This is a genomic window from Marinobacter alkaliphilus, from assembly GCF_055394375.1.
The window spans coordinates 115,343-173,013 of sequence record NZ_AP043751.1; the positions used below are offsets into that span (position 1 = coordinate 115,343).

The 57,671-nt window shown below is 57.5% G+C and carries 45 protein-coding genes and 1 riboswitch (2 of these 46 running past the window's edge); of the genes, 12 read left to right on the forward strand and 33 right to left on the reverse strand.

Annotation, left to right across the window (positions count from 1 at the left end):
- The 7 genes from thiL to glyA form a co-directional block, all read right to left on the reverse strand.
- On the reverse strand, nucleotides 1-436 hold the start of the coding sequence (gene thiL, locus ACZ5Q2_RS00560; protein ID WP_058091281.1) for a thiamine-phosphate kinase. It extends 515 nt beyond the left edge of the window; the window shows 436 of its 951 coding nt (coding positions 1-436); its start codon is at nucleotides 434-436; the stop codon falls past the left edge of the window.
- A 3-nt stretch (nucleotides 437-439) separates the two neighbouring features.
- A complete protein-coding gene (gene nusB, locus ACZ5Q2_RS00565) occupies nucleotides 440-916 on the reverse strand; it encodes a transcription antitermination factor NusB (protein ID WP_058091280.1) in 477 nt (158 codons plus the stop codon).
- Nucleotides 916-1,392, reverse strand: coding sequence for a 6,7-dimethyl-8-ribityllumazine synthase (ribH, locus tag ACZ5Q2_RS00570; RefSeq protein WP_058091279.1), 477 nt, complete (start codon nucleotides 1,390-1,392; stop codon nucleotides 916-918). Before ribH ends, nusB begins: the two co-directional genes overlap by 1 nt.
- A 48-nt stretch (nucleotides 1,393-1,440) precedes the next feature.
- Entirely contained in the window at nucleotides 1,441-2,556 is a 1,116-nt protein-coding gene (gene ribBA, locus ACZ5Q2_RS00575; RefSeq protein WP_058091278.1) for a bifunctional 3,4-dihydroxy-2-butanone-4-phosphate synthase/GTP cyclohydrolase II, read from the reverse strand.
- Nucleotides 2,557-2,618: 62 nt separating this feature from the next.
- Nucleotides 2,619-3,734: a bifunctional diaminohydroxyphosphoribosylaminopyrimidine deaminase/5-amino-6-(5-phosphoribosylamino)uracil reductase RibD gene (gene ribD / locus ACZ5Q2_RS00580; protein ID WP_058091277.1), complete on the reverse strand. Its 1,116-nt coding sequence runs from the start codon at nucleotides 3,732-3,734 to the stop codon at nucleotides 2,619-2,621.
- Entirely contained in the window at nucleotides 3,731-4,249 is a 519-nt protein-coding gene (gene nrdR, locus ACZ5Q2_RS00585; protein ID WP_058091276.1) for a transcriptional regulator NrdR, read from the reverse strand. Before nrdR ends, ribD begins: the two co-directional genes overlap by 4 nt.
- A gap of 75 nt (nucleotides 4,250-4,324) precedes the next feature.
- Nucleotides 4,325-5,578 carry a serine hydroxymethyltransferase gene (glyA, locus tag ACZ5Q2_RS00590; protein WP_432210539.1) on the reverse strand — a complete coding sequence of 418 codons (1,254 nt, stop codon included), beginning with the start codon at nucleotides 5,576-5,578 and terminating at the stop codon, nucleotides 4,325-4,327.
- 396 nt (nucleotides 5,579-5,974) lie between these two features.
- Between glyA and ettA the strand changes: the two genes are divergently transcribed.
- On the forward strand, nucleotides 5,975-7,636 hold the full coding sequence (ettA, locus tag ACZ5Q2_RS00595) for an energy-dependent translational throttle protein EttA (RefSeq protein WP_061332377.1): 1,662 nt from the start codon (nucleotides 5,975-5,977) through the stop codon (nucleotides 7,634-7,636).
- Complete coding sequence (gene radA, locus ACZ5Q2_RS00600; protein ID WP_061332378.1) at nucleotides 7,636-9,012, forward strand: DNA repair protein RadA; 1,377 nt, start codon at nucleotides 7,636-7,638, stop codon at nucleotides 9,010-9,012. The genes ettA and radA overlap by 1 nt, the downstream gene beginning before the upstream one ends.
- Nucleotides 9,013-9,209: 197 nt before the next feature.
- Here radA and ACZ5Q2_RS00605 read toward each other — a convergent pair whose 3' ends face one another.
- The 8 genes from ACZ5Q2_RS00605 to pilQ all read right to left on the reverse strand — a co-directional run bounded on the left by ACZ5Q2_RS00605 (nucleotide 9,210) and on the right by pilQ (nucleotide 22,552).
- Nucleotides 9,210-9,578, reverse strand: coding sequence for a PilZ domain-containing protein (locus tag ACZ5Q2_RS00605; RefSeq protein WP_058091272.1), 369 nt, complete (start codon nucleotides 9,576-9,578; stop codon nucleotides 9,210-9,212).
- A 286-nt stretch (nucleotides 9,579-9,864) separates the two neighbouring features.
- Complete coding sequence (hemE, locus tag ACZ5Q2_RS00610) at nucleotides 9,865-10,929, reverse strand: uroporphyrinogen decarboxylase (RefSeq protein ID WP_061332379.1); 1,065 nt, start codon at nucleotides 10,927-10,929, stop codon at nucleotides 9,865-9,867.
- Between the two features lie 125 nt (nucleotides 10,930-11,054).
- Entirely contained in the window at nucleotides 11,055-12,473 is a 1,419-nt protein-coding gene (locus tag ACZ5Q2_RS00615) for an FAD-dependent oxidoreductase (RefSeq protein WP_058091270.1), read from the reverse strand.
- Between the two features lie 78 nt (nucleotides 12,474-12,551).
- A complete protein-coding gene (gene gltB / locus ACZ5Q2_RS00620; protein WP_058091269.1) occupies nucleotides 12,552-17,000 on the reverse strand; it encodes a glutamate synthase large subunit in 4,449 nt (1,482 codons plus the stop codon).
- A gap of 177 nt (nucleotides 17,001-17,177) precedes the next feature.
- Entirely contained in the window at nucleotides 17,178-18,683 is a 1,506-nt protein-coding gene (locus ACZ5Q2_RS00625) for an AAA family ATPase (protein ID WP_432210538.1), read from the reverse strand.
- A gap of 43 nt (nucleotides 18,684-18,726) precedes the next feature.
- Nucleotides 18,727-19,815, reverse strand: a complete 1,089-nt coding sequence (aroB, locus tag ACZ5Q2_RS00630) for a 3-dehydroquinate synthase (protein ID WP_058090088.1) — start codon at nucleotides 19,813-19,815, stop codon at nucleotides 18,727-18,729.
- The gene (aroK, locus tag ACZ5Q2_RS00635; RefSeq protein ID WP_058090087.1) at nucleotides 19,790-20,374 is read right to left on the reverse strand and encodes a shikimate kinase AroK; all 585 of its coding nucleotides are present in this window, start codon (nucleotides 20,372-20,374) and stop codon (nucleotides 19,790-19,792) included. Before aroK ends, aroB begins: the two co-directional genes overlap by 26 nt.
- Before the next feature lie 123 nt (nucleotides 20,375-20,497).
- Nucleotides 20,498-22,552: a type IV pilus secretin PilQ gene (pilQ, locus tag ACZ5Q2_RS00640; protein WP_227510178.1), complete on the reverse strand. Its 2,055-nt coding sequence runs from the start codon at nucleotides 22,550-22,552 to the stop codon at nucleotides 20,498-20,500.
- A gap of 73 nt (nucleotides 22,553-22,625) precedes the next feature.
- Here pilQ and ACZ5Q2_RS00645 point away from each other — a divergent pair, with 73 nt between their 5' ends.
- Entirely contained in the window at nucleotides 22,626-23,951 is a 1,326-nt protein-coding gene (locus ACZ5Q2_RS00645; RefSeq protein WP_230716015.1) for an IS1182 family transposase, read from the forward strand.
- Between the two features lie 259 nt (nucleotides 23,952-24,210).
- Here the strand turns inward: ACZ5Q2_RS00645 and ACZ5Q2_RS00650 are convergent, their stop codons facing one another.
- Genes ACZ5Q2_RS00650 through ACZ5Q2_RS00665 form a run of 4 tightly spaced genes read right to left on the reverse strand, consistent with a single transcriptional unit; the run spans nucleotide 24,211 to nucleotide 26,994 of the window.
- Nucleotides 24,211-24,753, reverse strand: coding sequence for a pilus assembly protein PilP (locus tag ACZ5Q2_RS00650; RefSeq protein WP_061332384.1), 543 nt, complete (start codon nucleotides 24,751-24,753; stop codon nucleotides 24,211-24,213).
- Between the two features lie 2 nt (nucleotides 24,754-24,755).
- Nucleotides 24,756-25,367 carry a type IV pilus inner membrane component PilO gene (locus ACZ5Q2_RS00655; RefSeq protein WP_061332385.1) on the reverse strand — a complete coding sequence of 204 codons (612 nt, stop codon included), beginning with the start codon at nucleotides 25,365-25,367 and terminating at the stop codon, nucleotides 24,756-24,758.
- The gene (locus ACZ5Q2_RS00660; protein ID WP_061332386.1) at nucleotides 25,367-25,930 is read right to left on the reverse strand and encodes a PilN domain-containing protein; all 564 of its coding nucleotides are present in this window, start codon (nucleotides 25,928-25,930) and stop codon (nucleotides 25,367-25,369) included. The genes ACZ5Q2_RS00655 and ACZ5Q2_RS00660 overlap by 1 nt, the downstream gene beginning before the upstream one ends.
- Nucleotides 25,930-26,994, reverse strand: coding sequence for a pilus assembly protein PilM (locus tag ACZ5Q2_RS00665; protein WP_061332387.1), 1,065 nt, complete (start codon nucleotides 26,992-26,994; stop codon nucleotides 25,930-25,932). Before ACZ5Q2_RS00665 ends, ACZ5Q2_RS00660 begins: the two co-directional genes overlap by 1 nt.
- Nucleotides 26,995-27,232: 238 nt before the next feature.
- Between ACZ5Q2_RS00665 and ACZ5Q2_RS00670 the strand changes: the two genes are divergently transcribed.
- Nucleotides 27,233-29,761, forward strand: coding sequence for a penicillin-binding protein 1A (locus ACZ5Q2_RS00670; protein WP_061332388.1), 2,529 nt, complete (start codon nucleotides 27,233-27,235; stop codon nucleotides 29,759-29,761).
- A gap of 91 nt (nucleotides 29,762-29,852) precedes the next feature.
- Here the strand turns inward: ACZ5Q2_RS00670 and ACZ5Q2_RS00675 are convergent, their stop codons facing one another.
- Nucleotides 29,853-31,118 (reverse strand): malic enzyme-like NAD(P)-binding protein, encoded by a 1,266-nt coding sequence (locus ACZ5Q2_RS00675; protein ID WP_061332389.1) that lies wholly within the window; start codon nucleotides 31,116-31,118, stop codon nucleotides 29,853-29,855.
- A 216-nt stretch (nucleotides 31,119-31,334) separates the two neighbouring features.
- Nucleotides 31,335-31,556 (reverse strand): 50S ribosomal protein L31, encoded by a 222-nt coding sequence (rpmE, locus tag ACZ5Q2_RS00680; protein ID WP_061332390.1) that lies wholly within the window; start codon nucleotides 31,554-31,556, stop codon nucleotides 31,335-31,337.
- A 232-nt stretch (nucleotides 31,557-31,788) separates the two neighbouring features.
- Between rpmE and ACZ5Q2_RS00685 the strand changes: the two genes are divergently transcribed.
- From ACZ5Q2_RS00685 to hslU, 5 genes are all read left to right on the forward strand, one after another.
- Entirely contained in the window at nucleotides 31,789-33,954 is a 2,166-nt protein-coding gene (locus ACZ5Q2_RS00685; protein ID WP_061332391.1) for a primosomal protein N', read from the forward strand.
- A gap of 119 nt (nucleotides 33,955-34,073) precedes the next feature.
- Nucleotides 34,074-35,759 (forward strand): arginine--tRNA ligase, encoded by a 1,686-nt coding sequence (argS, locus tag ACZ5Q2_RS00690; protein ID WP_061332392.1) that lies wholly within the window; start codon nucleotides 34,074-34,076, stop codon nucleotides 35,757-35,759.
- A gap of 7 nt (nucleotides 35,760-35,766) precedes the next feature.
- Nucleotides 35,767-36,414, forward strand: coding sequence for an SPOR domain-containing protein (locus ACZ5Q2_RS00695; RefSeq protein ID WP_061332393.1), 648 nt, complete (start codon nucleotides 35,767-35,769; stop codon nucleotides 36,412-36,414).
- A gap of 121 nt (nucleotides 36,415-36,535) precedes the next feature.
- Nucleotides 36,536-37,066: an ATP-dependent protease subunit HslV gene (gene hslV, locus ACZ5Q2_RS00700; protein WP_058090075.1), complete on the forward strand. Its 531-nt coding sequence runs from the start codon at nucleotides 36,536-36,538 to the stop codon at nucleotides 37,064-37,066.
- An 11-nt stretch (nucleotides 37,067-37,077) separates the two neighbouring features.
- Nucleotides 37,078-38,409 carry an HslU--HslV peptidase ATPase subunit gene (gene hslU, locus ACZ5Q2_RS00705; RefSeq protein ID WP_061332394.1) on the forward strand — a complete coding sequence of 444 codons (1,332 nt, stop codon included), beginning with the start codon at nucleotides 37,078-37,080 and terminating at the stop codon, nucleotides 38,407-38,409.
- 73 nt (nucleotides 38,410-38,482) lie between these two features.
- On the opposite strand, the gene ACZ5Q2_RS00710 is transcribed toward hslU, so the two are convergent.
- The 3 genes from ACZ5Q2_RS00710 to ACZ5Q2_RS00720 form a co-directional block, all read right to left on the reverse strand.
- The gene (locus tag ACZ5Q2_RS00710; RefSeq protein WP_061332395.1) at nucleotides 38,483-39,724 is read right to left on the reverse strand and encodes a patatin-like phospholipase family protein; all 1,242 of its coding nucleotides are present in this window, start codon (nucleotides 39,722-39,724) and stop codon (nucleotides 38,483-38,485) included.
- Between the two features lie 90 nt (nucleotides 39,725-39,814).
- Nucleotides 39,815-42,121 (reverse strand): phosphoenolpyruvate--protein phosphotransferase, encoded by a 2,307-nt coding sequence (gene ptsP, locus ACZ5Q2_RS00715; protein WP_061332396.1) that lies wholly within the window; start codon nucleotides 42,119-42,121, stop codon nucleotides 39,815-39,817.
- Nucleotides 42,122-42,133: 12 nt separating this feature from the next.
- Nucleotides 42,134-42,664 (reverse strand): RNA pyrophosphohydrolase, encoded by a 531-nt coding sequence (locus ACZ5Q2_RS00720; protein ID WP_061332397.1) that lies wholly within the window; start codon nucleotides 42,662-42,664, stop codon nucleotides 42,134-42,136.
- A gap of 170 nt (nucleotides 42,665-42,834) precedes the next feature.
- On the opposite strand from ACZ5Q2_RS00720, the gene ACZ5Q2_RS00725 reads away from it, so the two are divergent.
- A complete protein-coding gene (locus ACZ5Q2_RS00725) occupies nucleotides 42,835-43,491 on the forward strand; it encodes a histidinol-phosphatase (RefSeq protein WP_061332398.1) in 657 nt (218 codons plus the stop codon).
- 211 nt (nucleotides 43,492-43,702) lie between these two features.
- Here ACZ5Q2_RS00725 and ACZ5Q2_RS00730 read toward each other — a convergent pair whose 3' ends face one another.
- The 3 genes from ACZ5Q2_RS00730 to ACZ5Q2_RS00740 form a co-directional block, all read right to left on the reverse strand.
- Nucleotides 43,703-44,899, reverse strand: a complete 1,197-nt coding sequence (locus tag ACZ5Q2_RS00730) for a class I SAM-dependent rRNA methyltransferase (protein ID WP_061332399.1) — start codon at nucleotides 44,897-44,899, stop codon at nucleotides 43,703-43,705.
- A gap of 186 nt (nucleotides 44,900-45,085) precedes the next feature.
- The gene (gcvH, locus tag ACZ5Q2_RS00735; RefSeq protein ID WP_061332400.1) at nucleotides 45,086-45,478 is read right to left on the reverse strand and encodes a glycine cleavage system protein GcvH; all 393 of its coding nucleotides are present in this window, start codon (nucleotides 45,476-45,478) and stop codon (nucleotides 45,086-45,088) included.
- Between the two features lie 48 nt (nucleotides 45,479-45,526).
- Nucleotides 45,527-46,417 carry a LysR family transcriptional regulator gene (locus ACZ5Q2_RS00740; protein WP_061332401.1) on the reverse strand — a complete coding sequence of 297 codons (891 nt, stop codon included), beginning with the start codon at nucleotides 46,415-46,417 and terminating at the stop codon, nucleotides 45,527-45,529.
- A gap of 114 nt (nucleotides 46,418-46,531) precedes the next feature.
- Here ACZ5Q2_RS00740 and metE point away from each other — a divergent pair, with 114 nt between their 5' ends.
- Nucleotides 46,532-48,802 carry a 5-methyltetrahydropteroyltriglutamate--homocysteine S-methyltransferase gene (gene metE / locus ACZ5Q2_RS00745; protein ID WP_061332402.1) on the forward strand — a complete coding sequence of 757 codons (2,271 nt, stop codon included), beginning with the start codon at nucleotides 46,532-46,534 and terminating at the stop codon, nucleotides 48,800-48,802.
- An 83-nt stretch (nucleotides 48,803-48,885) separates the two neighbouring features.
- On the opposite strand, the gene cpdA is transcribed toward metE, so the two are convergent.
- The 5 genes from cpdA to thiC all read right to left on the reverse strand — a co-directional run bounded on the left by cpdA (nucleotide 48,886) and on the right by thiC (nucleotide 54,935).
- Nucleotides 48,886-49,692, reverse strand: coding sequence for a 3',5'-cyclic-AMP phosphodiesterase (cpdA, locus tag ACZ5Q2_RS00750; RefSeq protein WP_061332403.1), 807 nt, complete (start codon nucleotides 49,690-49,692; stop codon nucleotides 48,886-48,888).
- Between the two features lie 214 nt (nucleotides 49,693-49,906).
- Complete coding sequence (locus ACZ5Q2_RS00755; RefSeq protein ID WP_061332404.1) at nucleotides 49,907-50,392, reverse strand: DUF1249 domain-containing protein; 486 nt, start codon at nucleotides 50,390-50,392, stop codon at nucleotides 49,907-49,909.
- Nucleotides 50,389-51,009, reverse strand: coding sequence for an NUDIX domain-containing protein (locus tag ACZ5Q2_RS00760; protein WP_061332405.1), 621 nt, complete (start codon nucleotides 51,007-51,009; stop codon nucleotides 50,389-50,391). Before ACZ5Q2_RS00760 ends, ACZ5Q2_RS00755 begins: the two co-directional genes overlap by 4 nt.
- Before the next feature lie 641 nt (nucleotides 51,010-51,650).
- Nucleotides 51,651-52,976, reverse strand: coding sequence for an IS1182 family transposase (locus ACZ5Q2_RS00765; RefSeq protein WP_230716015.1), 1,326 nt, complete (start codon nucleotides 52,974-52,976; stop codon nucleotides 51,651-51,653).
- 81 nt (nucleotides 52,977-53,057) lie between these two features.
- Complete coding sequence (gene thiC, locus ACZ5Q2_RS00770) at nucleotides 53,058-54,935, reverse strand: phosphomethylpyrimidine synthase ThiC (RefSeq protein ID WP_061332407.1); 1,878 nt, start codon at nucleotides 54,933-54,935, stop codon at nucleotides 53,058-53,060.
- 81 nt (nucleotides 54,936-55,016) lie between these two features.
- A riboswitch (TPP riboswitch) is annotated at nucleotides 55,017-55,130 on the reverse strand.
- Between the two features lie 138 nt (nucleotides 55,131-55,268).
- Between thiC and ACZ5Q2_RS00775 the strand changes: the two genes are divergently transcribed.
- Nucleotides 55,269-56,630, forward strand: coding sequence for a TolC family outer membrane protein (locus ACZ5Q2_RS00775; protein ID WP_061332408.1), 1,362 nt, complete (start codon nucleotides 55,269-55,271; stop codon nucleotides 56,628-56,630).
- A 43-nt stretch (nucleotides 56,631-56,673) separates the two neighbouring features.
- Here the strand turns inward: ACZ5Q2_RS00775 and waaA are convergent, their stop codons facing one another.
- Nucleotides 56,674-57,671, reverse strand: the 3' portion of a protein-coding gene (waaA, locus tag ACZ5Q2_RS00780; RefSeq protein ID WP_061332409.1) for a lipid IV(A) 3-deoxy-D-manno-octulosonic acid transferase. 256 nt of this gene lie beyond the right edge of the window; 998 of the gene's 1,254 nt are visible here — the last part of the coding sequence; the start codon falls outside the window, past its right edge — the gene reads right to left on this strand; it ends in the stop codon at nucleotides 56,674-56,676.

The window sequence follows — 57,671 nt, forward strand, 5'->3', positions numbered from 1 at the left end:
GCCGGATAGCGGAGCCTTGTGCCACCGTCCCGTGTACCTGGACGGAAACCGCCAACGGGCCCCGGGTGGTATCGCCACCGGCCAGCGCAATTCCAAATGCATCGCTGGCCTTGGCAAGCCCGTGGGCAAAATCGGCCAACCATTCTGGCTGCGCCTCAGGCATGGTCAGCGCAAGGGTAAAGCAGACGGGGGTCGCGCCCATGGCAGCCAAATCGCTGGTGGCTACGGCCAGCGCTCGCCATCCCAGGTAGTAAGGAGAATAGTTTTCAGGGAAATGAACGCCTTCAACCAATGTATCGACGGAGAAGACCAGGTCCCGACCCTCGGGAACACGCTGGATAGCGCAATCATCCCCGGGGCCGAGCACAAGCTGATCTGTCATGGCCTTGTTGGCCAGGGGCATAAAGAAGCGACGGATCAGCTCAAATTCACCCATGAATCAACGCGGGCGAGTCTCTGCCAGACGCAGGCGTTGGCTCAGTTTATCCAGAATACTGTTCACAAACTTGTGGCCTTCGGTACCGCCGAAACGCTTGGCCATCTCAATGCCTTCGTTAATCACCACCTTGTAGGGAACATCAATCCGATGCTTCAGCTCGTAGGTGCCCAGGCGGACAATCGCCAGCTCAACCGGGTCCACCTCTTTCAGGGGCCGATCAAGGAAAGGCTCGATCAGTTTGTCCAGCTCGGCTTGTTCCCGATGGATGCCCCGCAACAGATCGCGGAAATACATGACGTCCACTTTGCTCATGTCATTATCAACCATGAACTCGGCTTCAATGTCAGAGATCGGCGTTTTGCTGAAGTGCCGCTGGTACAGGCCCTGCATGGCAAGGGCCCTTGCCCTGCGACGATCACCAGCCTTGGGCTGGCCGGTTTTCCCCGGCTGGGGGGAGGTATCACCCGCTTCGTTCATTACTCACCCAACTTTTTGAACAGACTGACCATTTCCAGGGCAGTAATGGCCGCTTCCGCACCTTTATTGCCGGCCTTGGTGCCGGAGCGCTCAATGGCCTGTTCGATCGAATCGACGGTCAATACACCAAAGGTAACCGGTACGTCAGTTTCCAGGCTGACAGCGCCCAAACCACTGGAGGCTTCACCGGCGACGTATTCGAAGTGCGGCGTACCACCACGAATAACCGCACCCAGGGCGATGATCGCGTCGTAATCGGAGGTTTCCGCCACGCGCTTGACCGCCAGTGGCATTTCATAGGCACCCGGTACCCGGATGATGGCGATGTCGTCTTTGGAAATACCGTGACGCAACAGAGTGTCTACAGCCCCGTCTACCAGGCTTTCAACCACAAAACCGTTAAACCGGCCAACCACTAGAGCGTAACGACCGCTGCACTGGGTAAAATCACCTTCAATTACTTTGATATCTGCCATCTTGGGCTCCTTCGCGAGCTACGGCACTCAGCGCCGCAGCCGGGTTTATCATTCGGGGGTGTAGGGTACGTATTCCACAACTTCCAGATCGAAACCGGAAATAGCGGAGAATTTTACCGGCGGGCTCAACAGGCGCATTTTGCCTACGCCGATATCCCGCAGAATCTGGGAGCCGGTTCCGACGGTGAAGTACACGCCAGAACTGCCCTTCCCGGCAGACGCCGTGCCCTCGTCATAGAATTCCTGAATTCGGTCTTCCAGGTTGTAGCTGTCTTCGGCGCTGTTCAGCAACACCACAACGCCACGCCCTTCCTCAGCCACTTTTTCAAGGGCATGGTGCAACGGCCAACTGCGCGAATCCTTGCGGCGCGCACCCAGCAGATCCCGGAGGGTATCGGTGATGTGCACGCGCACAAACACGGGCTCTTCAGGGGCAATATCGCCCATCACCATGGCCAGGTGGGTAGCACCCTGAATGTTGTCTCGATAGGTACGCAACTTGAAAAGCCCATACTCGGTATCCAGATCGTGCTCTTCCACGCACTCCACGGTTTTTTCATTCATGGTGCGGTAGTGAATCAGGTCTGCGATGGTGCCGATTTTCAGGTCATGTTCTTCTGCAAACTTTTCCAGGTCTTCGCGGCGCGCCATGGAACCGTCGTCATTCATGATTTCACAGATCACACCGGCAGGCTCACACCCTGCAAGAGCCGCCAGGTCACAGGAGGCTTCGGTGTGTCCGGCCCGGCTCAATACGCCGCCGGGATCAGACATCAACGGGAAGATGTGGCCCGGCTGAACCAGGTCTGATGCTTTGGCGTTGCGGGCAACCGCCGCTTGTACCGTGCGGGCGCGATCAGCCGCAGAGATACCGGTGGTCACACCTTCGCGTGCCTCAATAGACAGTGTGAACTTGGTACCAAAACCGGAGGCGTTCTGTTGCACCATCAACGGTAAACCAAGCTGCTCACAACGGTCGCGGGTCATCGGCATACAGATCAGGCCCCGGCCGAAGCGAGCCATGAAATTGATCGCTTCCGGCGTACAATGTTCGGCAGCCATGACCAGATCGCCCTCGTTCTCGCGATCCTCATCGTCCATCAGGATCACCATTTTGCCCTGACGGATGTCTTCGATGATCTCTTCAATGCTGTTCAGTGCCATACGGTTCTGCACCCTGTCACCCAGGCCGCACCTACTGCGACCGAAGGGAATGAATTGAATGATTAGCGGCGGGCCAGGATCAGCCTCTGATCCTCACCCACCTGACGCCGATCCAGCACTTTCCATTGCACCTTGTCAGCCATTGTTTCAAGCGGCAGATGAGCGGTTGGTCGCCCCGTGCTGCCCAGAAATACCGGCGCCTGATACAGCCAGAGTTCATCCACAAGGTTTTCCCGAATGAACGTTCCGGCCAGGGTTGGCCCCGCCTCTACCAATAATTCGTTGATACCAAGCTCGCCCAGGGCATCCAGCAGTTCCGCAAGGTCAACACCATTATCTTTCCAAGCCACACCGGTCAGGCTAACGCCCAACGCGGCCAGATCCTGCGCCGGTGCCGATGCCAGCGCCGAACTGGCACAAAACACCTGAACATTGCCCCCCTGCAGGATACGCGCCGTCGCCGGTGTACGCGCGTCCCGGTCAGCAATAACCCGCAGAGGCTGACGTGAGGGGTCCGTAGCATCCCCAATCTCCCCCATTTCATCCCGACGGACCGTCAACGATGGATCGTCAGCCAGAACCGTGCCTACTCCGGTCAGAATAGCATCACTGATGGCGCGCAGCCGCTGCACGTCTCTTCGGGCTTCAGGCCCGGTGATCCACTGGCTTTCGCCAGAGGCCATGGCGGTGCGTCCATCCAGGCTGGCGGCCATTTTCAGGCGAACCCAGGGCCGGCCTGTATTCATGCGTTTCATAAAGCCCGGATTCAGGCGAACCGCTTGATCCGCCATCAAACCCTCGGTCACCTTGATGCCGGCATCCCGGAGCATGTCCAGCCCCCGGCCAGAGACTGACGGATTGGGATCTGTGGTCGCGGCAAATACCTGCGCCACACCGGCATCAATCAGCGCCCTGGCACAAGGTGGCGTTCGGCCGTAGTGGCTACAGGGCTCAAGGGTGACATACGCGATCGCCCCACGGGCATCCTGTCCTGCCTGGCTCAGAGCGCGAACTTCTGCGTGAGCCTCACCGGCACGTTCGTGCCAGCCTTCCCCGACGATGCGGTTGCCCTTGGCAATCACGCAACCAACCCGGGGGTTGGGGTGGGTAGAGTAGCGACCACGCCAGGCCAACTGAATGGCCCGGGCCATCATCGCCCTGTCACGGTCTGCAATCATGCCTTGCCTTTTCCGGACTGCTTGTCGGCCAAAGCCCTTGCCACATCCGCCGCAGTTTCACCATTGCCCTGAGACAGTCGTTCAATCTCTTCCTTGAACTCATTGATGTCCTGAAAGCTGCGATACACCGACGCAAAGCGAACGTAGGCCACCTTGTCTAGCTGACGCAACTCGGTCATGACTTCCTCGCCCAATTGCATCGATTTCACTTCGCGCTCGCCGGTAGAGCGCAACCGATACTTGATGCGATTCAGGGCAGCGTCGATTTCCTCGATGCTGACCGGCCGTTTTTCCAACGCCTTCATCAGGCCTGCCCGCAGCTTTTCTTCGTCAAACGGCTGGCGGGTGCCATCCTGCTTGACCACGCGCGGCATCACCAGCTCGGCGTTTTCGAACGTAGTGAACCGCTCGCGGCAGGACAAACACTCCCTGCGGCGGCGAACCTGATCACCTTCAGCCACCAGGCGCGAATCAATCACCTTGGTATCGGCTTCACCACAGAAAGGACAATGCATAATTCAGATGCTCCGGAAAGGAAGAACCCGGGTTCTCCCTGAGGAGACACCCGGGCAGTCTTGTTACGCTAGGGCTCAGCCGTATACCGGGAAGCGGCCACAAACAGCCTCTACCTGCTCACGCACCCGGCTGATGGTTGCTTCGTCTTCAAGATTATCGAGGATGTCACACATCCAGCCAGCCAGATCACGGCACTCCGCTTCCTTGAAACCACGAGTGGTGACAGCCGGGGTACCAATACGCAGACCGGAGGTCACAAACGGTGAGCGAGGATCATTCGGCACCGCGTTCTTGTTCACCGTGATGTGCGCTTTGCCCAAAGCGGCGTCAGCGTCTTTACCGGTAATGTCCTGCTTGATCAGACTGACCAGGAACAGGTGGTTCTTGGTACCACCGGAAACCACGTCAAAACCACGTTCAACAAACACCTCGGCCATGGCCGCAGCGTTCTTCACCACCTGCTGCTGGTAAGCCTTGAATTCGTCGCTCATGGCTTCTTTAAAGCACACCGCCTTGGCCGCAATCACGTGCATCAGTGGGCCACCCTGGCCACCCGGAAAGACGGCAGAGTTCAGTTTCTTCTGCAGATCTTCATCATCACAGGCCAGGATCAGGCCACCGCGAGGGCCTCGCAGGGTTTTGTGAGTGGTGGTTGCCACTACGTGGGCGTGCGGAACCGGGTCCGGATACACGCCCGCAGCCACCAGACCGGCCACGTGGGCCATATCCACAAACAGGTAAGCACCCACTTTATCCGCAATGGCGCGGAAACGGGCAAAGTCCAGCTCCTGGGAGTAGGCAGAGAAGCCGGCAATAATCATCTTGGGCTTGTGCTCAACGGCCAGGGCCTCGATTTCGTCGTAGTCCAGCAGGCCGGTGTCCGTGTTGATACCGTACTGAACAGCGTTATAGATCTTGCCGGAGAAGTTGACGCTGGCACCATGAGTCAGGTGGCCACCGTGCGCCAGGCTCATGCCCAGAACGGTATCGCCCGGCTTGAGCAAGGCCATGAACACGGCAGAGTTGGCCTGGGAGCCAGAGTGCGGCTGCACGTTAGCGTAGGCAGCACCAAACAGTTCCTTGGCGCGGGCAATGGCCAGGTCTTCGGCAATATCGACAAACTCACAGCCACCGTAGTAGCGCTTGCCGGGATAACCCTCGGCGTATTTGTTGGTCAGCACACTGCCCTGAGCTTCCATCACCCGCGGGCTGGTGTAGTTTTCAGAAGCGATCAGTTCGATGTGCGCTTCCTGACGTTTCTCCTCCGCCTGCATGGCGTTCCAGAGTTCATCATCGAAACCGGCGATTTTCATATCACGATTAAACATGGATGTGCTGCCCCTGTCTGTATGGCTGGCCCGGCGCTGCCTCTGTGCATGCCGTAACCCCTGAAAAATTGGGCCGCTATTCTATCCCGAAAGCGGGTTAAAAATCATCCTTTATGCCGTCCGCAGATACCGGCACAGCGAGGATCCCGATTTTCACTCAATTGCTATCCCGGATAGGTTTAGATACCTTAGCCGATCAACATTCAATGGTGTCGACTTTGGCAGTGACGGCCTTCGGGGTGGGCGATTCGGGATACGCTGTGAATACGTCCCTGTACGCTCCGCAAAAACATCCCTGTTTTTGAGGATCCCGAATCGCCCACCCCGAAGGCCTTAGCCAGACACCTGTCGTGTTTTCTGTTATCTACGCGAATTTCGGATAAGGATTCTGCCAATATGGCCCAGTACGTATACACCATGAACCGCGTGGGCAAGGTGGTACCACCCAAGCGGGAGATTCTGAAAGACATTTCCCTGAGCTTCTTCCCGGGCGCCAAAATCGGCGTGCTGGGCCTGAACGGCTCTGGTAAATCCACCCTGCTCCGTATTATGGCGGGTGTCGACCAGGATTACATCGGCGAAGCCCGGCCCCAGCCCGGCATCAATGTGGGCTACCTGCCCCAGGAGCCGGAGCTGGACGAAGAAAAAACCGTCAAGGAAATCGTCGACGAATCCGTTGCCCACGTGCACAACGCCCTGGCCGAACTGGACCAGGTATACGCCGCGTACGCAGAGCCGGATGCCGATTTCGACGCCCTGGCCAAGAAGCAGGGCGAGTTGGAAGCCATCATCCAGGCCACTGACGGGCACGATATCGAGCGCAAGATGGAAGTGGCCGCAGACGCCCTGCGCCTGCCAGCCTGGGACCAGAAAGTCAAAGTACTGTCCGGTGGTGAGCGCCGCCGTGTCGCCCTATGCCGCCTGTTGCTTTCCGGCCCAGACATGTTACTTCTGGACGAACCCACCAACCATCTGGACGCGGAATCCGTGGCCTGGCTGGAGCGCTTCCTGCACGATTACGACGGCACTGTGGTCGCTATCACCCACGACCGTTACTTCCTCGACAACGTCGCTGGCTGGATTCTGGAGCTGGACCGAGGCCACGGCATTCCGTTCGAGGGCAACTACAGCCAGTGGCTGGAGAACAAAGAGAAGCGCCTGGAGATGGAATCCAAACAGGAAGCCTCGCACCAGAAAGCCATCAAGCAGGAACTTGAGTGGGTGCGCTCCAACGCCAAGGGCCGTCAGTCCAAGAGCAAGGCTCGCCTGGCTCGCTTCGAAGAGATGAGCTCTCAGGAATTCCAGAAGCGCAACGAAACCAACGAACTGTATATCCCGCCTGGACCGCGCCTGGGTGGCAAAGTGATCGAAGTGGAAGGCATCAGCAAGGCTTTCGATGATCGCCTGCTTTATGAAAACGTGTCTTTCAGCGTACCCCCGGGCGCCATTGTCGGTATCATCGGTGGTAACGGTGCTGGTAAATCCACGCTGTTCAAAATGATTGCCGGTATGGACCAACCAAACTCCGGCACCATCACTGTGGGCGAAACCGTTGAGCTCGCTTACGTAGATCAGATGCGCGACCTGGACGGCAGCAAGACCGTGTGGGAAGAACTGTCCGACGGCAACGACATCATCAAGGTCGGCAACTACGAAACACCTTCCCGCGCTTACGTTGGCCGCTTTAACTTCAAGGGCACCGACCAGCAAAAACGAGTAGGCGACCTCTCCGGCGGTGAACGTAACCGCCTGCATCTGGCCAAGCTGTTAAAGCAAGGTGGCAACGTGTTGCTGCTGGACGAACCCACCAACGATCTGGACGTGGAGACCTTGCGTGCCCTGGAAGAAGCCATCCTGAACTTCCCCGGCTCCGCACTGATCATCTCGCACGACCGCTGGTTCCTGGACCGCGTCGCCAGCCACATCCTGGCGTTCGAAGATGACGGCGAGGTGGTGTATTTTGAAGGCAACTTCACCGACTACGACGCCGACTTCAAGAAGCGCAAGGGCGAATCAGCGATGCAGCCCAAGCGCATGAAGTACAAGAAGCTGGCCTGATGGCAAAAGCAAAAACTGCCTATGTCTGCACCGAATGCGGTGCAGACTATTCCAAGTGGCAAGGCCAGTGCACAGCTTGCCAGGCCTGGAATACCATCAGCGAGGTACGCGGCGTTTCCGGCCCCGGCAAGGGCGCCCGCAGCGCCCGTTTTGAGGGCTACGCGGGCAGCCTCTCCGAGGTCAAAAGCCTGGACGAAGTCAGCCTGGCCGAACAGGCCCGCATCAGTACCGGCATGCAGGAGTTCGACCGGGTACTGGGCGGCGGGTTAGTGGAAGGCTCGGCAGTCTTGATGGGCGGCCACCCCGGCGCGGGCAAAAGCACCCTGCTACTTCAGGCGGTCTGCCAGTTGGCCGAGCAACACTCAGCCCTGTATGTCACTGGCGAGGAATCCCTGCAACAGGTCGCCATGCGCGCCAAACGCCTTGGTTTGCCCACCAAAGACCTGAAAATGCTCTCGGAAACCTCCGTGGAGCGGTTGATGCAGGTGGCGGAAATGGAGAAGCCGCGCATTCTGGTGATCGACAGTATCCAGGTGATGCACGTGGCCGATATCGAATCCGCCCCGGGTTCAGTCTCCCAGGTGCGGGAGAGCGCTGCCTTCCTCACCCGCTTTGCCAAGCAAACCGGCACCATCCTGCTATTGGTTGGCCACGTTACCAAAGACGGCAGCCTGGCCGGACCGAAGGTGCTGGAGCACATGATCGATTGCTCCATCCTGCTGGAAGGCTCCAGCGACAGCCGCTACCGCACCCTGCGGGGCATCAAGAACCGTTTCGGCGCGGTAAACGAGCTGGGCGTGTTTGCGATGCTGGAACAAGGCCTGAAGGAAGTGAAAAACCCCAGCGCCATTTTCCTGAACCGGGGCGAAGAGGCGGCTCCCGGCAGTGTGGTGATGGTGGTCTGGGAAGGCACCCGGCCCATGCTGGTGGAAATCCAGGCACTGGTGGACATGGCTCAGGGCAGCTATCCGAGGCGGGTAGCCGTGGGTACCGACCAGAACCGGTTGGCGATGCTTCTGGCGGTGTTACATCGTCATGGCGGTATGCATGTGGCCGATCAGGATGTGTTCGTGAACGTGGTAGCGGGTGTGAAGGTCAACGAAACCAGCGCGGACCTTGCTCTGTTGTCAGCGGTGGTGTCATCGTTCCGGAATCGGGCGTTGCCCCAGGATCTGGTGATTTTCGGAGAAGTAGGCCTGTCTGGCGAGATTCGGCCGGTGCCGAATGGCCAGGAGCGGATTTACGAGGCAGCCAAGCACGGCTTCACTCGGGCTTTGGTTCCCAAGGCTAACGTTCCGCGCAAGCCTGTGGAAGGCATGAAGGTCATTCCGGTGACCAAGCTTTCCGATGCCCTTTCGGCTTTGGAGGAGCTTTAGTTTACGGCCCCGAGCCTTCTGGCTCCAGAGTTAGGGCAGTGTTGGAGCGCCTTTCAAAAAAACGCTACGAGCACATCCATGTGCGCTTCGCTCCGGCCATCCATGGCCTCCGAGATTTTTTGAAAGGCGCTCCAACACTGCCCTATCTATCCTCAGTGCAATCCGCACTTCAAACGAAAAGCCTCAGCGCGCCATCGTCAGTCAATCAGATGCGCAAACTCCCGCTCCAACAGCGCCTGATCCCCAAGATTTAACTCAACCAGCCGCTTCAAATGCGTGGCACTTTCAAGATCAATATACTGACACCGAAATCCCAACCGATGATCCTCCACGTGCTTCAACTCCACCGCCATCACAATCGCGGCTTCATGTTCATTCAGGTGAATCACCACCTCACAAGGCTTGTTCAGCGGAACCTTCCAACCTTCCGGCCGCTGGACCAAAACGCCCTTCAGGGAAATATCCAACACCTCGGTTGACCACACCTGGTCCTGACAATGCAGCTCACAGGGCGCATCGAAACTGATTCGATGGAAACGGCGTTTTTCGGAAGTTTTGGTAGACAAGGGGCAGCTCCGGCTCGACGGTCATTACTCTCTATGACTATAGACCGGACATAAAAGGGAGTACAGCGTGGAGTGGTTAACGAGAGCTTCGCTCCCGAGGGCTTAAGATATTCCCGAAACGTTGGACTGCAGGGTGGCGATAGGGCCTCCAAAAAATCTCGGAGGCCATGGATGGCCGGAGCGAAGCGCTCAGGGATGAGCTCGTAGCGTTTTTTTGGAGGCCCTATCGCCACCCTGCCTACTCCACAGCCCGCAGGCTAGGAGTAAACAAAGCACAAACTCGAACCTATTGGTGATACTGCCCGCTAAGCTCAACAACCGCCTCAATGAAGGCCCCGGCATGCTCCGGATCCACATCCGGCGTAATCCCATGCCCCAGGTTGAAGATATGCCCGGAACCCGAGCCATAACGCTTCAGGATATCCGCCACTTCCTGGCGAATCCGCGCCTTCGGCGCATACAACATGGCCGGGTCCATATTGCCCTGCAACGCCACCTTATCGCCAACGCGAGCGCGGGCATTGCCGATGTCCGTCGTCCAGTCCAGGCCCACGGCGTCGGCGCCACAGTCGGCAATGGACTCCAGCCACTGACCACCGTTCTTGGTGAACACAATCACCGGCACCCGACGCCCCTCGCTCTCGCGAATCAGACCATCCACAATCTTCTTCATGTAACGCAGGGAGAACTCGTCATAGGCCCAGCTGCTCAGCACACCGCCCCAGGTATCAAAAATCTGTACCGCCTGGGCACCGGCCTTGATCTGACCGTTCAGGTAATCAATCACCGAGTCCGCCAAGTGGTCCAGCAAGCGGTGCATCACCTCCGGCTGGCCGTACATCAGTTTCTTGGCTTCAGAGAAGGTCTTGGAGGAACCCCCTTCAATCATGTACGTGGCCAGGGTCCAGGGGCTGCCGGAGAAACCGATCAGCGGTACCCGGCCGTTGAGTTCGCGGCGGATGGTAGAGACGGCGTTCATCACGTAGTCCAGATCCGACTCAGCATTCATTTTCGGCAACGCGTCTACATCCGCTTCTGAGCGAATCACCTTGCGGAACTTCGGGCCTTCGCCGGTTTCGAAATACAGGCCCAGGCCCAGGGCATCAGGAATGGTCAGAATATCGGAGAACAGGATGGCAGCATCCAGCGGATAGCGCTCGAGCGGCTGCAGGGTAACTTCGCAGGCCAGCGGCGTGTTCTTGCACAGGCTGAGAAAATCACCGGCTTTTGCCCGGGTTGCGCGGTACTCCGGCAGGTAGCGGCCCGCCTGGCGCATCATCCACACCGGGGTGCGGTCTACAGGCTGGCGCATCAGGGCGCGCAGGAAGCGGTCATTCTTCAGCTCGGTCATATGGTATCCCGTTCTCGTCGGTAAATAGTCAGAGATAATGGGGAGCAATGATACCCCGTTTATACGAATAAAAAAGGGCGGCTTACCCGTAGCAAGCCGCCCTTCTGACTCTGATCAACTCAGAGTTATACGTCGAGGTAGTCCAGAATGCCTTCCGCAGCCTGGCGACCTTCCCAGATGGCAGTGACCACCAGATCTGAGCCGCGCACCATATCGCCACCGGCGAAGATCTTCGGGTTGCTGGTCTGGAACGGGAACTCGGCTTCCTCCGGCGCTGCAACACGACCGGAATCATCGGTGTTCACCTTGTGTTCACCGAACCAGTCAGCGGGGCTCGGCCGGAAACCAAACGCCACCAGCACCGCATCCGCAGGAATGACTTCCTCACTGCCCGGCACGACTTCAGGGCGGCGACGGCCATTTTCGTCCGGTTCTCCCAACTGGGTAGACACAACCTTGACGCCCTCAACACGGTCTTCACCGATGATGGCGATAGGCTGCCGGTTAAACAGGAACTTCACACCTTCTTCCTTGGCGTTTGCGACTTCCCGGCGCGACCCCGGCATGTTGGCCTCGTCCCGACGGTAGGCACAGGTAACGCTCTCCGCCTGCTGACGGATAGACGTACGGTTGCAGTCCATGGCGGTATCACCACCACCCAGCACCACCACGCGCTTACCCTTCATATCGATGAAGTCTGACGCTTTTTTCTCGAACCCAAGACGGCGATTCACGTTGGAAATCAGGAACGGCAGAGCATCATAAACACCCGGCAATTCTTCTCCCGGGAAGCCGCCTTTCATGTAGGTGTAGGTGCCCATGCCCATGAACACCGCATCGAATTCTTCCATGATGCTCTTCAACTGGACGTCTTTACCCACCTCGGTGTTCAGACGGAATTCCACGCCCATCTCCTCGAACACCTTACGGCGCCGGGACATCACGGACTTTTCCAGCTTGAACTCGGGAATACCGAAGGTCAGCAGGCCGCCAATTTCAGGGTAACGATCGAAAACCACCGCCTTGACGCCATTACGCACCAGGATATCGGCACAGCCGAGACCAGCGGGCCCGGCGCCGATAACGGCAACTTTTTTGTCTGTCCATTTAACATTGGACATATCAGGCTTCCAACCCAGCGCGAAGGCCGTGTCGGTAATGTATTTTTCCACCGAACCGATGGTTACCGCGCCGTAGCCATCGTTCAGGGTACAGGCACCTTCACACAGGCGATCCTGTGGGCACACCCTGCCGCACACTTCCGGCAGGGAGTTGGTCTGGTGGCACAACTCCACGGCCTTCATGATGTTGCCCTCAGACACCAGCTTCAGCCAGTTCGGAATATAGTTGTGTACCGGGCATTTCCACTCGCAATAGGGGTTACCGCAAGCCAGGCAGCGGTGAGACTGAGATGCTGCATGGGTTTCGGTAAACGGGTGATAGATCTCACCGAATTCTTTCTTCCGCTTTTTGGCAGGCACCTTCTTTGGGTCTACCCGCCCAACTTCCACAAACTGAAAGTCATTGTTGAGACGTTCTTTCATGTTGCTACTCTCATCAGCTCAATTTCGACGGGGGCTGCGCCCGTTGGCGCAGCCCATCAACCTTTGCGTTGCCCAGCCTTATTCCGGGCGGGCACGGGTGCTGGCCAGCAGGCTGCGCAGGTTCGCAGCCTTTGGCTTCACCAGCCAGAAGCGGCCGATGTAATCGTCGAAATCTTCAAGTAGGTGCTCCGCCCAGGCGCTTCCGGTTTCGGAAATATGCTCCCGGATCACACCACGCAGGTGGTTCCGGTAGGCTTCCATGTCTTCCCGCGAAATGCGCTGGATCTCAACCAGTTCATGGTTGTACTTGTCCACGAAGGTGTTGTCCAGATCCAGCACATAGGCGAAGCCGCCGGTCATGCCGGCACCGAAGTTATATCCGGTGGAACCGAGAACGGTCACCAGGCCGCCGGTCATGTATTCACAACAGTGGTCCCCGGCCCCTTCTACAACCGCATGGGCACCAGAGTTACGAACGGCAAAGCGTTCACCGGCTGTGCCAGCGGCAAACAGCTTGCCCCCTGTCGCGCCGTACAGGCAGGTATTACCCACGATGGATGTTTCCTGGGTTTTGAAGTCGCTGCCACGGGGCGGTTTAACAACCAGCTTGCCGCCAGTCATACCCTTGCCCACATAGTCGTTGGCATCGCCTTCAAGAATCAGGTTCAGACCACCCACGTTCCACACACCAAAGCTCTGGCCTGCGGTCCCGGTAAGATCCAGAGTGATCGGTGCATCCACCATTCCCTGGTTACCGTACTGCGCTGCAATTTCGCCAGACAGCCGCGCACCAATGGAGCGATCGCAGTTGGTAACCTTGTAGCTCCAGGCGCCGCCGGACTTCTCTGCGATAGCTGCAGCGGTGTCTTTCACCATCTGCTCCGCCAGGCGGCCTTCGTCGAACGGATGGTTGCGCTCAACCTGACAAGTCTGGGGCTTGTCCGCCGGGATGTGGTCATTCTGCAGCAGACGCGTCAGGTCCAGCTTTTTCTGGCGCTCGGTATTGCCCGGCAGGCGCTCAAGCAGATCGACACGGCCAACCAGTTCCTCAAGACTGCGAACACCCAGCTTGGCCATCCACTCGCGGGTTTCTTCCGCGACAAAACGGAAGAAGTTCATGGCCATCTCAACAGTGCCCTTGAAGTGCTCTTCCCGCAGGTAATCGTTCTGGGTAGCAACACCGGTGGCACAGTTATTCAGGTGACAGATACGCAGGTATTTACAACCCAGGGCCACCATTGGCGTAGTGCCGAAGCCGAAGCTTTCGGCGCCCAGAATGGCTGCTTTAACAACATCCAAGCCAGTCTTGATACCACCGTCAGTCTGCAGGCGAATCTTGCCCCGCAGGTCATTTGCTCTCAGCGCCTGCTGGGTTTCGGTCAGACCCAGCTCCCACGGCGAGCCGGCATAGCGAATCGATGTCAGCGGGCTGGCCGCAGTACCGCCATCGTAACCAGATACAGTAATCAGGTCGGCATAGGCCTTTGCCACACCGGCGGCGATAGTACCCACTCCAGGTTCGGACACCAGCTTCACCGACACCAGGGCTTCCGGGTTCACCTGCTTCAGATCGAAAATCAGCTGCGCCAGATCCTCGATAGAATAGATATCGTGGTGCGGTGGTGGCGAAATCAGGGTCACACCCGGCACGGAATAACGCAGGCGAGCGATCAGATCATTCACCTTGCCACCAGGCAACTGGCCACCCTCACCGGGCTTGGCACCCTGGGCGACTTTAATCTGCATGACATCGGCGCTTCGCAGGTATTCTGCGGTTACACCGAATCGGCCAGAGGCAACCTGCTTGATCTTCGAACGGCGATTGGTGCCATGGCGGGCAGGGTCTTCACCACCCTCACCAGAGTTAGAACGGCCACCCAGAGTATTCATGGCTACTGCCAGCGCCTCGTGGGCCTCGGGAGACAAAGCGCCCAACGACATGGCCGCCGAATCAAACCGGGGGAAGATATTCTCAACCGGCTCAACCTCGGAGATATCAATCGGCTTGAGATCTTTCTTGAATACCAGGAGGTCACGCAGAGTGGCCACCGGGCGCTCGTTCACCAAGCCAGCGTATTCCTGGTAATGGCCGTAATCACCACTGATAACCGCATCCTGGAGCTTGGCAACCACGTCCGGGTTAAAAGCGTGATATTCCTGACCGTGAACGTACTTGAGCAAGCCACCTTGAGACAGCGGCTTACGGGGCTTCCAGGCAACGGCTGCGAGCTGCTCCTGATCCTGCTGGAAGTCGAAGAAGTCCGCGCCTTGAATACGGCTGGGCACACCCTTGAAGCAGAGATCCACAACGTTATCGGCCAGACCGATGGCTTCAAACAGCTGGGCACCGCGGTAGGAGGTGATGGTGGAGATCCCCATCTTCGACAGGATCTTCAGCAAGCCTTTGTTGATGCCCTTACGGTAGTTGTTCTTGGCTTCAATCGGATCCATCAGCAACTCGCCGGTCCGGATCAGATCGTTAAGGACCTGATAGGCCAGGTACGGATAAACCGCAGTGGCACCAAAGCCGAACAGTACGGCGAAGTGATGGGGATCCCGGGCCCAGCCGGTTTCCACAATGATGTTGGAATCGCAGCGCAGACCCCGCTCAACCAGGTGGTGGTGCACAGCACCGGTCACCATCATGGCGTTGACAGGCAACTCGCCTTCCACCAGGTCCTTGTCGCTTAGAATCAGCAGTACCTTACCGTCGCGGACCGACTTTTCAGCCTCATCGCACATCCGGCGAACCGCCTCCTGAAGGCCTTCCTCCGGGCGGTAGCTCATGGCAATTCTGGCCACTTCAAAGCCCGGGCGATCGTTATTGCTGAGCTTGAGGAACTTGGCCGGCGACAACACCGGGGTTGTCAGAATAATCCGGTTGGCGTGTTCCGGGGTCTCCTCAAAGACGTTTTGCTCCGCACCCAAGCAGGTTTCCAGCGACATCACGATGGTTTCGCGCAGCGGGTCGATAGGCGGGTTGGTGACCTGGGCAAACTTCTGGCGGAAATAATCCGCCGCATGCCGCACCTTGCTGGACAGCACGGCCATCGGCGTATCGTCACCCATGGAGCCCACAGCTTCTTGCGCGCTTTCAGCCAGCGGACGCAACACCTGGTCGCGCTCTTCAAAGGAGATATTGAACATCTTCTGATGAACCAGAAGTTCGTCCGGCTCCATCAGTTTGAACTCAGGGGTGGCCTGGTTCAGCGTGGTTTCTACCCGCAGGGCGTTGTCTTTCAACCAGCGCTTATAAGGCTGCGCGGTTTTCAGGCGCTGATCGATATCCGCTGTGTGCAACACCTCCCCTGACTCGGTATCGATGGCCAGCATCTGCCCAGGCCCCACGCGGCCCTTGGCAACCACATCGTCGGGCGAGTAGCCGTAGGTGCCCACTTCCGACGCCAGGGTGATAAAGTCGTCCTTGGTGATGACCCAGCGAGCCGGGCGCAAGCCGTTACGGTCGAGCATACACAGGGCGTAACGACCATCAGACATAACCAGGCCGGCAGGGCCATCCCAGGGCTCCATATGCATGGAGTTGTATTCATAGAACGCCCGCAACTGGGAATCCATGGTGTCTACATTCTGCCAGGCCGGTGGGATCATCATCCGAACGGCACGGAAAAGGTCAACTCCACCGGCCAGCAATATCTCCAGCATGTTATCCATGCTGGAGGAATCCGAGCCAGTCAGATTAACCAGCGGCTGCAGGGTTTGCAGATCTGGCAGGTCCGGTGAGCTGAACTTGGCCGCGCGTGCAATCGCCCAGTTACGGTTGCCGTCGATGGTGTTGATCTCACCGTTGTGGGCCAGGAACCGGAACGGCTGGGCCAGCGGCCACTTGGGCATGGTGTTGGTGGAGAACCGCTGGTGGAACACACAGATGGCGGTTTGCAGATCCGGATCACCCAGATCCTTATAAAAGTTGGCGAGATCCGCCGGCATCATCAGGCCTTTGTATGCAAGGGTGCGATGCGACAAGCTGCAGATATAAAACTCAGAGTCGTCCGCCATCTCCCGCTCAGCATGGCGGCGACCAACAAACAGCGCAACGGCAAATTCCTGCTCGGTTTTTCCGCCCGGCTCAACAAAAACCTGTTCAATCCTGGGCAGACAATCCAGCGCCATTGGCCCCAGGCAACTGTCGTCCACGGGCACTTCTCGCCAGCCCATGATTTCCAACCCCTGATCGACGAGGTTTTTCTCAACCGCAGCACGACCGGCGGCCGCCTGGCTTTCGTCCCGGGCTAAAAAAACCTGGCCGACTGCAAATAAGTCTCCAGGTTTTTTCCCGAACGCCGCCTGAGCAGCTTTGTAGAGGAAGGCCTTGGGACTTTGAATAAGAAGCCCACAACCATCACCGGTTTTGCCATCGGCTGCGATGCCTCCACGGTGGGTCATGCAAGTCAATGACTCGATGGCCGTTTGCAACAGCTTATGGCTCGCCTCGCCCTTCATGTGGGCAATCAGGCCAAAACCACAGTTGTCCCTGAACTCATCGGGATGATACAAGCCTGTTGTCATAAGCGTTCTCTCGCGTGTAAATGCTTTCTCGCCAGCCCGAAGCGCACCAAATTAGTGCGCAAAACGTACTGACACCGAAAAAAAGGGGAAGCGATTTTACACACGTGAAACTACGTATACAATTTTTTTCGCTGTTTTACCGCTAGAACAGGACGGAAATGCACCATAACGGTGCACCTAGTAACTTTCGAAGGATCGCACCCAAGGCTCAGATATCCCGAGCGCGGCGGGCAATTGTCCGGCTGCCTCCCGGGCGGATTCGAGGCTGGGATACTGGCCATACACCAGCATAAACCAAGGCTGCCCCTGGCGCTCTCCGACGGTATAGCTCAACTGAGGGTTATCTGGCTGGCGATCAATAACGCTCAGAATCGTACGCTCCTGATTACCAGCCACGAGCTGAAGCGTCCAACCTTTACGTTGTTTCAGTTGCGCCAAAGCCACAAAGTTCTCCGGTCTTGCCGGAGCGAAGGCTGGTTCTGGTTCTGGTTCTGGCTCTGGCTCTGGCTCTGGTTCTGGTTCTGGCTCTGGCTCTGGCTCTGGCTCTGGCTCTGGCTCTGGCTCTGGCTCTGGCTCTGGCTCTGGCTCTGGCTCTGGCTCTGGCTCAGCTTCGGTCACCGCATCCAGGTCCGTCAACGCGGGGTTTTCCGGTTCCTGCTGGCGTGCCAACTCCGGCGACGGCAGTGCATCAACGGGAAGTGTTTCACCCGCCCCTCGCCCTGCCTCAGGCCCGACGGTAATGCTCCTTCGAACAGTCTCTCTCGGGGTCTCCATACCCGCAGAACCAGCGACCGAGTCATCGTATTGCCGCGCCACGAACCACCATGACACCAGCAATATCACCAGTGCCAAGGCGGGCCAACGCATTGAAGCAAGGGGTGGCCAGCTACGGGCTGCGGCTCGGCTTTGTGGCGCAACCATGTCGAGCCAGATACCTGGTGCAACGCGTTTCAGTCGGCCGAAACTGCCCTGACTCAAAGCATGAAGCTGCTTTAGCCGTGATGAAGAAAGCAACTCTTCCTTTCGGCCACCAGCGCGGTGAACCCGGGGCTCAAGGAAGGCGAAAATCTCGTCTCGGCTTAACGGGGGAAGGCTGATATGGTGGATGTGAACGGCAAGATCTTCCGCCCGAAACTGATCCTGCAAACCTTCGGCACCAGAGAACACCAAAGCAGCGGCCAGCGACCGGTCAGCCGCAAGAAATCCGGAGAGTAAAAGATTCAATAACTCCGGAGCTACCCGATCGGCATCATCCAGAATCAACACCAGCCGCTGCCCACGTTGAGCACGCGCCTGGGACCACCGGAAAAATTGGTAAACCAGCTCTCGAGGCTCCGAGTCCGCCGGTACACCTGAACGGGCGATTTTACGGAGATCCCTGGCCAATGCCTGGGCACTCGTCAGAGCTGCCGTGGGGATACGATGAAAATCGAGCCGGGATGATTCGCTGCGAACCAACTCCGTGAGTATCCGCGTTTTGCCAGCACCTGGCGCACCCGTTACCAGCAGCGCCATATCCCCGAAACCGCAGAGATGACGCAGTGACTCCAGTGCATGGTGGCGCATGGCGTCCGGGAAGAACGGCGTCTCCATGTCCAGCGGATTATCGCGCAAGCCGTAGCGTTGCTGGAGGCGGGGAAACAATCCGCCACTGTCTATCGCGTTCAGGTTATCCTGGGTCACAACTCATCCCTGCCCGTTGCTCAATCACTGCGTGATACGACGCTTAATCGATAAATTCCAATAAGGTCTTTCTGAGGTTGTCCGGCTGGGCGTCAGCGGTTACAAAAGCATCCCCCAAGGCCCGCATCAACACCAGCCGGAGCTTGCCATCCACATTCTTCTTATCAACGGCCATCAGAGACATGAAATCATCGGGCGTCATGCCTTTGGGGGCCCGCTCCGGTAGCCCAGCCCGGCGAATCAAGGCCAACGCTCTCTTATGATCGTCGGCACTGATCATACCTTCTCTCAAAGACAAGTCAGATGCCATCATCATCCCGGTTCCAACCGCCTCGCCGTGGAGCCAGTTGCCGTAACCCGCGTAGGTTTCGATCGCATGACCAAAGGTATGGCCAAGATTCAGGATGGCCCGCAAGCCCCCTTCCCTCTCATCGAAGGCCACAACGTCTGCCTTGCACTGGCAGGAACGAAAAATGGCCTCTCCTACTGCTTCGGGCTCCAGCCGGACCAACGCATCCATGTTAGCTTCCAGCCACTCCAGAAAAGGCACGTCACGAATCAGGCCGTACTTGATAACTTCCGCAAGCCCAGCCGACACCTCCCTGGGGGGAAGTGTGGTCAGGGAATCGGTATCAATCAGGACGATGTTCGGCTGATGAAAAGCGCCAACCATGTTCTTGCCCAATGGATGATTGATTCCGGTTTTACCACCAACGGATGAATCCACCTGGGAAAGCAGGGTTGTGGGCATCTGGATAAATGGTACGCCCCGCTGATAGCAGGCCGCTGCAAACCCCGCCACATCCCCGATGACGCCGCCGCCCAGGGCAGCAAGCGTTGTTTTTCTGGAGTGCCGGCGCTCCAGCAGCCGGTCGAAAATCAGGTTAAGGGTCTGCCAATCCTTGAACTTCTCGCCATCCGGAAGCGTGACCACATCAACCGATTTTCCTGGGAAGCAAGCCTTCGCGCGCTCAAGGTATAAAGGTGCAACCGTCTCGTTGGTGACAATCATCACCTGACTGCCGGACACCCAGGGTGTCAGATCATAAGCCCCCAGCAACCCCTGACCAATAACGATGGGATAGCTGCGGTCACCCAGCTCTACTTTAAGCTCTTTGAGTACCTGGTACATGTTGACGACCTTCTTTACGTCTCTGCCGTTTGTGTCTTGGGGTTTTGGGATTGATTCGATTCACCAGCTGGCGCACCACCAATCGTGGACTCTTGCGATCGGTGAACATCACGATATCAGCGAGCTTGGTGTATAGCGGGTCCCGGACTGCGAACAGCCTTCTCAACACACCCTCGGGGTCATCGTTCTGAAGCAGGGGGCGATTTCGATCTTTTCGGGTGCGCTCTACCTGCTGCTCAATCGACGTTTTGAGATAGATCACCACTGCATTTTTCCGCAACAATGCATGGTTTTCCGGGCGCATGACCGCACCACCTCCGGTCGCCAATACCGTTCCCTGCGTTTCTGAAAGCTCATCCAGCATGGCGGTTTCGCGCTGCCGGAATCCGTCTTCTCCCTCGACATCGAATATCCAGGGAATATTGGCTCCGCACCGCTCTTCGATTATCCGGTCTGAATCAAGAAAACGATAACCCAGCTCTTTGGCGAGCATACGGCCAATCGTACTTTTTCCGGCTCCCATAGGGCCGACCAGGACAACACGTTCGGGCAAAGACATAATTTCCGCTCAACAGGGTTCAAGCGCGTGAGAATAGCACAGGGCAAGACATTCCATAAGCCGGAGGCCGATACAAAGAAAAAAGCCGCCGGGGTTAGCGGCGGCTTTTTATGTGCGGAGCGATTACTGAATCAGGTCGTTTTTGATGATCTTCGGAGTTACAAAGATCAACAACTCGCTTCGCTCGTCAATGTGCTCAGTGCGTTTGAAAAGGCGACCTAGGTAAGGAATATCGCCCAGGAACGGAGTCTTCGTGGTTTGGGTGGCCACCTCAGACTGGAAGATACCGCCTAGCACAACTGTCTCCCCGTTCGCTACCAGAACCTGAGTGGTCACGGAATTGGTATTTATAGAGGGGATACCGGCCGTTACCTCGCCTCGGGAATCCTGGTTTACCACCAAATCCATGATGATTTTGTCATCCGGAGTGATCTGGGGGGTTACTTCCAGAGATAGAACCGCTTCCTTGAACTCAACATTGGTTGCACCACTGGAAGTTGCTTCCTGGTAAGGGATTTCTTCACCAGATTTGATCGAAGCACTCTGACGATCTGCGGTGACAACCCTCGGCTGCGAAACCACCTCTGCACGACCGTCTGTTTCAAATGCTGACAACTCAAGATCCAGGAGGAAGTCGGTGCCAATATACCCCAGCGCGACAGAAGAGGAACCAGCGCGAGTAACACCCAAATCAACATTGAGATCGGATGGCAGACTCAACGGACCACTCGGAGAGATACCTGCCAGCCCCCCCTGAGAACCACCGATAATTATGTTATCGGAACCACCATCGGCAGTAGCACGGCCTTGCGCGCCCCAACGCACACCGAGCTCTTCGGAAACGTTATTCTGAGCGCGTACGATTCTAGCTTCGATCGATACCTGGCGAACTGGCACATCCCAAGTGCCAACCAATCGGCGAATCTCTTCCAGCTTTTGCTGCGTCTCACGCACACTGATCGTGTTGGTGCGAACATCCGAGGAAACAAAACCCCTGGAGGAAATAAGCTCTTCGTCTGCACGAATCAGTGCCACGATATCTCCAGCCTTCGCATAGTTCACCTGAATGATGTCCAGACGCACGGGGGCAAGCTCAGCAATTTGCTTGTTTGTCTCCAGCTCAAGCCTCTCTCGCGCTGCGATTTCCTCCGCAGGGGCCACCAAAAGAACGTTACCAATCTGACGCTTATCCAGACCTTTAGTTTTAAGGATAAGGTCAAGCGCCTGATCCCAGGGTACATTCTGCAACCGCAGGGTAATGCTGCCGCCAACGGTGTCACTGGCCACCAGGTTCAGGCCGGTAAAGTCGGCAATCAACTGGAGAACCGAACGTACTTCGATGTCCTGGAAGTTCAAGGACAGCTTGTCGCCGGTGTACGGGAATTTCTCTTCGCGACGGGTCTCGGCCTCTTCTTCAGAAAGTTTCTCAACGCTAACGGTAAACTCGCGACCTGACTGATAGGCAATATAGTCATAATTGCCTTCCGGGCGAATCTCAACCACCGCGTTGCCTTCCTCAACGAATGTATCGATCCGGGTAACAGGAGTGGCAAAGTCTGTAACATCAAGACGACGACGAAGATCTGAAGGGACATCCAGTCCCGGCATGGTCAGCCGGATGCGACCAGCCTGCTCAGACAGATTCACCGCCGCAGAGGCACTTCCAAGATCAACGATCACGCGCCCCTCGCCTTCCTTGCTCCGGCGGAAGTCCACGCCTGCAAGGGCATTGGAGGAGGCAGCGGCCGTCGATCCTGACTGGCGCTGCTGGGAAGCTGCCCCAGTGGGCGTAGCGCCACTGGCGCCGCCAATAGTCATGACCAGCGAATTGTTTTGACGAACTGTCTCGTGGGGAGTCAATTCCACCAGATTGAAGATCAGCCGCGTGCGATCTTTGGTTTCCACCACGGTCACGCTTTGCGCATTGCCGGACCCAAGCGGAATACTCCGCTGGTTAAGCCCACTGGTGGTGTCCTTGAGGTCCACAGCGATGCGCGCCGGGCGCTCAATCGTGTACCCGGTAGGCTCGGGCGGTGGCCCATCGAATTTCATGGTCACTTCCAGGCGTTCTCCCGGCAGCGACGAAAACGACACGTCTTCCAGCGTGACCGCGCTGGCCAGGCTGCTCCATAACCCGATGGCGATCACGCCCACGCAGACATTGAGTTTTTTGAACATCGCTAGGAGTCTGCGCGGCAGAAGCTCGTTTCTGGCATAATAAACCGAAAATTTTTCGGCAACAGGACGTCTGATGGGAACCACTTTCCGCCCGTACTCGCCCGACCAGGAATTGCTCCTTCCCCCAAGCCTGAACGAGTGGCTGCCTGATGGCCACCTGGCCTATTTTGTCAGTGATGTTGTCGAGGAGCTGGATTTGAGTGCGTTTTACGCCCGCTACGAAGGCAACGGTCGGCGTAACTCGCCGTTCGATCCGCGGATGATGCTGAAGGTTCTTATTTACGCCTACGCCACCGGCGTATTCTCCTCACGCAAGATTGCCCGGAAGTTGGAGGAAGACGTCGCCTTTCGGGTTCTGGCTGCGGGTAATTTTCCCAAGCACCGCACGATCTGTGATTTCCGCAAACACCATCTGGTCGCCTTCAAGGCCATCTTCATTCAAGTCGTACGGATTGCCCGGGAGGCGGAGCTGATCACGCTGGGAACACTGGCGATTGATGGCACAAAGATTCGGGCTAATGCCAGTAAGCACAAGGCCATGAGCTATGGCCGCATGGGCGAGGAAGAAGATCGTTTATCGAAAGAGATCGATGGGCTATGTCGTCAGGCCCGTCGAACGGATGAGTCGGAAGATCGGCAGTTCGGCCCGGATCAGCGGGGTGATGAGCTACCTGAGGAGTTGCAGTACCGACAGGCGCGACTGGACAAGATCCGCGCTGCCAAGGAGAAATTGGAAGCGGATCAGAAAGCGCGGGATACAGCCAAAGGCCGGCACCCGGACGATGATCGCCGCCCACCCCGCGGTGGCCGGAACTTCAAGCGAGATTACGGGGTGCCGGACGACAAAGATCAAAGCAACTTTACCGACCCGCAAAGCCGGATTATGAAAACGGCGGATGGGTTCCAGCAATGCTACAACGGCCAGTTGGCCGTGGATGGTGAATTCCAACTGATTGTCGCTAATCATCTGGGCAGCAATGCCAGTGATCAGGGTCGCCTGATACCGCTACTGGATGACGTGAAAGACATCCTGAAAACCTATCCGCAACAATGCCTGGCCGATGCCGGTTACCGTAAAGAAGACGACTTACAGTCCCTGGAGGACAAAAGGATCGACGGTTATGTCTCGCTGCGTCGGGAAGGGAAAAAGAGCGCAGAGATAGACGCGAGCGGTTATCCCGCCACGTCACGGATGGCCGAGAAGCTGGCCACCGCGACGGGGCGATCGGTTTACGCCCGGCGCAAGTATCTGGTTGAGGCGGTTAATGGCTGGATCAAGCATATTCTGGGCTTCCGGCAGTTCAGCCTGAGGGGGCTTAATGCCGTGCAAGGCGAATGGGATCTGGTCTGCCTGTCGCTTAACCTCAGGCGGATGAGTTCGCTGATGAGGCTGACATAGGCGATCTGAGGCGGCGTGCTGGGCCGTGCTGAGTGGTCGGGCTACGGTTGTGAACTTGCCTATAACCGTCTTGATTGCCTAGACAGAAAATCGTGACTCTATCCGGTTGGATACTGCGCCTATACTCTCGGGCACAACCGTGATTCGGCGCGGCGGAGGCACTTGCTCAAAACACTTCTGCCGCGCAGACTCCTAGCCTCGACCTTAAACCATTTTGTTCGTGCATGTTTTTTTCATTCATCCTTTATCGCTCCCGGCCTTATCCTTCATCCAAAGACAGGGAACGCGGGCGCTCGACCCAGCCACCCCGGCCATTTGGAACGATTTCAATCAATTCAATGCGGGTTTCACTGATACCGACAATTCGGCCGTAGTTCTGACCCATATAATTTCCGCTTCGCACCCGGTGGATGCCGCCGCTGCCATCACGAATCAGTGCAAACAATCCGCCGCCGACACCCTGAAGCGTACCAACCATGGTCAGAGATTTGAGATCGAAGTTCTCAAGAACCTCTCTCGGCCGGTCCAGGTCCGGCTCGACATCACTGATCGGCTGCTCGTCCACCATGGTCAACTGAACGTCGACGGGCGGCTCAAAGGGGGCCCGGCGATCTGCCGCTGAATAACTGAACGCCTCGTAGGCCTTGAATTCTGGCAGGGGCTCCACGTGCCCCCGGGGCTTGGCCCGGGTATCGGCCATGAACTTGTCCAGATCCGAGAAACCGTTGCCCTGGGAACAAGCCGTCAGCAAAGACGCCAGACACACACCCAGCCAGGCTTTTCCCGCATGCTTTCCTGTCATGCTCACTCTCCAGCCCGGTAGCGGTAGGTACGTGCAACAACTTGCATATCAAGCCGCTCACCATCTCCGCCAATTGGTTTTATGGTTAAATCGTGCAATGTCACAATCCGAGGGAGACTTGCCACACTGCTAACAAACGTCGCAAGTTCGTGATACGCACCGGATACCCGGATATTGATCGGCAGCTCCGAGTAAAAATCCCGCCGCTGCTCAGGCTGTAGCGCCACTTGCTGCAGAGACAGACCACTACCCAATGCGGTATTGGTGATATCCTCCAACAAGCCCGGCACCTCAGTCTCACTGGGCAACTGGCGTACCAACGCGCCAAACGTCTCTTCCATCTCGGCCATTTGAGCCTTGAACACGTCAAGGTTGGCCACCTGATAGGCCTTACGCTCATATTGTTGCTTGAGCTCCTGCTCGGTGCGCTCGACCCTGTCCAGCTGGGCATATTGATCCTTGATAAAGAACCAGTATCCGCCGCCAAGAATCAGGCCAAAGATAATCAGAGCAACAATTGCTTTTATCGGTGCAGGCCAGATACCTGCGTTGTTGATATCGAGGTCGTTGATATCAAATTCGTTCAAGCTCTTGAGTGAGTCCGCGAGGCTCATTAATTATCCTCCCCTTCGGGCTCTGGTGTCTGCTGCTGAACAGACAGGTTGAACTGGCTGTAACCTGCACGACGAGCGTCGGCTGCAGCCACATTGGTAAGGTTGGGATTGGTGAACCAGTCAGAGTCATCAAACTGACGCATCAGGTTGGATATGCGGCTGTTCGACTCCGCCATACCCACGATTTCGATGCGTTCTCCCGTCCGCTTCAGATCGGTGTAGAAGAGGCCATCAGGCAAGGTGCGAACCAACTCATCAAACACCCGAACGATGACCGGGCGAGTACCCTGCAGATCCTGGATTACCTGCATTCTCGCCAGCAATTCATCGCGCTGGCGCTTGAGGTTCTCGATTTCCCTGATCTGCTGATCAAGCTGTTTTGTCGCGGTTTCAATATAGGCGTTTCGGGATTGCTGATAAGCAATCCGGCTGTCCATATCCGACTTCCAGAGGAATGCCAGACCAGCCGCCACAATAGTTGCGCCAAGGATCATGACCACGAACTGCTTCTGCTTCTCAGCTCGCAGTTCCTCACGCCATGGTCTGAGGTTAATCTTTGCCATCAGTCGAAACTCCTCATTGCCAGGCCGCAGGCAATCATCAACGATGGAGCATCATTGCTCAGGGCTGATGCATTCACTCTGGAACCCACGGCCATGTCGGCGAATGGATTCGCAACCAGGGTTGGCGTACCGGTCTTCTCCTCCACCATCTCGGTCAGGCCCTGAATGGATGCCGTACCGCCTGCAAGAACGACGTAATCAACGGCGTTGTACTGGCTGGCACCAAAGAAGAACTGGAGAGCCCGTGCAACTTGCTGCACAACCGCTTCACGGAAGGGGGTAAGGACCTCCGGCTCATAGTCGTCCGGAAGCCCGCCCTGTTTCTTCGCGAGACCGGCTTCTTCAAGTGATAAGCCGTAGCGGCGCTGAATTTCCTCGGTAAGCTGCTTGCCCCCGAAAATCTGCTCACGGGTATAAACTGTCTTACCCTCAGCCAGCACACTCAGCGTGGTCATGGTTGCGCCGATATCGACGATGGCAACCACCAGCTCTTCGCCCTGGGACTCCAACTGGGGCTCGATCAGTTTGTACGCCCTTTCCAGTGCATAGGCCTCGACATCGACAATCTTGGTGGTCAGGCCGGCAATCTCGAGAGCGTCCTCACGGATATCCACGTTCTCTTTTCTGCACGCAGCCAGCAGCACGTCGACCTGGTCCGGATTCGACTCAGACGGACCCTGCACCTCAAAATCGATGGCTACTTCATCCAGCGGATACGGGATATACTGATCGGCCTCGAGGGTGATCTGGTCTTCCATCTCGAATTCGTTGAGGCCGCCATCCATCTGGATGACCTTGGTGATAACCGCAGAACCTGACACAGCCACGGCAACCTGCTTAACGCCGGTACGGGATTTAGAGGCCACTCGCTTGAGCACCTCACCCACCGCTTCTACATCAGTGATGTTTTTCTCGACAACTGCGTTGGCCGGCAACGGCTCAACCGCATAGCTTTCAACCTTGTAACGGTCGCCATGCCTTGACAGTTCCAGAAGTTTGACCGAGCTGGAGCTGACATCCACGCCCAGCACTGCACTGGATTTTTTTCCTAGCAATCCGAACACGCGCTCACCCTATACCTGGTTTAATGCACCCGGCTAAGGCGCCTCTGAACCAATCCCTGATACGGCAATCATGACAGAGACGCTTTATGTGTTTTTTATGTAAGAGAATTCTTCAAGTTTTCCGTCTACAATGCAGGCTCTTTGTTATTCAAGAGATCTTGCATTCAGTGAAGCAACTCAACCTTCCTAAAGCAATTTCTCAAATAATAGACCTATATCCAACTGTTGTCAGAAAAAAATGTCTCATTTGCTGCGCACATCTCGTGTTTTCGCCTGGTTCCTGCTCACCGGCCTGAGTGTCGCCATTATTATCGCCTCGGCCTTCTATTTATACCTTCGGCCCAGCCTGCCTCCTGTTCACCAACTGCTGGACGTAAAACTTCAGACGCCGCTTCGGGTATACAGTGCAGACAACAGATTAATAGCAGAATTCGGCGAAAAGAGAAGGGCACCGATCACAATCGAACAGATCCCTACAATTCAGTTACAAGCCTTTCTGGCCGCGGAAGACGCCCGATTCCACGACCATTTCGGAGTCGACATCAAAGGGTTGACGCGGGCTGCCATCGAACTGGTGTCCACCGGCAGTATCCAGTCCGGCGGTAGTACTATCACCATGCAGGTTGCAAAAAATTACTTTTTGTCACGCGACCGCACCTTTATTCGTAAGTTCAACGAGATACTTCTGGCTCTTCAGATCGAACGTGAACTTGATAAAGACAAGATCCTGGAGCTGTACCTGAACAAGATCTACCTGGGCAACCGCGCCTACGGCATCGCCGCCGCCGCCCAGGTCTATTACGACAAACCCGTCGACGAGCTCACCCTTGCCCAGATGGCCATGTTGGCCGGACTGCCAAAGGCGCCTTCTGCCTACAACCCTCTGGCCAACCCTGAGCGAGCACTGATACGCCGAAACTGGATTCTTGGAAGAATGCGGGATCTCGGCTACATCACACAGGAAGACTGGTCAGAAGCAACCAAAGCCCCGCTCACCGCCACCTATAACATGCGGGAAGCTGAGGTAGATGCCGATTACGTCGCCGAGATGGCACGAACGGAGATGGTTCGCCGTTTTGGTGAAGCTGCCTACAATGATGGCTACAGCGTGACGCTGACCGTTGACGGAACCAAACAACAAGCGGCAACGGAAGCCCTTCGCACCGGCCTTGAAAACTACGATCGGCGTCACGGCTTCCGGGGCCCCATCGGCCAGTTTGACATTGCCGGTATGTCTACAGCAGAGCTGTCCAATCAGCTACTCAACTACCCGAGGGTAGAAGGCCTCATCCCTGCAGTGATCACCTCAGTCAACGATGATGAGGGCGCAGCAAGGGTTCACACCCGCCACCTCGGTCCGGGAAAAATGGACTTCGAAACCATGACCTGGGCTAAGCGATACCGCACAGAGAACCTGACAGGACCAACCCCGGAGAAGCCATCCGATGTCGTTAATGTCGGCGACGTGGTCTATGTGAAGGTAACGCAACTGCCGCAAATTCAGGAGCAAACCCCTGAAACCGACGGCAACGAGCCTCGACTTGAACTGCAGGTTGCGCTCTCTCAGGCCCCAAGAGTGGAAGGCGCAGTGATTTCTCTGTCGGCAAAAACCGGCGCCATTGAGGCCCTTGCCGGCGGCTACAGCTTTAGCCAGAGCAAATACAACCGGGCAACCCAGGCTAACCGCCAGCCGGGTTCTACGTTCAAGCCTTTCCTGTACCTCTCTGCCCTGGAGAACGGCCGCACACCTGCAACCATTTACAATGATGCACCCATCGTATTTGAGGACTCAGAACTCGAAGGCGCCTGGCGCCCCCAGAATTCATCGGGCCAGTTTTATGGCCCAACGACACTCAGGGAAGGCCTCTATCGCTCGCGCAACCTGGTTTCAATCCGGCTGCTGAGAGATCTGGGCATTCGCCAAACACTGAACTATCTGGATCAATTGAAGATCCCGACCGCCAACATGCCAGCCAACTTGTCTCTCTCCCTGGGGGCAGGCCAGCTCACGCCAATGGCGCTGGCGCGCGGCTTCGCCGTTATCGCCAACGGCGGTTATGACGTGGAACCGTATCTGATTAAAACCATCCAGGAACCGGATGGCACCGTTGTCTACGAGGCACCTGAAACCGTACTTTGCGACAGCGACTGCGAACAGCAACTGACAGATAACGCCAGTGAAGACCCGCTCACAGAGAGCAACAGCGACACACCGGAAACGGATGGCATTCTGTTGCCGGCAAGCGCACAGCAGTCTGCGGAAAAACGCGTGATGAAACGCCTGGCCGACGAACGCTCGGTTTATATCATGCACACGATTCTTCAGGACGTGGTCCGTCGCGGCACTGGTCGCCGCGCACTGGCGCTGAACCGCAAAGACCTGGCCGGTAAAACCGGCACCACAAACGAACAGAAAGACACCTGGTTTGCCGGCTTCAATCACGACGTGGCAACAACCGTATGGGTGGGCTTCGACCAGCCATCCCCCCTCGGCCGACGGGAATTTGGCGCAAGCACAGCCCTGCCAATCTGGGTTGACTACATGAAAACCGCCATGCAAGGCGCACCCGAATCTACCATGGCAAGACCCAACGGGATTGTGAACATCCGCATTAACCCCAGAACCGGCGAACGGGCGCGCCCTGGAGAAGATGGCACGTTTGAAATCTTCAAAGAGGAAGATGCCCCAGCGCCGCTATCACAGGACACCAACGGCAACGGGTCTGGCGCCAACGACTCTGACAGCCTGCCCGGACAGATTTTCTGATCCGGCGCAGCCGAGCCCAGCAATGGGCAGACACAAAAAAACCGGCGGGATCTCCGCCGGTTTTTTTTGAGGCCCAACAACTACATCCGGATCAGATGATGTCGTCCATGGACTTCAGCGGGTAGTGCGCCGGGTAAGGATTGCGCGCCACACCAGAGTCTACGGCAGCACGGGCAACCGCAGCAGGCACTACGTCAAGCAGACGAACGTCCATCGGCTTGGGAATAATGTATTCCTTACCGAACTCCAGGCTGTCGACACCGTAAGCGGCGCAGATTTCCTGGGGCACGGGCTCTTTAGCCAGTTCACGAATAGCATGAACCGCTGCCACTTTCATTTCCTCGTTGATGGCGGTTGCACGAACGTCCAGCGCGCCACGGAAAATGAACGGGAAGCCCAGAACGTTGTTCACCTGGTTCGGATAGTCCGAACGGCCGGTTGCCATGATCAGATCATCGCGGGTAGCCAGAGCCACTTCCGGACTGATTTCCGGATCCGGGTTGGAGCACGCGAATACGATCGGGTTCGGAGCCATCTTCGCCAGCTGCTCAGCACTCAACAGGTCCGGACCAGACAGACCCAGGAACACGTCGGCGCCGTCAATGGCGTCATCCAGTGTACGCTTGTCTGTCTCGTTGGCGAACATCGCTTTGTACTGGTTCAGATCGTCACGACCAGAGTGGATCACACCCTTGCGGTCGAGCATGAAAATGTTTTCAGAGCGAATACCGCAGCTGATCAACAACTTCATGCAGGCAATGGCAGCCGCACCGGCGCCCAGACAAACCACCTTTGCCTCTTCAATTTTCTTACCCTGCAGCTCAAGGGCATTGATCATGCCAGCTGCAGTCACGATGGCAGTACCGTGCTGGTCATCATGGAAGATGGGCACGTTGCACTTTTCGATCAGCGCACGCTCAATCTCGAAGCACTCCGGTGCCTTGATGTCTTCGAGGTTGATACCACCGAAGGTATCCGCGATACGCTCTACAGTTTCAATAAACGCTTGCGGGCTTTCGGAATTGACTTCGATATCGAACACGTCAATACCAGCAAAGCGCTTGAACAGTACGCCCTTGCCTTCCATTACCGGCTTGCTTGCCAGGGGGCCGAGATTACCCAGACCCAGGATCGCAGTACCATCAGAAATCACAGCTACCAGGTTGCCCTTGGCCGTGTACTTGTATGCGTTCTCGGGGTCCTTCGCGATCTCGCGGACCGGTTCGGCAACCCCGGGGCTGTACGCCAGGGAAAGGTCGCGGGAAGTTTGGGTTGGCTTGGTGATTTCAACACTCAGCTTACCCGGCCGCGGTTTGGCGTGATATTCAAGGGCTGCTTCTTTCAGATCTTGAGACATTGCCACTGTTCCGTTTGTCACGTTTAAAGGTATTAACCGCCGGGGCTCGCCCAACGGAGCGCGACATTATGGCGCGACCGCCCCGAAACGACAAGCCAAAACCGAATATTTTATGACCAGTCAATAGTGCATTTTGCGTATAAGACATCGAAAAAACCGACGTCCAGACAAAAAAAAAGCGCCCTGAGGCGCTTTTTTGCAACATTTCGGTGCAGATCAGGCTTTCTTGCCGCCGATACGGCTGCCGAAACGCTTCTGGAACCGATCAATACGACCGCCGGTGTCCATAACCTTCTGCTTGCCAGTGTAGAACGGGTGGCACTGGGAGCATACGTCCAGCTGCAGGTCGTGGCCTACAGTGGAGCGAGTCTTGATCACGTTACCGCATGAACAGGTGGCGGTAATGTCTTCGTACTTCGGGTGAATACCTTCTTTCATGGCGAACCTCTGTCGGTCATGCCGCTACCTGATCACCCGCCGAAAACGGCCTACATGCCAGGCACCGCATGTTTGAATCAATTGGAAAGACCGTGCACAATCATGCCCGGCCATAAACAGACCGCGAATCTTACTGACAAACCCGGCCACAGGCAAGTATCTTGACTCCTCACAAGACTCCAGAACACAACGCCCGGCGCCAGAAGGCCCGCCATCAGGATACGCAGATACCGTGACACGGCCAGCTATCGCCCGCATCGCCCTGAACCGCCCCCTGAGGCGCCTGTTTGACTACCTGATTCCCGACAGCCTTGAGCTCGCACCTGGCCAGCGGGTTACCGTGCCTTTCGGGCGCCAGACTTTGACTGGCCTGGTAGTAGAGATTGGCGTTGAGCCCCCGCCCGGCGTCAACCTGAAGGCTATCAAAGGCACACTGGAAGCCTGGCCAGCCCTGCCAGACAACACCTTTAACCTGCTCACCTGGGCCAGCGATTATTACCAGCATCCGCTGGGAGAATGCCTGTTTACCGCCCTCCCCCCAGCCTTGCGACGGGGTCGGCCCGCTCAGGAGAAAGCCGATGAAAGCTGGCACCCGGCAGCAACAGAGGCCGTCTTACCAGCCAACGCACATCGGCAAGTCGCCCTGTTCAATGCCATCAAGGAATCACCCGGCATTAGCTCCAGCGCGCTGGTGAAATCCGGCTTCAGCCGGGCCCAGATTCGCAATCTGCAACAGAAAGATCTGATCACCGAGGGCGCCAAAGCCATAACTGCGCCGGCCACCAAAGACCTGCCGGCCCCGACCCTGTCCGCCGCCCAACAGGCAGCGTCAGCTCAGATGCCGGAGCACACACACGAATTCTCTGCCACCCTGCTCTATGGAATAACCGGTAGCGGTAAAACCGAACTTTACCTTCATTATTTAAAAAAGCACCTCAACGCGAACGAGCAGGCACTGGTACTGGTACCCGAGATCAACCTGACACCACAAACACTCGCCCGCTTTCGCCGCTACTTCGGCAACCGCATTCAGGTATGGCACTCTGCCCTGAATGACGGTGAGCGCCTGAGCACCTGGCTGAAAATCCGCAATGGCGAACCGGTGATCCTGATCGGCACCCGCTCGGCAGTACTGCTTCCTTTTAGCCACCTTCGCACCATCATCGTCGATGAGGAGCACGACAGCTCCTACAAACAGGGCGAAGGTTTCCGGTATTCCGGGCGGGATGTTGCCGTCTACCGCGCTCACCTGAACCGGTGCCCGGTGATTCTCGGCTCGGCCACACCGTCCCTGGAATCCTGGCATAACGCGCAACAGGGCAAATACCAACTGATTCGACTGGAAGAACGGGCCGGCAACGCGAAGCCGCCCCAGCTTGAATTACTGGACATCCGAAGCCGGCCACTTGAAGCGGGATTGTCCCGCCCGACCCTGAATTCGATCAAAGAAACGCTTGCGAGGGGCGAGCAGGCGCTGGTCTTCGTCAACAGACGGGGGTTTGCCCCTGTGATGATGTGCTTTGATTGCGGCCACCTTGAAGAATGCCCACGCTGCGACACCCGCCTGACCTACCACCGCCGCGACCACGCCATGCGCTGCCACCACTGTGACTTCCAGATGGCTGCCAGCCACACCTGCCCAAAATGCCAGAGCGAAAACTACAAACCCGTTGGCCAGGGCACCGAGCGCACCGAAGACACCCTTGCCGAGCAATTTCCGGACACGCCCATCGTGCGGGTAGACAGGGACAGCACCCAGCGCAAAGGCAGTATCCAAGCCATCCTGAAAAGGGTGAATACCGGCGAGCCCTGCATTCTTGTCGGCACCCAGATGCTGGCCAAGGGCCACGACTTCCCCAACGTCACCCTGGTGTGCGTGGTAAACGCCGACGGCGGCCTGTTCAGTGTTGATTTCCGGGCACCGGAACAGATGATCCAGACTCTGCTACAAGTCAGTGGCCGCGCCGGTCGGGGCGATAAACCGGGAAAAGTGCTGATCCAGACCTGCCACAGCGACCACCCGCTTCTCACCAACTTGTGCCAGGGTAACTACGCTGCGATCGCCGACCAGCTCCTGGCCGAGCGAGAAACCGGCGCACTGCCACCCTACCGTGCTATGGCGATCGTACGGGCCGAAGCCGAAACCATGCAGAACAGCCTGCAACTTCTGGACACCCTGAAACCCATGGCGCAAAGCCCCGGCATCGAAATCTGGGGCCCGTTACCTGCCGTTATCGCCCGCAAAGCCGACCGCCACCGGGCCCAACTGATTCTGTGCAGCGATAGCCGTGGCCACCTCAATCGCGTGCTGACACAGCTATGCCAATATCTGGACCAAGCCAGACTGTCCTCCAGTACCCGATGGGTGGTTGATGTAGATCCGCAGGAAACCGGCTGATCAGTTCACACAGGCCAGCTTTTTGCTTACACCCCAACTTTCCGCGATAATACGCCTCTTCTGATTTCATGGGCGCCCTGCCCTGTACCCATTCTCCTGAAAACCGAGTCATCTGACGCATGAAAGAGACCGTATCCGAGCTTCTCCAGTCCGCACTGGCTGCCCTGCAGTCTGAAGGCACTCTGCCGGCTGACCAGACCTTTACCCCCCAGGTTGGCAACACCAAGGACAAATCCCATGGCGATTACGCTTGCAACATTGCCCTGATGGCCGCCAAGGCGGCTGGCTGCCCGCCGCGAAAGCTGGCCGAGGCCCTGGTGGCGGCGTTGCCGGAGAGTTCAGCGGTGGAGAAGGTGGAGATTGCCGGGCCGGGCTTTATCAACTTTTTCATGAGCACCGCCAGCGCGTTCGGAATAGTGAATACCATCCTGGGCGAAGCGGAACAGTTTGGCCGTAACAACTCGGGCAAAGGTGAGAAGGTTCAGGTGGAGTTTGTGTCGGCCAACCCCACCGGCCCCCTGCACGTGGGCCATGGCCGCGGTGCCGCTATTGGCGACTGCCTGTGTCGCCTGCTGGAAGCCAACGGTTACGACGTTACCCGTGAGTTTTATTACAACGACGCCGGCGCCCAGATCAACAATCTGGCGCGGTCGGTTCAGTCCCGCGTGAAAGGCCTGACCCCGGAGCATGAAAGCTGGCCGGAAGACGGCTACCGGGGCGACTATATTGTCGACGTGGCCAACGCCTATATGGCCGGCGAAACGGTGATTGCCGATGACCGGGAAGTGACCGCCAAGGCCGACCCGGACGACCAGGACGCCATCCGCGACTTTGCCGTGGCCTACCTGCGCCGGGAGCAGGACCTGGACCTGAAAGCCTTTGGCGTTCAGTTTGATGTGTATTTCCTGGAATCTTCCCTGTACGAGGACGGCAAGGTGGAGGCCACCGTTGAGCGCCTGAAGGCCAACGGCTACACCTACGAGCAAGACGGCGCCATGTGGCTGAAAACCACCGAGTTTGGCGATGACAAAGACCGGGTTATGCGTAAAAAGGATGGCGGCTACACCTACTTCCTGCCGGATGTGGCCTATCACCTGGACAAGTGGCAGCGTGGCTTTACCACCGTGATCAACGAACAGGGTGCAGACCACCACTCCACCGTGACCCGCGTGCGCGCCGGCCTGCAGGCACTGAAAGCCGACATCCCACAGGGCTGGCCGGACTACGTTCTGCACCAGATGGTGATGGTGACCCGCTCCGGCCAGGAAGTGAAAATCTCCAAGCGGGCCGGCAGCTACGTCACCGTACGGGACCTGATCGACGAAGTCGGCCGCGATGCCACCCGTTTCTTCCTGGCCGCGCGCCGTGTCGACTCCCAGTTGACCTTCGATATCGACCTGGCCCGCTCCCAGACCAATGAAAACCCGGTGTATTACATCCAGTATGCCCATGCCCGTATTTGCAGCGTGCTGCGTAAGCTCGCAGCAGAGGGCGTACAACGGGGCATGACCGAATGTGTTGGCGATCTCAGCCTGTTAACCCTGGACGAAGAGAAGGAACTGGCCAATCAGCTGGCCAAGTATCCGGAGCTGATTGCCAACTCCGCCACCCAGCGGGAGCCGCACCACCTCACCCATTACCTGCGTGAGCTGGCCGGCCAGTTCCATACCTATTACAACGCCCACAAGGTGTTGATTGAAGATACCGCCCTGCGGGATGCCCGTGTCAGCCTTTATCTGGCCGTGCGCCAGGTGATTGCCAACGGCCTGGATTTGCTGGGCGTTAGTGCGCCAGAGGAGATGTAAGAAGACCATGGCCAGAGACTACGCCAAGAAAGACCGGCCTGCGGGAAAAGGAGCGGCTTCGTCCAGAAAGCCAGCGCCGAAGCCCCGTAAAGCTTCCCCCGCTAAGCGGAGTGCGCCATCGCACTCCCAGCACGGGGCGCTGTCGTTCAAATGGATTCTGTCTCTGGCTGCGGTAGGTGGTTTTGTCGGTTTTATCGTGTACCTCAACACACTACCAACGGGCCAGGAATCCGCCAGGCCGAGCCAACCCGCACAGCAGTCTGCCCAGCCCAAAACACCCGCGCCCAGCACCGCCAAGCAGGAGCCAAGCCGGCCACGGGAGCAGAATTTCCGGTTCTACGATATGTTGCCGGAATCAGAAGTGGTGCCCCCTAAGGTTCAGGAGTACTCCCCCAACCCTGCTCAGCAGGACTTCAATTATATTGTCCAGTCCGGCTCTTTCCGCAGCCAGGCGGATGCCGAACGGCAGCGGGCTCAGATCGCGTTCCAGGGTTTGCGAGCGCAGGTTCAGCGCATTGATCTGGAAAGTGGCAGTGTGTGGTATCGGGTGAATGTGGGGCCATTTGAGTCTCGCAGCCAGATGAATGCGGCGGTGGATAAGCTGGTTTCTATTAATATTCAGCCGCTGGTTCGGAAGATCCCGAAAGAAGGCTAGACTGTTGGAGTTGTCGGGGCTCAGGAAAGCTGGCCTCCACCTCAAGCCGGCCCTCTTGAATTCCCGCCAGAAGCCTCCATAAAGCTCCAAGACACTTTTACATCAGGCAACTGGAGCCAAAATGACTACCATAGTTTCCGTCCGCCGGGACGATGAAGTCGCCATGGGCGGCGATGGCCAGGTTTCTCTGGGCAACACCGTCATGAAAGGCAATGCCCGTAAGGTTCGCAGGCTCTATAACGGCCAGGTGATTGCCGGTTTTGCCGGCGGTACCGCCGATGCGTTCACTTTGTTTGAACGTTTTGAAGCCCAGTTGGAGAAGCACCAGGGTAATCTTACCCGGGCTGCGGTAGAGCTTGCCAAAGACTGGCGTACCGATCGCGCTCTGCGAAAGCTGGAGGCCCTGCTGGCCGTGGCCGACAAAACCGCCTCGCTGATCATTACCGGTAACGGGGATGTCATCGAGCCTGAACAAGGGCTGATTGCCATTGGCTCCGGTGGCCCGTTTGCCCAGGCCTCGGCTCGTGCGCTGCTTGAAAATACCGACCTGAGTGCACACGAAATCGCCGAAAAGGCGCTCGAGATCGCCGGTGATATATGCATTTACACCAATCAGAACCGCACTCTGGAAGTGCTGTCCTTCAAAGACTGACCGGAGCGACCATGTCTGCAATGACTCCCCGTGAGATTGTCCACGAGCTCAATAAACACATCGTGGGTCAGGATGAAGCCAAGCGTGCCGTAGCCATTGCCCTGCGTAACCGCTGGCGCCGCATGCAGCTGGACAGCAGCCTGCGTGACGAAATCACTCCCAAGAACATTTTGATGATTGGCCCCACCGGCGTGGGTAAAACCGAGATCGCCCGGCGCCTGGCCAAGTTGGCGGATGCGCCGTTCCTGAAAGTGGAAGCCACCAAGTTCACCGAGGTGGGCTATGTGGGCCGGGATGTGGAATCCATTATCCGGGACCTGGCCGATATGGCGGTGAAACTGCTCCGCGAGAAGGAGATGAAACGCCACGAGAACCGTGCCCTGGATGCCGCCGAGGACCGTATTCTGGATGCCTTGCTGCCACCAGCCCGGGATTTCAACGAAGACAGCCAGCGCGCCAGTAACGATTCCGCCACTCGCCAGATGTTCCGCAAAAAGCTGCGGGAAGGCGAGCTGGATGACAAGGAAATCGAGATTGACGTTCGCAGTGGCGGCGCCGGTGTTGAAATCATGGCTCCTCCTGGCATGGAGGAGATGACCAACCAGCTTCAGAGCATGTTCTCCAACCTGTCATCTGACAAGCGTAAGACCCGCAAGATGAAAGTGGCGGACGCCATGAAGCAGGTCAAGGACGAGGAAGCCGCCAAACTGGTGAACGAGGAAGAGATCAAGCACAAGGCCATTGATGCGGTTGAGCAGAATGGCATTGTGTTCATTGATGAGATCGACAAAGTCGCCAAGCGCTCGGAGAACACCTCATCGGATGTCTCCCGCGAGGGCGTGCAGCGGGATTTGCTGCCGTTGATTGAAGGCAGCACCGTCAGCACCAAGTATGGCGCGGTGCGCACCGATCACATTCTGTTTATCGCCTCCGGCGCCTTCCACCTGTCCAAGCCGTCAGACCTGATCCCGGAACTGCAGGGGCGTTTGCCGATCCGGGTAGAACTCCAGGCGCTGACACCGGAGGACTTCAAACGCATCCTGACTGAACCAGACGCCTCCCTGGTGCAGCAATACGAAGCCCTGATGGGCACCGAAGGCGTGAAGCTCAACTTCAGCGAAGATGCCATTGCGCGGATCGCAGAGGTGGCTTTCAAGGTGAACGAAACCACCGAGAACATCGGTGCCCGTCGCCTGCATACGGTGCTGGAACGCTTGCTTGAAAGCCTGTCGTTCGATGCCGGTGACAAGGTAACGGATGGCTTCGAGATTACTGCGGAGTACGTCGATGAGAAGCTGGGCGAGTTGTCTGAAGACGAGGACCTGAGCCGGTATATTCTGTAACCGGCTTCGCCCAACACTGAAAAGGCCGGATGTGTTTAACGCATCCGGCCTTTTTTGTACCCTGGCGCTTTTTTTACTGGGCTTTCGAGAACAAATGAGTGACGTTGCCGATACTTGCGGCTAACTTGCCCTTCTCCGCCTGCTTCTTGCGCCCCTTGGCCACATACAAGGGCAGCATTTCGCCATACAGGCTGGTGCTGATGGTGCGTTGTTCGTCTTCCAGGCGATCCCGACGCAGTTTGATGCCGTACTTGAGCAGTTTTGGCTCCAGTTCATCGGCCCGGTTCAGCAGATCTCTACGCGTCATTTGATAGGCGTGTTCGCACACCATCCGCCGGCTCTGGAAGCTGAACACGTTGGAGAAGAACAGCTTGGCGTCGTCCCGGGTGGGCTCGAACAGCAGGATGTCTTTGTCCGGGTAGTCACGGCCATACTGGGCAATACCGGACTGCATCCGTGAGTAGACCATGGTGCGGAACGTCTGGGACAACAGGTTGGGCATGCCGGAGCGCGTGAGGTCGCCGGGCTTCATGGTGCCTGCACGCACCGCTGCACTGGCGTCAATAGGCACCTGAGGGTTCACCGCCAGCACCAGATCGGCGCCGTCTTCGAAGGCGACCGAGGCGTGCAGCCCCTTGCGCAAGGTGCCGTCCACATAGTAACGCCCATCGATGTCGACCGGCACATACAGCCCCGGCGAAGCCGTGCTGGCCTGGACCGCCTTGGAAATGGGTACGTGGTCATACCCCGGGGCACCAAAGCACACCGCTTCCGTGCTCTCCACATCCGCAGCCACCACGTACAGGCTACGCTTTAGCTGACGGAAATCGTTGGTGCGGCCAAGCATGGTAAACGCCCGCCGCAGGTATTCGTGCAGCCCCTCGTTATCAAACAACCCGGCAGGCGCGGCTTGGGCCAGAATGGTCAAGGCTTCCAGAAGGCTCTGGTCGTAGGGGTTATTGATAAAACGGCTGACAGCCGAAGACAACAAACCGGGAACCGCCAGCAAGCGACTACCAATCTCCCGGAATGCAGGGCGATAGAATACTTCCGGGTGGAACGGGTGAACCTCGGCTTCATTGCGCACGAAGATACGACACAACTGGGCCGTGGTCATCTGATTGGCCAGGTTAGCCGCCACAAAGGAGCCGGAGTTAACCCCGACATAAACATCGATGTTATTGAAATCCAGGCCATCCAAGGCTTCGTCCAGCGCCCTTAGCGCTCCGATCTCATAAATGCCACCCAGTGGCCCACCGCCCCCAAGGGCGAGGCCAATGCGCGGTGCTGGCTTGAGCTCGGTCGCTTTGGTCATAGCCTGTCCTTCGTAGGTACTGCAGTAAGAATTACGTTACTAACCTATCAACGGATTTTAGAGTAAGCACCCTATTACTGTCACAGTCGGTCAGGAAACCGCCTGCTCTGCCATCGCAGCGCTGGAGGATTTCACCGGTCGCAAATACCGGCCAAACCCGGCATTACGCAGGGCCAGGTCGACACAGCTCTTGATGACGTGGGGGGAATCCAGCAGCAGAACATCTTCCAGCAACTGGATAGCCCACTCCCGATCAATGCTGCGGATAACGGATTTCACCTTCGGCAGACTGGCCGCGTTCATCGACAGGGAATCATAGCCCATCGCCATTAACAGCAACGCGCCACCCGGGTCGCCGGCCAGCTCGCCACAGATGCCCACCGGCTTACCCACGGAGTGGGCATCCTGGGCAATGCGCACCAATGCCTGTAAAACGGCCGGATGATAGGAATGGTAAAGCTGGGCAACACGCGGGTTGTTGCGATCTACCGCCAACAGGTATTGGGTCAGGTCGTTGGAACCCACCGATAGAAAGTCCACGCGCTCAGCCAGTTCACGAATCTGGTAAACGGCAGCCGGCACTTCCACCATCACACCCACTTTGGGCATGTGGATGTCGTAGCCTTCTTCGCGCACTTCGTGATAAACCCGGTAAATCAGGTGCAGGGATTCCTCCACCTCGGAAATGTTGCTGATCATCGGCAGCATGATCTGCAGGTTGTTCAAGCCTTCGCTGGCCTTCAGCATGGCCCGCACCTGAACAAGAAAGATCTCGGGGTGATCCAGGGTAACCCGGATGCCCCGCCAACCAAGAAAGGGGTTTTCCTCCTCAATCGGGAAATAGGTCAGGGCTTTGTCACCACCGATGTCCAGAGTACGCATGGTCACCGGATTAGGCGCAAAGGCTTCCAGTTGTTCCCGGTAATACTCCCGCTGCTCCTGCTCAGACGGAAAGCGGTCCTTGATCATGAACGGCACTTCGGTGCGATACAGGCCAATGCCTTCGGCCCCGTGAGACAGCGAGCGCACCACATCGGTCATCAGGCCGGTATTTACCAGCAGTGATACCCGATGGCCATCGGTGGTTTCGCAGGGCTTGTCCCGCAGCACCTCAAGCCCACGGATCAGCTCGTCTTCTTCCTCACAGATGGCCTGGTAGAAAGCGCGAAGATCCGATGACGGCGAGGCAAAAATCTGCCCTTCAAAGCCGTCCACCACCAGTTCTCGGCCATCCAGCTGGTTGACCGGAATATCCACCAGCCCCATCACCGTGGGCACACCCATGGCGCGGGCCAGTATGGCCACATGGGAGTTACTGGACCCTTTGACGGACACAAGGCCAACCAGTTGCCCTTTCGGCACTTCGCCCAGCATGGCTGGCGTCAGTTCTTCACTGACCAGTACCGTGTGCTCCGGGTATTCCTGAAGCTTTTGCTCGCCTTCCTGCATATGGGACAGCAGCCGCCGGCCGAGATCCCGGATATCCACCACCCGCTCTTGCAGGTAAAGATCATCCATCATCTCGAAATGACGGATGTACTGCTGCACCACCTGTTTCAAAGCACCCTGAGCCCAGATGCCTTCGCGAATTTTGATCGCAACTTCGCCTGGCAGGGCACCGTCATCCAGCATCCGCAGGTAAACGTCAAACAGGGCCTGTTCTTCGGGGCGCAGTTGCGAGGCCAGGCGGTTCGCTACCCGCTCGATGTCTTCCCTAACGGCCTGCACGGCAGACTGGAACAGCTCCAGTTCCTGCTCGATGTTCTCGGTCGGTTTCTCCGGCACCACATCCAGATCGGCGGACGGATACACCACCACACCAGTACCAATCGCGACACCAGGGGAGCCCGGCACACCATTGAAACTGACATCCTGGGTTTCTTCCCCGGTCAACGACAAGCCGCTTATGGCCCCGGTGGCCTCGCTGTGGGCAATGACACCCGCCAACTGGGCAGAGACCGTGACCAGGAACGCCTCTTCGCCCTCATCAAAACAACGGGAGCTCTCCCGTTGCTGAACCACCAGCACGCCCAGTACCCGGCGATGGTGAATGATGGGCACGCCCAGGAATGAACGGAAGCGTTCCTCACCCGTCTCCGGGAAGTAACGATAGCGGGGATGGGCAGGGGCGTCTTCAAGATTGATAGGCTCCTCACGGGAGCCTACCAGGCCCACCAGGCCCTCAGAATAAGCAAGACTGACCTTTCCAACAGAGTCTTTGTAAAGACCCTCGGTAGCCATCAGGATGTAACGGTTGGATGCCGGATCTAAAAGATAGACGGAGCAGACCTCGGTATTCATGGCCTTTTGCACCCGCGAGACAATGATATCCAGCGCCTCCTGCAAATCGCGGGCGCTGTTTACCTCTTGTACTAGACTTCGCAGGATGCTCAGCATGGAGTCAGTCCGTCATTTCTGGTGTTCCTTCAAACGCCGGTTCTGCTCACTCCGTTGCCACTGTTCCATGTTGTGGAACAGCCTGGGAGCCAGTTCTCTCAGCGCGCGCCTATACACTTCTCTCTTGAATGAAACTACTTGTCCTAACGGATACCAGTAGCTTACCCACTGCCACCCGTCGAATTCCGGTGAATCGGTACCATCCACGCGCACATGCGCGTCTGGCGACATCATCCTCAGCAGGAACCATTTCTGTTTTTGCCCCACACAAACGGGGTGCGAGTTATGGCGTACCATCCTCCTCGGAAGCCGGTAACGCAGCCAGCCCCGGGTGCAGCTGATGATTTCCACATCGCTGGCACTCAGGCCGATTTCCTCTCCAAGCTCCCGATAAAGCGCATCCTCCGGTGATTCGTCGTGCTTGATACCACCTTGTGGAAACTGCCAGGAGTCCTGCCCTATTCGCCTTGCCCAGAGAACCTCTCCCCTGTGGTTGGCCAGAATGATTCCGACGTTGGGTCTGAAACCGTCTGAGTCGATCACGGCACAGTCCTCATTAAAGTCGGCACCGGTTAAGTTTTAACCGGCGAAAATTGTCCAAGTTGCTCTCATTCTTACAGAATCCCAAGGCTTCGGCAAACGGAGCCGTTAGCGGCAGGTCATGGTAGACTGTGGCTCCTGCTTCAGAGCCTGTCACAATGGGAGGAAACGGCTTGACGCTCGCAATATTTGATCTGGACAACACCTTGCTGAACGGTGACAGCGACCATGCCTGGGGTGAGTTTCTGGTGGAAGAGGGCATGGTGGATGCCGAAGAGTACAAGCGCGCCAATGACCGCTTTTACGAAGAGTATCTGAACGGAGAGCTCGACGTATTCCACTATCAGCGCTTTGTCCTGGCACCACTGACCCGGCACAACATGGACGAACTGGAACGCTGGCGCGAAGCCTTCATGGCCAAGAAAGTACAGCCCATGATGCAGGATAAGGCGGCGAAGCTACTGGCCGACCACCGCGAACAGGGCCATACCCTGATGATTATCACCGCCACCAACCGATTCATTACCGAGCCAATTGCTGAACTAATGGGCATTGAGCACCTGATCGCCACCGAACCCGAGCTGGTCAACGGCAAATTCACCGGTGAAGTGGCTGGCACACCAAGTTTTCAGGAAGGCAAAGTGGAACGGCTGAACGACTGGCTGGCAGCTCACGGTGAGAGCCTTGAGGGCGCCTGGTTCTACAGCGACTCACATAACGACCTGCCGCTGTTGCGGAGGGTGGAGAACCCGGTGGCGGTTGATCCGGATCCGACGCTGGAGAAGACGGCTGTGGAGAATGGCTGGAAGGTTATGTCGTTACGGGTCTGACAGGGGGCTGCTCCAGGGGTCAGTCCCCGCATGGGGACTGACCCACTTTTGCCCGTCTGTTGCAACCAGATCGAACCATGGTGCTGGAGTCCAAAATGGGTCAGTCCCCATGCGGGGACAGACCCCTGGGCCCAAAGCTAACAACGATACTGGATTCCAAAATGGGTCAGTCCCCGTTCGGGGACAGACCCTTGGGACAGACCCTTAAAACCTAGAAAAACCCGGTCAGTGAACGCACAAAGCAGGACTTAATGTAGTCCGTCTCCGGAATCCCCGGCACGATGGGATGGTCCGGCGCCTGGTGACCTTGCTCCAGCAGCTGCACAAACCGATCAATCTTGCGGCCACTGCCACGAATAATGTCGATCAGCTTTTCCTGGGACAGATGCATGGAGCAAGATGCTGACACCAGCAATCCATCACGCTCCAGCAGCCTGAGCCCCAATTGGTTCAGCCGGGCATAGGCCTGCTCCCCGGCCTTCTGGTCACGGCGGCGCGGAATCAGTGCGGGCGGGTCCAGTACCACAATGTCGAACTTCTCTTTCTCATCCGCCAAGGCTTTCAGGGCATCAAAGGCATCGCCCTCAATGGTGTCCACATTCTCCAGCCCGTTCAGCTTTGCATTGTGATGTACCGCATCCACCGCCGATGAGGACGCGTCCACACAGGTCACCTGGGATGCCCCGGCACAAGCGGCCTGAATCCCCCAACCGCCGACGTAACTGAACACATCCAGCACTTTCTTCCCGGGCGCATAGGCCTGCAGGCGTTGCCGATTCATACGGTGATCATAGAACCAGCCGGTCTTCTGACCACCGGCCAGCGGCACCTCAAAGCGAGCACCGTTCTCCTCCACCAGCACCGTGTCCGCTTCCGGCCCATGGGCAAATTCCACATAGGTGTCCAGCCCCTCAACCTTGCGCATCTTGCCATCGTTCTTCAGCACGATAATCCGGGCATGAGCCAACCGCTGAACGGCACGCACAATGGCATCCTTCATCTGCTCCATGCCCGCGGTGGAAATCTGCACCACCACGACATCATCAAACCGATCCACCACCAAGCCAGACAGCCCATCACTGTCACCAAACACCCAACGGTAAAAAGGCTTATCAAACAAACGCTCCCGAAGACTGAGCGCCGCCTCCATCCGATCCGTCAGCCGCTTAGGCGTCATGCCATGGTCCGCATCCCGACTGATCAGCCGGCCGCAAATCAATGCGTGAGGGTTCACAAACGCCACACCCATCGGCTTGTCGTTCGATGCACGCACCTGAACCTGCGCGCCGGGCTCAAACCCTGGCAGCGGGCTACGCTGGGTGTCTACTTCGTTGCTGTACACCCACAAATGGCCGGCACGAAGACGGCGTTCTGCGCCCTTGCGCAGGTAGAGAACGGGAAAATCCATCGAATAGTTACCTGAGAGTTCGGTTAAATAGAGGACCGCGCCATTGCTTGGGCGTGCTTCCGGGGACAGGCCTCACGAAACTGTGCGGAGCCATGGATGGCGGAGCCCAAGCGCCACATGGATGTGCCGAAGGAGCGTGTTTCGGGAGGCCTGTCCCCGGAAACACGCTTGCACCAGGAGCGGATCTTACTCTTCTGCTGCCACATGCTCACCATAGGCTGCCGCATCCATCAGGCCATCAAGCTCGCCTTTATCAGCCAACTTCACCTTGAACATCCAGCCATCGCCGTACGGATCTTCGTTCACAATCTCCGGCTCGTCCTCAAGCTTCTCATTAATCTCGATAACCTCACCAGTCACCGGACTAAACACATCAGACGCCGACTTAACCGATTCAGCCACACCAGCCTCCTCGCCACCATTCACCGTAGCGCCAACCTCCGGAACACCAATGTAAACCACATCGCCCAACTGCTCCTGGGCAAAATCGGTAATCCCCACGGTGGCTGTGCCATCGGCATCCACCCGAACCCACTGATGAGTTTCGATGTATTTCAGATCTGCAGGAATATCGCTCATGATTTTGTGTGTCCTGTTGAAATTTTTCGCGCAGTTTAACCGAAGATCCTAGCCCCAGCGAACCTCACGCGCCAACTTCACAAACTCCGTAAGATAATCCACCGACTCATCCCGCTCCCGGAAGCCCAGAAAAATCTGCTTGGGCATACCTTCTTTACCCAGTTTCAGCGCAGTGATTGGCAGGTTTCTGGCGTATTCGTCCACCAGCCAGCGTGGCAACGCACTCACTCCCCGGCCCGCAGCCACCATCTGCAACATGATATCAGTGGTTTCGATAGTCTTGTGCCGGGCGGGCGCACAGTGGGCCGGCAGGAAAAACCGGGTAAAAATATCCAGCCGCTCCACCGCCACCGGGTAGGTAATCAGGGTTTCTTTCTCCAATTGGTGGGGCTCTACCCACGCCTTGCCCGCCAGCGAGTGACCCTCAGGCACCACCAACACCTGCTCGTAGTCGAACACCGGCTCAAAACATACTCCCGGCTTGTGCAGCGGATCTGGCGTTACCAGAAGATCGATGTCATGGCCGAAAAGCGCCCCCATACCACCAAACTGGAACTCCTGCTTTACATCCACATCCACATCCGGCCAATGCTGCAAGTAAGGACCCACTACCTTCAGAAGCCATTGGTAGCAAGGATGGCACTCCATTCCCACACGCAAGCTCCCGCGTTGGCCCCTGGCAATCTGTCGAACCTGCATTTCCGCGTGTTCAAACTGGGGCAACAGGCGGTTTGCTAGTCCCAATAGCTGACTACCCGCCTGGGTAAACCTCAGTTGCCGGCCCTCCCTCAGCCAGACCGGCGTGCCCAGTTGCTGCTCCAACTTGCGAACCGCATGGGACAGCGCGGATTGAGTCAGGTGCAACTGTTCCGCTGCCGCCGTCAACGAGCCTTGGCGCTCCACCGCTCGCAATATCTCAAGGTGATGTCGTTCAATCATGGCCAACCCGTGAATTATTCTCATGAATAGGTGAAATAATACCATTTTTATTCATGCCATCACCCACCTAACCTTGAAGGCCTTTAACAAACCACGGAATTCAAGGATTCAATCATGGCAATCACTCACAACCTGGGCTTCCCCCGCATTGGCGGCCAGAGGGAGCTGAAATTCGCACTGGAAGCCTACTGGGCTGGCCGGCAGACCGAGCAAGAATTAGCCATCACGGCCGCCGACCTGCGCCGGCGCCACTGGCAGCAGCAAGCCGGGCTGGATTATGTACCGGTAGGTGAGTTCTCGCTGTACGACCAGGTATTGGATATGTCCGTCACCCTCGGCAACCTGCCAGCACGGGCCAAAGACAAAGAAGGCTCGGAACTGGACGCCTACTTCCGTGCCGCCCGGGGCCGCGGCGCCAACGATAGCCCCTGCTGCGCCACCGCCGCTGGCGAAATGACCAAGTGGTTCGATACCAACTACCACTACATCGTGCCGGAGCTGCATGCCAAAACCCGGTTCGAGCTGAATCCCGAACGCCTTCTGGCCCAATTGGCTGAAGCACGAAAACAGGGCGTTAATGCCAAGCCCGTGATCATCGGGCCCGTTACTTACCTGTGGTTAGGCAAAACCTCGGATGGCAGTCATCGCCTGGATTTGCTGGAGCGCCTGCTGCCAGTCTACTCGCAGCTACTGGAAGCCCTGGCCGATGCCGGCGCCGAATGGGTGCAGATTGATGAACCGGCCCTGGTGACCGATTTGGACGCCAACTGGCGCTATGCGTTCAACCTGGCCTATCACCAGTTAAAGGCCAATCGCCCGAAGCTGCTGCTGGCTACCTATTTTGGAGAGCTCCGGGATAACCTGCAACTGGCTTGCGAATTGCCGGTGGCCGGGCTGCACATCGATGCTGTGAGCGCCCCTGCTGAAGTCAGCCGCGTGGCAGATTGGCTGCCCAGCCACAAGGTGCTTTCCCTTGGTGTCATCAACGGCCGTAACATCTGGAAATCCGACCTGAACAGCATCCTGGAATGGCTGGAGCCGCTGAGTGAGAAATTGGCCGACCGCCTGTGGCTGGCGCCGTCCTGCTCGCTGCTCCATGTGCCGGTAGACCTGGATCGTGAGCAGGAGCTGGATACTGAAATCCGCAGCTGGCTGGCCTTTGCTGTGCAGAAACTTGATGAGCTGAGCACGCTGGCGAAGTCCCTGAACGAAGGCCACGCCAGTGTTCGCGCAGAGCTGGCCGCAAACCAGCGGGCCATTGACAGCCGCCGGAAATCCGACCGTGTTATCAACCCGGAGGTTCGCCGTGCCATTGCCGCAGTGACGCAGGAACTGGGCAACCGCCAAAGCCCCTATCCCCAGCGAATTGCCAGGCAGCGTCAGATCCTGAACCTCCCGGCGTTCCCGACCACCACCATCGGTTCTTTCCCGCAAACGCCGGAGATCCGCCAGGCAAGGTTGCAATTCCGTAAAGGCGAACTGACCGGGCAAGCCTATACCGAGCAGATGCAGGCAGAAATCGCCCGATGCATCGAAGAGCAGGAAAAGCTGGGACTGGATGTGCTGGTTCATGGTGAGCCAGAGCGCAACGACATGGTGGAATACTTCGGTGAGCAGCTGGAAGGCTATGCCTTTACCCGCTTCGGCTGGGTGCAATCCTACGGCTCCCGCTGTGTAAAACCGCCCATCCTGTTTGGGGATATCCGCCGGCCAGCGGCGATGACGGTGGACTGGATTCGTTTTGCCCAATCCCTCACCGACAAGCCGGTAAAAGGCATGCTGACCGGCCCGGTGACCATTCTGAACTGGTCCTTCGTGCGGGACGATCAGCCAAGGAAAGACTCCTGCCTGCAACTGGCCCTGGCCATTCGTGAAGAGGTACAGGACCTGGAAAAGGCCGGCGTGAACATCATCCAGATAGACGAAGCCGCGTTGCGGGAAGGCTTGCCCCTGCGCCAATCAGACTGGACAACGTACCTGGACTGGGCGATTAACAGCTTCCGCATCGCCGCCAATGGCGTGGACGACAGCACCCAGATTCACACCCACATGTGTTATTCGGAGTTCAACGACATCATCGAGGCCATCGCCCACATGGATGCCGACGTGATCACCATCGAGACCTCACGGTCGGACATGGAGTTGCTGGATGCTTTCCGGAACTTTGAATACCCGAACGACATTGGCCCGGGCGTGTACGATATTCACTCCCCCAACATTCCGGACAAGCAACACATCATCAATCTGATGACCCTGGCGGCAGAACGCATCCCGGCAGAACGATTGTGGATCAACCCGGACTGCGGTTTGAAAACCCGTAAATGGGAGGAAGTGACGCCTGCGCTGGAGACGATGGTTGCAGCGGCCCAGGCTTTGCGGGCCTGACGCTCGAACACGGACTGTCCCTGTATATTCACAGGCCGGCGAACACGCCGGCCATTGGGAATATACAGGGACATAATAATCGGCTAGTAACCGGTACTCTTCTCGTCCAGATCAAACTCGAACCCATTCGCCCGGCATACTTCCGTGGAGTACTGCCCGGAAGCCTCAAGCTCAAACCAACGGTATCCGGGCGCCAGCGGCTCTACGGCAAATTTGCTGGAGCCAGTGGCGAACTGGATGCAAGTGGAGGGCGTGGCGAGCAGCTGCACGCTATTACGCTGCTGTTGGAGATCCTGGTGAATATGACCCCAGAGTACGATTTTCACTTGCGGGTGCCTGTCGATCACCTGCCAGAAAGCATCGCGGTTCTTCAGGCCGATTTTTTCCATCCAGTCAGAGCCAATATCCACCGGGTGATGGTGCAGGCACACCATGGTGGGCAACTCCGGTTGCTGCGACAGTGACTCGTCCAGGAAAGCAAGCTCCGGCTGCGAAAGCTCACCGAAAACCTTGCCGTGCACGGAAGAGTCCAACATCACAAAATGCCAGCCTCCCTGCACGAGCTGTTTTTGCTCCGCCTGAAACTCCGCTGCGATGGACGCCAACAAGTCGGAATCGTCGTGATTGCCGGCAATCCAGAGCGAGGGGCAGTTAAACGCTTTCAACTGCTCGCCAAAATACCGATAGGCCTCAGATGACGCATCCTGAGTAAGATCACCGGTCGCGAGGATCAGATCCGGCTGGCCATGGTTGCGCAAGACTTCATCAATCACCGCCGCCAGGCTGTCCCGGGTATTGACCCCAAGCAACGCGCCATCTGCCGACGCCATCAGGTGCGGGTCGGTCAGCTGCAATACCTTCAGGGGGTGAGCAGTATGCGCAATGGTCATTCAGGGCCTGTTGTCTTGAGTGCAACCGTTTGATATTTCAGACAAGTGTACGACGGCTGCGTTCCGTTTTATCAGTTTTAAATGGAAGGTAGGTCACATTCTGGCCCGCCACCACAAAGATTTTGCAGTTTTTGACAACTATGGCACAGGCAAAGCCGGGAGCAAGTCAGACTTTCAGCGCACTGTGGCGCAGTTCATGACAGAGACAACGAATTCAGTCGCAGCCTTCGCCCGCAGACCAGGCGGCGTGCTCCATAGGCAGGTGTCCAAACCGCAGGCAGTAATCCAGCCAATCGGCCAGAAACCCATTAACCTGAACTTTCTCATCCGGGTGATGCATGAACCGGTTCGGGTAGTCGTTTACCGGCGCAATCTGGCGCTGCCGGTAGCAACTGATCACTTCAGCCATGAGCGCGTCATGGTATACACGCACCGTCATTTGCGGGTTGTTCAGCCACCGGCCACTGTTATGCACTTGCTCGAGTAACAGGGTTTCGGTGAACTTTGCGGTTTGCAGCACTTCGATGCGCACCCGGCCCAAATACTGGTTTTCCCGGTGCAGCTCAAACTCGCAAACGGGCTTACCATCAGCCTCCAACTGGCGCAGTTTGCGCAGGCGCTGGTAGTTGCCATCACACAGCGCACCCAACTGACGCAGATCCGGCACATACGGCTTGGGCCGTTTTACCCACTCGGTCATGCCCGCCACTCCCGGCGCAGCCTGTCCCGGTTCAGCTGCAGCCATTGGATAGCGATGATGGCGGCAGCGTTGTTGATGCGGCCATCGGCAATCATGGCGAAGCACTCTTCAGCGCTGACCACGTGGCTGAGAATGTCTTCGTGTTCGTGCTCCATACCGAAAACACCGCCAGCCTCGGCCGTACTGACATGTCCGCAATAAAGGTGAATCATTTCGGTGGTGCCACCCGGAGACACCAGGTAATCGCAGATTTTATCAAGTCGGCTAAAGCTCAACCCTGCCTCTTCCTGCCCTTCCCGCTGGGCCACGTCTTCCGGGCTTTCGCCGTCTTCATTCATGCCGGCCACGAGCTCCAGCAACCAGGGCGACTGGTTACGGCCCAGAGCGCCGAGGCGAAACTGTTCCAGCAGCACGACTTCGTCCCGTTCCGGGTCGTAGGGGAGCACGCAGGTGGCGTCGCCCCGAACGAAAAGTTCGCGGGTGAAGGTGGGCATGTCGCGGCCGTCAAAGCGCGGGTGAGTCAGCCAGAGCTTGTCCATGCGGAAGAAACCCTGGAAAACGGTTTCGCGTTTTTCGACGGTGACGTCGCTGGCGTTGAACTGGAACGGTTTCGGCATTCGTGTTTCCGGTTTGGTGTTCGGCTTGGAACGATAGCCTTTGGGGTTGCTTGGGTGCAAGTGTCTTACGGCTGGCGTAATGGTTTGGTTCTGGCCCCAGCCTGCTCAGGTTGGTGCATCGCAGTCGTTGGGTATTGCTTTCCAAAACACGCTCCTTCGGCCCATCCATGGGGCGCTTGGGCTCCGCCATCCCTGGCTCCGCACAGTTTTGGAAAGCAATACCCAACGCCTGCAGCCGACGCTTGTGCGACACGCCCCAACATTGCCTGACGCCCTCTTGGGAGCGATTACTGCCAAAGCCCAAGAGAGTTGGGGTGGGGGTGCCGTTCAGGAGTGTGCGGAGCCAGGGATGGCGGAGCCCAAGCCGCACAGGGACGTCTTGAGGCGTCTCCTGAACGGCACCCCCACCCCGACTCACAACGCCTAACCAGCAGGCTAAGGCGATCTAGGAGTCTGCGCGGCAGAAGTGTTTTGAGCAAGTGCCTCCGCCGCGCCGAATCACGGTTGTGCCCGAGAGTATAGGCGCAGTATCCAACCGGATAGAGTCACGATTTTCTGTCTAGGCAATCAAGACGGTTATAGGCAAGTTCACAACCGTAGCCCGACCACTCAGCACGGCCCAGCACGCCGCCTCAGATCGCCTATGTCAGCCTCATCAGCGAACTCATCCGCCTGAGGTTAAGCGACAGGCAGACCAGATCCCATTCGCCTTGCACGGCATTAAGCCCCCTCAGGCTGAACTGCCGGAAGCCCAGAATATGCTTGATCCAGCCATTAACCGCCTCAACCAGATACTTGCGCCGGGCGTAAACCGATCGCCCCGTCGCGGTGGCCAGCTTCTCGGCCATCCGTGACGTGGCGGGATAACCGCTCGCGTCTATCTCTGCGCTCTTTTTCCCTTCCCGACGCAGCGAGACATAACCGTCGATCCTTTTGTCCTCCAGGGACTGTAAGTCGTCTTCTTTACGGTAACCGGCATCGGCCAGGCATTGTTGCGGATAGGTTTTCAGGATGTCTTTCACGTCATCCAGTAGCGGTATCAGGCGACCCTGATCACTGGCATTGCTGCCCAGATGATTAGCGACAATCAGTTGGAATTCACCATCCACGGCCAACTGGCCGTTGTAGCATTGCTGGAACCCATCCGCCGTTTTCATAATCCGGCTTTGCGGGTCGGTAAAGTTGCTTTGATCTTTGTCGTCCGGCACCCCGTAATCTCGCTTGAAGTTCCGGCCACCGCGGGGTGGGCGGCGATCATCGTCCGGGTGCCGGCCTTTGGCTGTATCCCGCGCTTTCTGATCCGCTTCCAATTTCTCCTTGGCAGCGCGGATCTTGTCCAGTCGCGCCTGTCGGTACTGCAACTCCTCAGGTAGCTCATCACCCCGCTGATCCGGGCCGAACTGCCGATCTTCCGACTCATCCGTTCGACGGGCCTGACGACATAGCCCATCGATCTCTTTCGATAAACGATCTTCTTCCTCGCCCATGCGGCCATAGCTCATGGCCTTGTGCTTACTGGCATTAGCCCGAATCTTTGTGCCATCAATCGCCAGTGTTCCCAGCGTGATCAGCTCCGCCTCCCGGGCAATCCGTACGACTTGAATGAAGATGGCCTTGAAGGCGACCAGATGGTGTTTGCGGAAATCACAGATCGTGCGGTGCTTGGGAAAATTACCCGCAGCCAGAACCCGAAAGGCGACGTCTTCCTCCAACTTCCGGGCAATCTTGCGTGAGGAGAATACGCCGGTGGCGTAGGCGTAAATAAGAACCTTCAGCATCATCCGCGGATCGAACGGCGAGTTACGCCGACCGTTGCCTTCGTAGCGGGCGTAAAACGCACTCAAATCCAGCTCCTCGACAACATCACTGACAAAATAGGCCAGGTGGCCATCAGGCAGCCACTCGTTCAGGCTTGGGGGAAGGAGCAATTCCTGGTCGGGCGAGTACGGGCGGAAAGTGGTTCCCATCAGACGTCCTGTTGCCGAAAAATTTTCGGTTTATTATGCCAGAAACGAGCTTCTGCCGCGCAGACTCCTAGAGCGCCAAAGTCAGACCTTGTCGTAAAGCTTGGAGCCAGATTCCACAAACTCCCGCGATTTGGCCTGCATCCCGGCATCAATCGCCGATACCTCGTCGATGCCCTGCTCTGCCGCGTAATCCCTTACTTCCTGCGAGATCTTCATGGAACAGAACTTCGGCCCACACATGGAGCAGAAGTGGGCCACCTTCGCCGATTCCTTGGGCAGGGTCTCATCGTGGAAAGCGCGGGCGGTGTCCGGGTCCAGGCCGAGGTTGAACTGGTCTTCCCAGCGGAACTCGAAACGGGCCTTGGACAAGGCGTTATCGCGGATCTGGGCCCCCGGATGGCCCTTGGCCAGATCGGCCGCGTGGGCGGCGATTTTGTAGGTGATGATGCCGGTTTTTACATCATCCTTGTTCGGCAGCCCCAGGTGCTCCTTCGGGGTGACGTAGCAGAGCATGGCGCAGCCGAACCAGCCGATCATGGCTGCCCCAATGCCGGAGGTAATGTGATCATAGCCCGGAGCAATATCAGTGATCAGCGGGCCGAGAGTGTAGAACGGGGCTTCGTCACAGCATTCCAGCTGCTTGTCCATGTTCTCTTTGATCAGGTGCATGGGCACGTGGCCGGGGCCTTCGATCATGCACTGGACGTCGTGTTTCCAGGCGATCTTGGTGAGCTCTCCCAAAGTTTCCAGTTCGCCAAATTGTGCCGCATCGTTGGCATCTGCAATGGAACCCGGGCGCAGGCCGTCACCGAGGCTGAAGGAGACGTCGTAGGCCTTCATGATTTCGCAGATGTCTTCGAAGTGCTCGTACAGGAAGCTTTCTTTGTGGTGCGCCAGGCACCATTTGGCCATGATGGAGCCACCGCGAGACACGATGCCGGTGGTACGTTTCGCGGTCAGCGGCACGTGATGGAGCCGCACGCCGGCGTGGATGGTGAAGTAGTCGACGCCCTGCTCAGCCTGTTCGATCAGCGTGTCGCGGAAGATTTCCCAGGTCAGGTCTTCAGCCACGCCGCCCACTTTCTCCAGGGCCTGGTAAATGGGCACGGTGCCGATGGGAACCGGCGAGTTGCGGATAATCCACTCGCGGGTTTCGTGGATGTTCTTGCCGGTGGACAGGTCCATTACCGTGTCGGAACCCCAGCGGATACCCCAGGTCAGTTTCTCGACTTCGTCTTCGATGGACGAGGTGACCGCCGAGTTGCCGATGTTGCCGTTGATCTTCACCAGAAAGTTACGGCCGATGATCATCGGCTCGGTTTCCGGGTGGTTGATGTTGGCGGGAATGATGGCGCGGCCACGAGCCACTTCGTCGCGAACAAACTCGGGGGTGATCTCCGGCGGCAGGTTGGCACCGAAAGATTGGCCGGGGTGTTGATCCGCAAGCAAGCCATTGTCACGAGCTTCCTGCAGCTTCATGTTTTCCCGGATGGCGATGTATTCCATCTCCGGGGTGATGATGCCCTGGCGGGCGTAATGCATCTGGGACACGTTCTTGCCCGGCTTCGCCCGCAGGGGTTTACGCTCATCCATAAAGCGCAACGGGTCGAGCTGGGGGTCTTTCATGCGCCGGCGGGTGAATTCGGAGGTGTAGCCATCCAGCTGCTCCACATCGCCCCTCTCGGCAATCCAGTTGGCGCGAACCGGGGGCAGGCCTTTTCTCAGGTCGATGGAGGCCTCAGGGTCGGTGTAAGGCCCGGAAGTGTCGTACACAACGACCGGCGGGTTCTTTTCGCCGCCCATTTCCGTGGGGGTGTCTCCCACAGTAATTTCCCGCATAGGCACGCGCAGATCGGGTCGGCTACCCTGCACGTATATTTTTCGTGAGCTTGGTAATGGTTTGATTGCTGCGGAGTCTACTTTTGCGGAGTCGCTGAGGTAGGCTGGTAAATCCGTCATGATCTGCTCCCGTTGAGGCTGATGGTGTCGGGTCGCGTATGACGGAGTTACGACAAGATGCCACCAAAGGCACGTTGACGCGGTTCGTATGGTCTTAATTCCTACGCCGGTATTATCCGGATCAGGTCGCGGGTTCTGCGTTGCAATCTCAGCCGATCGCCATATTCTGGCAATTCGGCACCCCGTCAAGACGCGATAAGTATTTTGTTCTGCTCTAAAAATGCATGAGCTATGCAAGTGTAGAGGCCGGACTGATTATTGTCCATAATGGTCAACCAATACCTTTGGGTCATTGCCGGGCAGATTCCCGGAGTTAGTTTTTCAGGAGAAACAATGAAGAAACGTTTACTTCCAGGATTGATCACCCTGCTCGCAGCCCAGCCTGCCTTTTCTCTGGATCTGATGGAAACCTATGAGAAGGCACTCTCTTACGATTCCGGCATCGCATCTGCACTAGCACAATTTCAGGCGCAGCAAGCGGCCAGCGATGTCAGCAGGAGCACACTTCTGCCACAAGTCGGCGCGTTTGCTGAGGCCAACCACACAGATTTCGACGCCAAGAATGGCCCGGGAGACAGCTATAAGGCCCTGAACTACGGCGTTCGGCTGAGCCAACCGGTGTTTCGTGCCGACAGCTGGTTCCGCTACGATGCCAGTCAGTTCCAGACCGAAGCCGCCCAGGCTCAGTACAACCTGGCCCAACAGCAGCTGATTCTGGACGTCGCCACCGCTTACTTCAACGTGCTGCGTGCCCAAGATACGGTGACAACCGCACGCGCCACCGAAGCAGCCATCCAGCGGCAGTACGAGCAGGCTCAGGAACGCTTTGATGTCGGCCTGATTGCGATCACCGAGGTCTATGAGGCCCGCGCCAGTTACGATGACAGTAAAAGTCAGCGCATCGCCGCTGAAAACCAGCTCAACGTTGCCCGTGAACAACTGGCGCGTTTGACTGGCGAATACGCAGAGGATCTGGAAAACCTGCGCGAGAACTTCCCGCTTGGCCGACCGGAGCCGATGGATCCTTCAGCCTGGGAAAACACCGCACTTGAGCAGAACTGGGTTATTCAGTCTGCGCTTTATCAGTTGAATGCCAACGAGGCCAACCTGAAGGTCGCGAAATCCGGCCACCTGCCTACGCTTGACCTGTTTGCGTCTTATGGCAAGTCTGAACTGGATGGCGCCAAGAATACCCAGCAGGAAGGCACACAAGGCGTTATTGGCCTTGAGCTGAACGTTCCCCTCTACATGGGTGGCGGCACACAAGCCGGCGTGCGCCAGCAGCGCTCACTGGTTACCGCCGCGCAGGAAGACCTGAACACCACGCGCCGGGATGTTCGGGTTAACACCCGCAGCCTGTACCTGACCGTAAATAATAACGTTGAAACCGCCTCAGCCCTGGAACAGACCATCATCTCCCGCCGCAGTGCGCTGGACGCGACCCGTGCCGGTTACGATGTGGGAACCCGGAACATTGTGGAAGTGCTGGATGCCGAGCGGGCGTATTACGTGGCCCTTCGGGATTATGCCAATGCCCGTTACGATTACGTGATTAACACGTTACAGCTGAAACAGGCGGCAGGCACTCTGAGCCCGCAAGACCTGATTGAACTGAACAACTGGCTCAGCGCCAACGCCAGGGGCATCGAAGCTCTGGCAGAAGAAGATCTGACCCTGGACGACCCCACGCAGTAATGGCACCGTCGTCTGTGTGATTCCGGTGGCGACTGCCCCGGAATCACAGCCTTTCGATTATCCCCTCAACCACCCTGTCCAGCGCGCCCCGGTTTTTATTAACCACGGCCAGCGCTCGCTCCCCATAGGCTTTGCGTTCCGCCGGGTTGGCAAACAATAGATTGATCGCCCGAGCCAGATCGTCTGCCCCCTGAACCAACTGCACACCCTGGTCTGCCAGCAACCGTTCGTAGATGGTCTCGAAATTGAACACATGAGGCCCGGAAAACACCGGGATACCCCAGGCTGCCGGCTCCAGCGGATTGTGACCGCCCCGTTCGATCAGTGAACCTCCCACAAAGGCAAGGTCGCTGGCGCCGTAGAGCATCATCAGCTCGCCCATGGTATCGGCCAGATAAACCTGCGCGCCCCCGGCACTCTGCGCCTGAGATCGCCGTGCAACCTGAAAGCCCAGCTCCTGTGCCATGACCGCCACGGCGTCAAAGCGTTCCGGGTGGCGCGGCACAATAATCAACAGGGCATCAGAGTGTCCCGCAAGCACCAATCGGTGAGCCTGAAGCAGCTGTTCATCCTCGCCACTGTGTGTGCTGCCGGCGATCCAGACCGGACGGGGGCCAAGCGTGGTACGAAAACGCTCCGAGGCAAGCCGGACATCCTCCGGGATGTCTACATCGAACTTCACACTGCCCGTCACCTCAACGTGGCTTGCGGCAACCCCAATTCGACGAAAGCGTTCTGCATCCGGCTCTGCCTGGGCCGCCACCCAGGTGATGCTTTTCATGATCGGCGCCGCCAGCCCCCTGACCCGCTCGTACCCCCGGGCAGAGCGCTCCGACAGCCGGGCGTTGATCAGAAACACCGGCACGTTTTTGCGGCGGCACTGGCTGATCATATTGGGCCAGATCTCGGTTTCCATGATGACCAGAATGCGGGGATTGACCCGCCGAAGAAATCGACGGATGGCGCCCGGTGTGTCGTACGGCGCGTAGGCATAGGTTACCCTGTTACCAAACATTTTCCGGGCCTGGGCAAGGCCGGTGT

Excerpts from the sequence above, each read along its gene's own strand:
- nusB (WP_058091280.1), bottom strand. The coding sequence starts at position 916 with ATGAACGAAGCGGGTGATACCTCCCCCCAGCCGGGGAAAACCGGCCAG.
- ribH (WP_058091279.1), bottom strand. The coding sequence starts at position 1,392 with ATGGCAGATATCAAAGTAATTGAAGGTGATTTTACCCAGTGCAGCGGT.
- ribBA (WP_058091278.1), bottom strand. The coding sequence starts at position 2,556 with ATGGCACTGAACAGCATTGAAGAGATCATCGAAGACATCCGTCAGGGC.
- ribD (WP_058091277.1), bottom strand. The coding sequence starts at position 3,734 with ATGATTGCAGACCGTGACAGGGCGATGATGGCCCGGGCCATTCAGTTG.
- nrdR (WP_058091276.1), bottom strand. The coding sequence starts at position 4,249 with ATGCATTGTCCTTTCTGTGGTGAAGCCGATACCAAGGTGATTGATTCG.
- glyA (WP_432210539.1), bottom strand. The coding sequence starts at position 5,578 with ATGTTTAATCGTGATATGAAAATCGCCGGTTTCGATGATGAACTCTGG.
- ettA (WP_061332377.1), top strand. The coding sequence starts at position 5,975 with ATGGCCCAGTACGTATACACCATGAACCGCGTGGGCAAGGTGGTACCA.
- radA (WP_061332378.1), top strand. The coding sequence starts at position 7,636 with ATGGCAAAAGCAAAAACTGCCTATGTCTGCACCGAATGCGGTGCAGAC.
- hemE (WP_061332379.1), bottom strand. The coding sequence starts at position 10,929 with ATGACCGAGCTGAAGAATGACCGCTTCCTGCGCGCCCTGATGCGCCAG.
- ACZ5Q2_RS00615 (WP_058091270.1), bottom strand. The coding sequence starts at position 12,473 with ATGAAAGAACGTCTCAACAATGACTTTCAGTTTGTGGAAGTTGGGCGG.
- gltB (WP_058091269.1), bottom strand. The coding sequence starts at position 17,000 with ATGACAACAGGCTTGTATCATCCCGATGAGTTCAGGGACAACTGTGGT.
- aroB (WP_058090088.1), bottom strand. The coding sequence starts at position 19,815 with ATGTACCAGGTACTCAAAGAGCTTAAAGTAGAGCTGGGTGACCGCAGC.
- aroK (WP_058090087.1), bottom strand. The coding sequence starts at position 20,374 with ATGTCTTTGCCCGAACGTGTTGTCCTGGTCGGCCCTATGGGAGCCGGA.
- pilQ (WP_227510178.1), bottom strand. The coding sequence starts at position 22,552 with ATGTTCAAAAAACTCAATGTCTGCGTGGGCGTGATCGCCATCGGGTTA.
- ACZ5Q2_RS00645 (WP_230716015.1), top strand. The coding sequence starts at position 22,626 with ATGGGAACCACTTTCCGCCCGTACTCGCCCGACCAGGAATTGCTCCTT.
- ACZ5Q2_RS00650 (WP_061332384.1), bottom strand. The coding sequence starts at position 24,753 with ATGACAGGAAAGCATGCGGGAAAAGCCTGGCTGGGTGTGTGTCTGGCG.
- ACZ5Q2_RS00655 (WP_061332385.1), bottom strand. The coding sequence starts at position 25,367 with ATGAGCCTCGCGGACTCACTCAAGAGCTTGAACGAATTTGATATCAAC.
- ACZ5Q2_RS00660 (WP_061332386.1), bottom strand. The coding sequence starts at position 25,930 with ATGGCAAAGATTAACCTCAGACCATGGCGTGAGGAACTGCGAGCTGAG.
- ACZ5Q2_RS00670 (WP_061332388.1), top strand. The coding sequence starts at position 27,233 with ATGTCTCATTTGCTGCGCACATCTCGTGTTTTCGCCTGGTTCCTGCTC.
- ACZ5Q2_RS00675 (WP_061332389.1), bottom strand. The coding sequence starts at position 31,118 with ATGTCTCAAGATCTGAAAGAAGCAGCCCTTGAATATCACGCCAAACCG.
- rpmE (WP_061332390.1), bottom strand. The coding sequence starts at position 31,556 with ATGAAAGAAGGTATTCACCCGAAGTACGAAGACATTACCGCCACCTGT.
- argS (WP_061332392.1), top strand. The coding sequence starts at position 34,074 with ATGAAAGAGACCGTATCCGAGCTTCTCCAGTCCGCACTGGCTGCCCTG.
- ACZ5Q2_RS00695 (WP_061332393.1), top strand. The coding sequence starts at position 35,767 with ATGGCCAGAGACTACGCCAAGAAAGACCGGCCTGCGGGAAAAGGAGCG.
- hslV (WP_058090075.1), top strand. The coding sequence starts at position 36,536 with ATGACTACCATAGTTTCCGTCCGCCGGGACGATGAAGTCGCCATGGGC.
- hslU (WP_061332394.1), top strand. The coding sequence starts at position 37,078 with ATGTCTGCAATGACTCCCCGTGAGATTGTCCACGAGCTCAATAAACAC.
- ACZ5Q2_RS00710 (WP_061332395.1), bottom strand. The coding sequence starts at position 39,724 with ATGACCAAAGCGACCGAGCTCAAGCCAGCACCGCGCATTGGCCTCGCC.
- ptsP (WP_061332396.1), bottom strand. The coding sequence starts at position 42,121 with ATGCTGAGCATCCTGCGAAGTCTAGTACAAGAGGTAAACAGCGCCCGC.
- ACZ5Q2_RS00730 (WP_061332399.1), bottom strand. The coding sequence starts at position 44,899 with ATGGATTTTCCCGTTCTCTACCTGCGCAAGGGCGCAGAACGCCGTCTT.
- gcvH (WP_061332400.1), bottom strand. The coding sequence starts at position 45,478 with ATGAGCGATATTCCTGCAGATCTGAAATACATCGAAACTCATCAGTGG.
- ACZ5Q2_RS00740 (WP_061332401.1), bottom strand. The coding sequence starts at position 46,417 with ATGATTGAACGACATCACCTTGAGATATTGCGAGCGGTGGAGCGCCAA.
- metE (WP_061332402.1), top strand. The coding sequence starts at position 46,532 with ATGGCAATCACTCACAACCTGGGCTTCCCCCGCATTGGCGGCCAGAGG.
- cpdA (WP_061332403.1), bottom strand. The coding sequence starts at position 49,692 with ATGACCATTGCGCATACTGCTCACCCCCTGAAGGTATTGCAGCTGACC.
- ACZ5Q2_RS00755 (WP_061332404.1), bottom strand. The coding sequence starts at position 50,392 with ATGACCGAGTGGGTAAAACGGCCCAAGCCGTATGTGCCGGATCTGCGT.
- ACZ5Q2_RS00760 (WP_061332405.1), bottom strand. The coding sequence starts at position 51,009 with ATGCCGAAACCGTTCCAGTTCAACGCCAGCGACGTCACCGTCGAAAAA.
- ACZ5Q2_RS00765 (WP_230716015.1), bottom strand. The coding sequence starts at position 52,976 with ATGGGAACCACTTTCCGCCCGTACTCGCCCGACCAGGAATTGCTCCTT.
- thiC (WP_061332407.1), bottom strand. The coding sequence starts at position 54,935 with ATGACGGATTTACCAGCCTACCTCAGCGACTCCGCAAAAGTAGACTCC.
- ACZ5Q2_RS00775 (WP_061332408.1), top strand. The coding sequence starts at position 55,269 with ATGAAGAAACGTTTACTTCCAGGATTGATCACCCTGCTCGCAGCCCAG.